The sequence below is a fragment of the Bradyrhizobium sp. MI1.7 genome (genome assembly GCF_055811795.1).
Genome location: NZ_JBVVPO010000066.1, coordinates 1 through 47,396, shown reverse-complemented (window position 1 = coordinate 47,396; position 47,396 = coordinate 1). Strand labels below are relative to the sequence as shown.

The 47,396-nt window shown below is 65.3% G+C and carries 53 protein-coding genes; 28 read left to right on the top strand and 25 right to left on the bottom strand.

The features are described from left to right. The first annotated feature begins 225 nt into the window (after nt 1–225). The 7 genes from AC0L3X_RS37640 (at nt 226) to AC0L3X_RS37610 (ending at nt 7,564) form a co-directional block, all read left to right on the top strand. The gene (locus AC0L3X_RS37640) at nt 226–1,089 is read left to right on the top strand and encodes an FAD binding domain-containing protein (RefSeq protein WP_283017728.1); all 864 of its coding nucleotides are present in this window, start codon (nt 226–228) and stop codon (nt 1,087–1,089) included. A gap of 13 nt (nt 1,090–1,102) precedes the next feature. Continuing rightward, nucleotides 1,103–1,603: a (2Fe-2S)-binding protein gene (locus tag AC0L3X_RS37635; protein ID WP_063985567.1), complete on the top strand. Its 501-nt coding sequence runs from the start codon at nt 1,103–1,105 to the stop codon at nt 1,601–1,603. Beyond that, nucleotides 1,600–4,020: an aerobic carbon-monoxide dehydrogenase large subunit gene (locus tag AC0L3X_RS37630; protein WP_063985566.1), complete on the top strand. Its 2,421-nt coding sequence runs from the start codon at nt 1,600–1,602 to the stop codon at nt 4,018–4,020. The genes AC0L3X_RS37635 and AC0L3X_RS37630 overlap by 4 nt, the downstream gene beginning before the upstream one ends. 153 nt (nt 4,021–4,173) lie before the next feature. Next, nucleotides 4,174–5,040, top strand: coding sequence for an AAA family ATPase (locus tag AC0L3X_RS37625; RefSeq protein ID WP_063985565.1), 867 nt, complete (start codon nt 4,174–4,176; stop codon nt 5,038–5,040). Then, nucleotides 5,037–6,245 carry a vWA domain-containing protein gene (locus AC0L3X_RS37620; RefSeq protein WP_063985564.1) on the top strand — a complete coding sequence of 403 codons (1,209 nt, stop codon included), beginning with the start codon at nt 5,037–5,039 and terminating at the stop codon, nt 6,243–6,245. Before AC0L3X_RS37625 ends, AC0L3X_RS37620 begins: the two co-directional genes overlap by 4 nt. Nucleotides 6,246–6,255: 10 nt before the next feature. After that, on the top strand, nt 6,256–7,095 hold the full coding sequence (locus tag AC0L3X_RS37615) for an XdhC family protein (protein WP_063985563.1): 840 nt from the start codon (nt 6,256–6,258) through the stop codon (nt 7,093–7,095). A gap of 10 nt (nt 7,096–7,105) precedes the next feature. Beyond that, on the top strand, nt 7,106–7,564 hold the full coding sequence (locus tag AC0L3X_RS37610; RefSeq protein ID WP_063985562.1) for an SRPBCC family protein: 459 nt from the start codon (nt 7,106–7,108) through the stop codon (nt 7,562–7,564). A 114-nt stretch (nt 7,565–7,678) separates the two neighbouring features. On the opposite strand, the gene AC0L3X_RS37605 is transcribed toward AC0L3X_RS37610, so the two are convergent. The 4 genes from AC0L3X_RS37605 to AC0L3X_RS37590 form a co-directional block, all read right to left on the bottom strand. Beyond that, nucleotides 7,679–8,713, bottom strand: coding sequence for a D-alanine--D-alanine ligase family protein (locus tag AC0L3X_RS37605; protein WP_063985561.1), 1,035 nt, complete (start codon nt 8,711–8,713; stop codon nt 7,679–7,681). Beyond that, complete coding sequence (locus tag AC0L3X_RS37600; RefSeq protein WP_063985560.1) at nt 8,710–9,738, bottom strand: putative zinc-binding metallopeptidase; 1,029 nt, start codon at nt 9,736–9,738, stop codon at nt 8,710–8,712. The genes AC0L3X_RS37605 and AC0L3X_RS37600 overlap by 4 nt, the downstream gene beginning before the upstream one ends. A gap of 216 nt (nt 9,739–9,954) precedes the next feature. Then, nucleotides 9,955–10,908, bottom strand: coding sequence for a ribose-phosphate pyrophosphokinase (locus tag AC0L3X_RS37595; RefSeq protein ID WP_063986696.1), 954 nt, complete (start codon nt 10,906–10,908; stop codon nt 9,955–9,957). A 193-nt stretch (nt 10,909–11,101) separates the two neighbouring features. Beyond that, the gene (locus tag AC0L3X_RS37590) at nt 11,102–11,716 is read right to left on the bottom strand and encodes a hypothetical protein (protein WP_283017726.1); all 615 of its coding nucleotides are present in this window, start codon (nt 11,714–11,716) and stop codon (nt 11,102–11,104) included. Between the two features lie 87 nt (nt 11,717–11,803). On the opposite strand from AC0L3X_RS37590, the gene AC0L3X_RS37585 reads away from it, so the two are divergent. Continuing rightward, nucleotides 11,804–12,373 carry a hypothetical protein gene (locus tag AC0L3X_RS37585; RefSeq protein ID WP_187387821.1) on the top strand — a complete coding sequence of 190 codons (570 nt, stop codon included), beginning with the start codon at nt 11,804–11,806 and terminating at the stop codon, nt 12,371–12,373. Nucleotides 12,374–12,411: 38 nt separating this feature from the next. Here the strand turns inward: AC0L3X_RS37585 and pgeF are convergent, their stop codons facing one another. The 4 genes from pgeF to AC0L3X_RS37565 are packed head-to-tail and all read right to left on the bottom strand — an operon-like array spanning nt 12,412 to nt 15,907. After that, nucleotides 12,412–13,179 carry a peptidoglycan editing factor PgeF gene (gene pgeF / locus AC0L3X_RS37580; protein WP_063985557.1) on the bottom strand — a complete coding sequence of 256 codons (768 nt, stop codon included), beginning with the start codon at nt 13,177–13,179 and terminating at the stop codon, nt 12,412–12,414. Continuing rightward, entirely contained in the window at nt 13,176–14,294 is a 1,119-nt protein-coding gene (locus tag AC0L3X_RS37575) for a class I SAM-dependent methyltransferase (protein ID WP_063985556.1), read from the bottom strand. The genes pgeF and AC0L3X_RS37575 overlap by 4 nt, the downstream gene beginning before the upstream one ends. A gap of 21 nt (nt 14,295–14,315) precedes the next feature. After that, entirely contained in the window at nt 14,316–15,161 is an 846-nt protein-coding gene (gene lgt / locus AC0L3X_RS37570) for a prolipoprotein diacylglyceryl transferase (RefSeq protein WP_063985555.1), read from the bottom strand. 14 nt (nt 15,162–15,175) lie between these two features. After that, nucleotides 15,176–15,907 carry a dienelactone hydrolase family protein gene (locus tag AC0L3X_RS37565; RefSeq protein ID WP_063986695.1) on the bottom strand — a complete coding sequence of 244 codons (732 nt, stop codon included), beginning with the start codon at nt 15,905–15,907 and terminating at the stop codon, nt 15,176–15,178. A 167-nt stretch (nt 15,908–16,074) separates the two neighbouring features. On the opposite strand from AC0L3X_RS37565, the gene AC0L3X_RS37560 reads away from it, so the two are divergent. The 4 genes from AC0L3X_RS37560 (at nt 16,075) to ychF (ending at nt 19,201) form a co-directional block, all read left to right on the top strand. Then, entirely contained in the window at nt 16,075–16,326 is a 252-nt protein-coding gene (locus AC0L3X_RS37560) for an accessory factor UbiK family protein (RefSeq protein WP_063985554.1), read from the top strand. A gap of 342 nt (nt 16,327–16,668) precedes the next feature. Continuing rightward, the gene (locus AC0L3X_RS37555) at nt 16,669–17,385 is read left to right on the top strand and encodes a 50S ribosomal protein L25/general stress protein Ctc (protein ID WP_063985553.1); all 717 of its coding nucleotides are present in this window, start codon (nt 16,669–16,671) and stop codon (nt 17,383–17,385) included. A gap of 58 nt (nt 17,386–17,443) precedes the next feature. Continuing rightward, the gene (gene pth, locus AC0L3X_RS37550) at nt 17,444–18,049 is read left to right on the top strand and encodes an aminoacyl-tRNA hydrolase (RefSeq protein ID WP_063985552.1); all 606 of its coding nucleotides are present in this window, start codon (nt 17,444–17,446) and stop codon (nt 18,047–18,049) included. Nucleotides 18,050–18,103: 54 nt separating this feature from the next. Further along, complete coding sequence (ychF, locus tag AC0L3X_RS37545; RefSeq protein WP_028151572.1) at nt 18,104–19,201, top strand: redox-regulated ATPase YchF; 1,098 nt, start codon at nt 18,104–18,106, stop codon at nt 19,199–19,201. A 151-nt stretch (nt 19,202–19,352) separates the two neighbouring features. Here the strand turns inward: ychF and AC0L3X_RS37540 are convergent, their stop codons facing one another. Then, entirely contained in the window at nt 19,353–19,649 is a 297-nt protein-coding gene (locus tag AC0L3X_RS37540; RefSeq protein WP_063985551.1) for a DUF4282 domain-containing protein, read from the bottom strand. Nucleotides 19,650–19,805: 156 nt separating this feature from the next. On the opposite strand from AC0L3X_RS37540, the gene AC0L3X_RS37535 reads away from it, so the two are divergent. The 3 genes from AC0L3X_RS37535 (at nt 19,806) to AC0L3X_RS37525 (ending at nt 21,083) form a co-directional block, all read left to right on the top strand. After that, the gene (locus AC0L3X_RS37535; RefSeq protein WP_063985550.1) at nt 19,806–20,258 is read left to right on the top strand and encodes a MaoC family dehydratase; all 453 of its coding nucleotides are present in this window, start codon (nt 19,806–19,808) and stop codon (nt 20,256–20,258) included. Then, the gene (locus AC0L3X_RS37530; protein ID WP_063985549.1) at nt 20,258–20,737 is read left to right on the top strand and encodes a MaoC family dehydratase; all 480 of its coding nucleotides are present in this window, start codon (nt 20,258–20,260) and stop codon (nt 20,735–20,737) included. The genes AC0L3X_RS37535 and AC0L3X_RS37530 overlap by 1 nt, the downstream gene beginning before the upstream one ends. A 199-nt stretch (nt 20,738–20,936) precedes the next feature. Next, on the top strand, nt 20,937–21,083 hold the full coding sequence (locus AC0L3X_RS37525) for a hypothetical protein (RefSeq protein WP_166103493.1): 147 nt from the start codon (nt 20,937–20,939) through the stop codon (nt 21,081–21,083). A 42-nt stretch (nt 21,084–21,125) separates the two neighbouring features. Here AC0L3X_RS37525 and AC0L3X_RS37520 read toward each other — a convergent pair whose 3' ends face one another. The 5 genes from AC0L3X_RS37520 to AC0L3X_RS37500 form a co-directional block, all read right to left on the bottom strand. After that, nucleotides 21,126–21,263 (bottom strand): hypothetical protein, encoded by a 138-nt coding sequence (locus tag AC0L3X_RS37520; RefSeq protein WP_014492018.1) that lies wholly within the window; start codon nt 21,261–21,263, stop codon nt 21,126–21,128. Nucleotides 21,264–21,748: 485 nt separating this feature from the next. Beyond that, complete coding sequence (locus AC0L3X_RS37515; protein WP_063985548.1) at nt 21,749–22,171, bottom strand: hypothetical protein; 423 nt, start codon at nt 22,169–22,171, stop codon at nt 21,749–21,751. A gap of 213 nt (nt 22,172–22,384) precedes the next feature. Continuing rightward, nucleotides 22,385–23,308, bottom strand: a complete 924-nt coding sequence (locus AC0L3X_RS37510; RefSeq protein WP_231143635.1) for a hypothetical protein — start codon at nt 23,306–23,308, stop codon at nt 22,385–22,387. Nucleotides 23,309–23,692: 384 nt separating this feature from the next. Then, nucleotides 23,693–24,133 carry a nuclear transport factor 2 family protein gene (locus AC0L3X_RS37505; RefSeq protein WP_063985546.1) on the bottom strand — a complete coding sequence of 147 codons (441 nt, stop codon included), beginning with the start codon at nt 24,131–24,133 and terminating at the stop codon, nt 23,693–23,695. A 236-nt stretch (nt 24,134–24,369) separates the two neighbouring features. Next, nucleotides 24,370–24,822: a nuclear transport factor 2 family protein gene (locus AC0L3X_RS37500; protein WP_063985545.1), complete on the bottom strand. Its 453-nt coding sequence runs from the start codon at nt 24,820–24,822 to the stop codon at nt 24,370–24,372. A gap of 293 nt (nt 24,823–25,115) precedes the next feature. On the opposite strand from AC0L3X_RS37500, the gene AC0L3X_RS37495 reads away from it, so the two are divergent. Then, the gene (locus AC0L3X_RS37495; RefSeq protein WP_028151579.1) at nt 25,116–25,352 is read left to right on the top strand and encodes a hypothetical protein; all 237 of its coding nucleotides are present in this window, start codon (nt 25,116–25,118) and stop codon (nt 25,350–25,352) included. Between the two features lie 100 nt (nt 25,353–25,452). Here the strand turns inward: AC0L3X_RS37495 and uvrB are convergent, their stop codons facing one another. The 4 genes from uvrB to AC0L3X_RS37475 form a co-directional block, all read right to left on the bottom strand. Next, entirely contained in the window at nt 25,453–28,410 is a 2,958-nt protein-coding gene (gene uvrB, locus AC0L3X_RS37490; RefSeq protein ID WP_084795307.1) for an excinuclease ABC subunit UvrB, read from the bottom strand. Between the two features lie 89 nt (nt 28,411–28,499). Then, nucleotides 28,500–28,730 (bottom strand): hypothetical protein, encoded by a 231-nt coding sequence (locus AC0L3X_RS37485; RefSeq protein ID WP_063985544.1) that lies wholly within the window; start codon nt 28,728–28,730, stop codon nt 28,500–28,502. Nucleotides 28,731–28,784: 54 nt separating this feature from the next. Further along, complete coding sequence (locus tag AC0L3X_RS37480) at nt 28,785–29,012, bottom strand: hypothetical protein (RefSeq protein ID WP_063985543.1); 228 nt, start codon at nt 29,010–29,012, stop codon at nt 28,785–28,787. 125 nt (nt 29,013–29,137) lie between these two features. Further along, a complete protein-coding gene (locus tag AC0L3X_RS37475) occupies nt 29,138–30,055 on the bottom strand; it encodes a LysR substrate-binding domain-containing protein (RefSeq protein WP_063985542.1) in 918 nt (305 codons plus the stop codon). A gap of 314 nt (nt 30,056–30,369) precedes the next feature. Here AC0L3X_RS37475 and AC0L3X_RS37470 point away from each other — a divergent pair, with 314 nt between their 5' ends. The 3 genes from AC0L3X_RS37470 (at nt 30,370) to AC0L3X_RS37460 (ending at nt 32,257) form a co-directional block, all read left to right on the top strand. Continuing rightward, entirely contained in the window at nt 30,370–31,149 is a 780-nt protein-coding gene (locus tag AC0L3X_RS37470) for a sulfite exporter TauE/SafE family protein (protein ID WP_063985541.1), read from the top strand. Beyond that, nucleotides 31,146–31,376: a hypothetical protein gene (locus AC0L3X_RS37465; RefSeq protein ID WP_063985540.1), complete on the top strand. Its 231-nt coding sequence runs from the start codon at nt 31,146–31,148 to the stop codon at nt 31,374–31,376. Before AC0L3X_RS37470 ends, AC0L3X_RS37465 begins: the two co-directional genes overlap by 4 nt. 185 nt (nt 31,377–31,561) lie before the next feature. After that, a complete protein-coding gene (locus tag AC0L3X_RS37460) occupies nt 31,562–32,257 on the top strand; it encodes a glutathione S-transferase family protein (RefSeq protein WP_063985539.1) in 696 nt (231 codons plus the stop codon). A 62-nt stretch (nt 32,258–32,319) separates the two neighbouring features. On the opposite strand, the gene AC0L3X_RS37455 is transcribed toward AC0L3X_RS37460, so the two are convergent. After that, nucleotides 32,320–32,547, bottom strand: coding sequence for a cysteine-rich CWC family protein (locus AC0L3X_RS37455; protein ID WP_084795306.1), 228 nt, complete (start codon nt 32,545–32,547; stop codon nt 32,320–32,322). 114 nt (nt 32,548–32,661) lie between these two features. Here AC0L3X_RS37455 and AC0L3X_RS37450 point away from each other — a divergent pair, with 114 nt between their 5' ends. The 3 genes from AC0L3X_RS37450 to hmuQ all read left to right on the top strand — a co-directional run bounded on the left by AC0L3X_RS37450 (nt 32,662) and on the right by hmuQ (nt 35,848). Beyond that, a complete protein-coding gene (locus tag AC0L3X_RS37450) occupies nt 32,662–34,218 on the top strand; it encodes a DUF1800 domain-containing protein (RefSeq protein ID WP_473317238.1) in 1,557 nt (518 codons plus the stop codon). 2 nt (nt 34,219–34,220) lie between these two features. Beyond that, a complete protein-coding gene (locus tag AC0L3X_RS37445) occupies nt 34,221–35,438 on the top strand; it encodes a DUF1501 domain-containing protein (protein ID WP_063986693.1) in 1,218 nt (405 codons plus the stop codon). Between the two features lie 86 nt (nt 35,439–35,524). Continuing rightward, on the top strand, nt 35,525–35,848 hold the full coding sequence (gene hmuQ / locus AC0L3X_RS37440; RefSeq protein WP_028151824.1) for a heme-degrading protein HmuQ: 324 nt from the start codon (nt 35,525–35,527) through the stop codon (nt 35,846–35,848). Between the two features lie 18 nt (nt 35,849–35,866). On the opposite strand, the gene AC0L3X_RS37435 is transcribed toward hmuQ, so the two are convergent. From AC0L3X_RS37435 to AC0L3X_RS37410, 6 genes are all read right to left on the bottom strand, one after another. Then, nucleotides 35,867–36,808, bottom strand: a complete 942-nt coding sequence (locus tag AC0L3X_RS37435; protein WP_063985537.1) for an aldo/keto reductase — start codon at nt 36,806–36,808, stop codon at nt 35,867–35,869. Between the two features lie 262 nt (nt 36,809–37,070). Beyond that, nucleotides 37,071–37,526 carry a GNAT family N-acetyltransferase gene (locus AC0L3X_RS37430; protein ID WP_014492036.1) on the bottom strand — a complete coding sequence of 152 codons (456 nt, stop codon included), beginning with the start codon at nt 37,524–37,526 and terminating at the stop codon, nt 37,071–37,073. An 87-nt stretch (nt 37,527–37,613) separates the two neighbouring features. Further along, complete coding sequence (locus AC0L3X_RS37425; protein WP_063985536.1) at nt 37,614–38,426, bottom strand: PAS-domain containing protein; 813 nt, start codon at nt 38,424–38,426, stop codon at nt 37,614–37,616. Nucleotides 38,427–38,554: 128 nt separating this feature from the next. Then, the gene (locus AC0L3X_RS37420; protein ID WP_085965621.1) at nt 38,555–38,713 is read right to left on the bottom strand and encodes a hypothetical protein; all 159 of its coding nucleotides are present in this window, start codon (nt 38,711–38,713) and stop codon (nt 38,555–38,557) included. 73 nt (nt 38,714–38,786) lie between these two features. After that, nucleotides 38,787–38,963 carry a hypothetical protein gene (locus AC0L3X_RS37415; protein WP_187387820.1) on the bottom strand — a complete coding sequence of 59 codons (177 nt, stop codon included), beginning with the start codon at nt 38,961–38,963 and terminating at the stop codon, nt 38,787–38,789. 152 nt (nt 38,964–39,115) lie between these two features. After that, entirely contained in the window at nt 39,116–39,766 is a 651-nt protein-coding gene (locus AC0L3X_RS37410; RefSeq protein ID WP_063985535.1) for a glutathione S-transferase family protein, read from the bottom strand. Between the two features lie 574 nt (nt 39,767–40,340). On the opposite strand from AC0L3X_RS37410, the gene AC0L3X_RS37405 reads away from it, so the two are divergent. From AC0L3X_RS37405 to AC0L3X_RS37380, 6 genes are all read left to right on the top strand, one after another. Further along, complete coding sequence (locus AC0L3X_RS37405) at nt 40,341–41,543, top strand: pyridoxal phosphate-dependent aminotransferase (RefSeq protein ID WP_039157959.1); 1,203 nt, start codon at nt 40,341–40,343, stop codon at nt 41,541–41,543. 172 nt (nt 41,544–41,715) lie between these two features. Continuing rightward, entirely contained in the window at nt 41,716–42,198 is a 483-nt protein-coding gene (locus AC0L3X_RS37400) for a DUF992 domain-containing protein (protein WP_063985534.1), read from the top strand. A gap of 153 nt (nt 42,199–42,351) precedes the next feature. Continuing rightward, entirely contained in the window at nt 42,352–44,400 is a 2,049-nt protein-coding gene (locus AC0L3X_RS37395; protein WP_063985533.1) for an elongation factor G, read from the top strand. Nucleotides 44,401–44,707: 307 nt separating this feature from the next. Then, complete coding sequence (locus AC0L3X_RS37390) at nt 44,708–44,980, top strand: helix-turn-helix domain-containing protein (protein WP_014492044.1); 273 nt, start codon at nt 44,708–44,710, stop codon at nt 44,978–44,980. A gap of 96 nt (nt 44,981–45,076) precedes the next feature. Next, nucleotides 45,077–46,831, top strand: a complete 1,755-nt coding sequence (locus tag AC0L3X_RS37385; RefSeq protein WP_063985532.1) for a SulP family inorganic anion transporter — start codon at nt 45,077–45,079, stop codon at nt 46,829–46,831. A gap of 66 nt (nt 46,832–46,897) precedes the next feature. Beyond that, nucleotides 46,898–47,396: YoaK family protein (locus AC0L3X_RS37380; protein WP_473317237.1), on the top strand; the 499-nt coding region annotated here is incomplete at its 3' end.

The window sequence follows — 47,396 nt, the reverse complement described above, 5'->3', positions numbered from 1 at the left end:
GCTCCGCATTACGCTCCGCTCCATGCGAAGCGACCCTCCCCCTCCAGGGGAGGGTAAGTGGCCGCCGCCATACGTCGCTACCCCTGACGCAATTCGTGCGTTCCCCGCCGCAACTCGTGCGAAATCCGCTGTTCCGTGCCCGAATGATTGCGGCGCGCCCCTCTCGGAGTGAGCCTCCCCTCAACGTCCGCGCCGTCACGCGCAAAGGACGACGAGGAGGAGATGATGATCCCAGGCTCATTCAGCTATCACCGGCCGGCGTGTGTCGCCGATGCCGTCAAGCTATTGTCAGACCTCGGCGAGGATGCCCGGCCTCTGGCCGGCGGGCATAGCCTGGTGCCGATGATGAAGCTTCGGCTCGCCACCCCCGCCCATCTGATCGACCTGCACGGCATCGCCGCCCTCAAGGGCATCAGCCGCGACGGCAACAATCTGGTCATCGGCGCGATGACCACCCAGCACGAGCTGCTGGTCTCGGACGACGTTGCCAAGTCGATGCCGATCCTGCATGAAGCGGCACTGCTGATCGCCGACCCGCAGGTGCGCTACCGCGGCACGATCGGCGGCAATGTCGCCAATGGCGATCCCGGCAACGACATGCCGGCGCTGATGATGACCTTGGGGGCAACCTATCGCCTCGAAGGCCCGGGTGGCTCCCGCGACGTCGCGGCGGCCGACTTCTATCAGGGCGCCTATTTCACCGCGCTCGAGCCGGGCGAGATCCTGACCTCCGTCTCGGTTCCCGTGCCCGCGGCCGGCCACGGCTACGCCTACGAAAAACTCAAGCGCAAGGTCGGAGACTACGCCACCGCCGCCGCCGCCGTCGTTCTCACCATGGCGAGTGGCAAGGTCGCGACCTGCGCGATCGGGCTCACCAACGTCCACGAGACGCCGCTGCTGGCTGCCGATGCCGCCAAGGCCGTGATTGGCACCAGCCTCGATGCGGCGACGTTGAAGAAGGCCGCCGCTGCGGCCGCAGCGATCATGGCGCCAGCTGCGGATGCCCGCGGCCCGGTCGAATACCGAAAACATGTCGGCGGCATCATGGTGACGCGCGCGCTTCAGCGCGCCGCCGCTGTCGCGAAGTAAGGGAGAGGGATCGATGGCTAAAACACACGTCACCATGAAGGTGAACGGCGCCGAGGTCGAAGGCCTCGTCGAGCCGCGCACGCTGCTGGTGCATTTCATCCGCGAGAATCTGCAGATGACCGGCACCCATATCGGCTGCGAGACGACGCATTGCGGCGCCTGCACCGTCGATATCGACGGCATGTCGGTGAAGTCCTGCACCATGTTTGCGGTGCAGGCCGATGGCAGTGACATCACCACGATCGAAGGCATGGCCAATGCCGACGGCACGCTCTCGGCGCTCCAGGAAGGTTTCCGCATGATGCACGGTCTGCAATGCGGCTTCTGCACGCCCGGCATGATTGTCCGCGCGCATCGGCTGCTGAAGGAAAATCCCTCGCCGAGCGAGCCGGAAATCCGCATGGGCATCTCCGGCAACATCTGCCGCTGCACCGGCTACCAGAACATCGTCAAAGCCATTCAATACGCCGCCGCAAAGATCAACGGCGTGGAATTCCAGGAGGCCGCAGAATGAACGACCTCACTCCCACGCGGGAACAACGCACCGCCGCACTCGAAGGCATGGGCTGCAAGCGCAAGCGCGTCGAGGATATCCGCTTCACCCAGGGCAAGGGCAATTACGTCGACGACGTCAAGCTGCCCGGCATGCTGCACGGCGACTTCGTCCGCTCGCCGCATCCGCATGCGCGCGTCAAGAAGATCGACGACAGCGCGGCGCTAAAGGTGCCCGGCGTGCTCGCGGTCATCACCGCTGAGACGCTGAAGACCGTGAACCTCGCCTGGATGCCGACCTTGGCCGGCGACGTGCAGATGGTTCTGGCCGACGGCAAGGTGCTGTTTCAGAATCAGGAGGTCGCCTTCGTTGTCGCCACCGACCGCTATGCGGCGGATGACGGCATCAACGCGGTTGTCGTCGAATACGAGCCGCTGCCTCCGCTGGTCGATCCCTTCAAGGCGATGGACAAGGATGCGCCGGTGCTGCGCGAGGATCTCGTCGGCAAGATGTCCGGCGCGCATGGTCCGCGCAAGCACGACAACCACATCTTCGAGTGGACCGTCGGCGACAAGGAATTGACCGACGCGGCCTTCAACAAGGCCGAGGTCAAGATCAAGGAGATGATCTCCTACCACCGCACCCATCCATCGCCGCTGGAGACCTGCCAGTGCGTCTGCTCCTTCGACAAGTTCAAGGGCGAGCTGACGATTTACGGCACGTTCCAGGCCCCGCACGTGATCCGCACCGTGGTGGCGCTGATCGCAAAAATTCCGGAGCACAAGATCCACGTCATCGCGCCCGACATCGGCGGCGGTTTCGGCAACAAGGTCGGCGCCTATCCCGGTTATATCTGTGCGGCGGTGGCCTCCATCGTCACCGGCAAGCCGGTGAAATGGGTCGAGGACCGCATCGAGAACCTCACCGCGACCTCGTTCGCGCGCGACTATCACATGACCACCGAGATCGCCGCGACCAAGGACGGCAAGGTCACCGGCCTTCGTGTCCACGTGCTCGCCGATCACGGTGCGTTCGACGCCTGCGCCGACCCGTCGAAATGGCCTGCCGGCTTCTTCAACATCGTCACTGGCTCCTATGACTTCCCGACCGCACATCTGGCTGTCGATGGCGTCTACACCAACAAGGCGCCGGGCGGCGTCGCCTACCGTTGCTCGTTCCGCGTCACGGAGGCGGCCTACTGCATCGAGCGCGCCATGGATATTCTGGCGCAGAAGCTCAACATGGACCCCGCTGAACTCCGGCTGAAGAACTTCATCAAGCCGGAGCAGTTCCCCTATCACTCGGCGCTCGGCTGGGAATACGATTCCGGCGACTACCACACCGCCATGCGCAAGATGATGGAGACGACCGGCTACGCCGCGCTCCGGAAGGAGCAGGCGGAGAAGCGTGCCGCGTTCGCGCGGGGGGAGACCCGCGAGATCATGGGGCTCGGCATCTCCTTCTTCACCGAGATCGTCGGTGCTGGCCCGTCGAAGAACTGCGACATCCTCGGCATCGCCATGTTCGATTCCTGCGAGATCCGCATGCATCCGACCGGTGCGGGCATCGCGCGCATGGGCACCAAGAGCCAGGGCCAGGGTCACGAGACCACCTGGGCCCAGATCATCGCGACCGAGATCGGCATTCCCGCCGACAACATCATGGTGGAGGAGGGCAACACCGACACCGCGCCCTACGGGCTCGGCACCTACGGTTCGCGCTCGACGCCGGTGGCGGGCGCGGCGATCGCGATGGCTGCGCGAAAAATCAAGGCCAAGGCGCAGATGATCGCGGCCTACAAGCTCGAGGTCCACGAGGACGATCTCGAATTCGACATCGACGGTTTCCGGGTGAAGGGCCTGCCGGAGAAGTTCATGTCGATGAAGGATATCTGCTGGGCGGCGTACAACTCGGTGCCGCCAGGCATGGAGCCCGGGCTGGAGGCGGTCAGCTATTACGATCCGCCCAACATGACCTATCCGTTCGGCGCCTATCTCTGCGTGATGGACATCGATGTCGATACCGGCGTGTACAAGGTCCGGCGCTTCTACGCGCTCGACGATTGCGGCACCCGCATCAACCCGATGATCATCGAGGGTCAGGTGCATGGCGGCCTCACCGAAGCTTTCGCCATCGCGATGGGCCAGGAGATCCGCTACGACGAGGTCGGCAACGTCGTCACCGGCTCGTTCATGGACTTCTTCATGCCGACCGCGGTGGAGACGCCGCATTGGGAGACCGACTTCACTGTCACCCCGTCGCCGCATCACCCGATCGGCGCCAAGGGCGTCGGCGAAAGCCCGAATGTCGGCGGCGTGCCGGCCTTCTCCAACGCCGTCAACGACGCGTTCTCGTTCTTAGGCTCCACGCACATCCAGATGCCGCATGATTTCTGGCGCAACTGGAAGGCGGCGAAGGATCTGGGCGCGGTGGCGTAGGGTGATTGGCGAAAGCCGGGCCTTCATCCTTCGAGACGCGGCGTACGCGCCGCTCCTCAGGATGAGGTCATAGACCCTCATGGTGAGGAGCGCGTCTTCGCGCGTCTCGAACCATGAAGGCCACGGAACGTGCGGCATTTAGTTCGAGGACCAATGAAGAATCGAGACGAGATCGCGCAAGCCTTGGCCGCATCGGGCTATATCGCCGATGCGGACCTTGCGACCGCGATCTCGCTGATGCAATTGTTGCGGCGTCCGCTGCTGCTCGAAGGCGAAGCGGGCGTCGGCAAGACGGAAGTGGCGAAAGCACTTGCAAAAGTGCACGCGACCGAGCTGATCCGGCTGCAATGCTACGAGGGCCTCGATCAGTCCTCCGCGCTCTACGAGTGGAATTACCAGCGCCAATTGCTGGCGATCCAGGCCCATCGTGGCAGCGATAGCATCGAGGACCAGGTGTTCTCGGAAAAATACCTGCTCGAGCGCCCCTTGCTCGCCGCGATCCGCCGGCCGAGGGCGCCGGTGCTGCTGATCGACGAGATCGACCGGGCCGACGACGAGTTCGAGGCCTTCCTGCTGGAATTGCTGTCCGACTTCCAGGTCTCGATCCCCGAGCTCGGCACGATCGCGGCCGTCACGATCCCGCATGTCGTGCTGACCTCGAACGGCACGCGCGAACTGTCCGACGCGTTGCGCCGGCGCTGCCTCTATCACTATGTCGAATATCCCGACGTCGACCGCGAGACTCGCATCATCCTGACGCGCGTCATGGGCGCCAGCCCGTCGCTGTCGCTCCAGATCGCGCGCATGGTCGAGGGTGTGCGCAAGGAGGAACTGCGAAAAGTCCCGGGCGTGGCGGAGACGCTGGATTGGGCGGCAGCTCTCGTCGGCCTCGACGTAACCAATCTTCACGACGCACCCGAGACTGTGCATGAGACGCTCGTCTGCCTGTTGAAGACTCACGAAGACCGCGCCCGTGTCACGCCAGAGGTGACGCAGCGCCTGCTGGGAAAGGTCGCATGAGCTGCTGTGGCTCCAGCCCCGGATATGATGACCTCAACGAGGTCTCGCGCCTCGTCTCCGCGAAGCTTGCGGCGTTCCTGCGCACGCTGCGCGAGGCCGGCTTTCGCGTCGGGCTTGCCGAGGGGCAGGATGCGGCGACGCTGATGTCATCGGGCTATGCGGCCCGGCCGAACCTGCTGCGCGCGGCGTTCAAGCACCTGTTCTCGGCACGCAAATCCGACTGGGACAAGTTCGACGGGCTGTTCGATGCATTCTGGCTCGGGAAGCGTGTGCGCTCGCGTTCCCGCACGATTGGATCCGCGCCGGGCGCCAGCAATCCTTCGCTGAAAAGCTTGCAAGAAAAGGCGGCGGAGCAGGGCAGTAACCAGTCCGCCGTCGACCAGCTTCCGTCCTCCGACGACGCGCCGGAAGGCCGCTCCGGCGAGGGCCGCATGGAAGGTGCTTCACGCGCCGACAATCTTGCCGAGGTCGATTTCCGAAAGCTGAGCGATCCAGATCAGGTCGCGCAGGCCCATGAGGCCGCAGCAGCGCTCGCCAAGGCAATGCGCACGCGGCTGACCCGGCGCGATCTCGCGCGCCGGCGCGGCTACCGGCTTGATCTCCGCCGCACCATTCATCGCAACATCAGCCATGGCGGCGTTCCTATCAGCCTGGTGAAACGCCAGCGCAAGGACAAGCCGTTGCGGCTCGTCGTGCTGCTCGATGCCTCGGGATCGATGAGCATGTACACGTCAGTCTTCCTGCGCTTCATCCACGGTGTGCTCGACCAGTTCCGCGAGGCCGAGGCGTTCCTGTTCCACACGCGGCTCGCCTATGTCTCCGATGCGATGAAGGAGAAGGATGCCGGCCGCGCGCTCGACCGGCTCTCGATCATGGCGCAAGGCGCGGGTGGCGGCACCAGGATCGGCGAGTGCTTGCAAACCTTCAATCGCTGGCACGCCGCGCGCGTGATCCATTCCCGCAGCTGCGTGATGATCGTGTCCGACGGCTACGAGACCGGGGATGCCGCATTGCTTGGCCGCGAGATGGCGGCGTTGCACCGGCGCTGTCGCCGCATCGTCTGGCTCAACCCGATGATGGCGTGGGAGGGCTACACGCCCGAAGCGCGGGGCATAAGAGCTGCGTTGCCGCATGTCGATCTCTATGCGCCCGCGAATTCGCTGCAAAGCCTGCGCGCGCTCGAACCCTATTTGGCGAAGCTCTGAGGATACGCCGATGATCGCCCATGTCGAAGTACTCGATCTCATTGCGCAGATGAAGGCGGCCGAGCGCGCCTTCGTGCTCGCGACGGTGGTGCGCACGGTGTCGGTGACCGCGGCGAAGGCTGGCGCCAAGGCGATCATCGCCGCCGACGGCACCATCGTCGCGGGTTGGATCGGCGGGGGCTGCGCCAAGGGCGCGGTGCTGAAGGCGGCGCGCGAGGCGCTCGCCGATGGCGAGCCGCGGATGGTCTCGGTGCAGCCGGAGAACCTTCTGGCCGAGCTGGGCGTCAGCGCAGGCGAGAGCCGCGACGGCATTCGCTTCGCCAGCAACATGTGCCCGAGCAAGGGCACGATGGACATCTTCGTCGAGCCGGTGCTGCCGCATCCCTCGCTTGTCATTCTCGGGGCAAGCCCGGTGGCGCTGTCACTTGCGGCGCAGGCGCGCGTGCTCGGTTATCACGTCACGCTGGCTGCACCCGCCACCGATCGCACGGCGCAGCCGGATGCCGATGCAGTCATCGATGGTTATCACCTCGGCGAGCTCAACGACGCTAAGCGCTTCGTCGTGGTCTCGACGCAAGGCAAGGGTGATGAAGCCGCCTTGCGTGCCGCGGTCGCGACCAAAGCCGACTACCACGCCTTCGTCGGCAGCCGCCGCAAGATGGCTTCGTTGCGCGCCAAGCTTCTCGCGGAAGGCGCCAATGCCGCCGCGATCGATGATTTCAAGGCGCCGGCCGGCCTCGATCTCGGCGCGATCACGCCGGAGGAGATCGCAATGTCGATCCTCGCGGAGATCACAAGGGAACGACGGCGTGGCCAGCGCGCGGCCAATCAAACAGCAAGCAGAGAGTGAGACACCGATCATGCAGATGAACGACAGCCAGCGAATTCCCGCCTCACGCGAGCAGGTGTGGGCGGCGCTGAACGATCCCGCTGTGCTGAAGCAGTGCATCCCCGGCTGCCAGTCGCTCGAGGTGACCGCCCCGAACGAGATGACGGCGACGGTGGTCTTCAAGGTCGGCCCGGTGAAGGCGACGTTCAGCGGTAAGGTGACGCTGTCCGATTTCGATCCGCCCAACTCCTATCGCATCTCGGGCGAGGGCTCCGGCGGCGTCGCCGGCTTCGCCAAGGGCGGCGCGCTGGTGCGGCTGGAATCCGAGAGTGCCGACGTGACAGTGTTGCATTACGAAGTCGATGCGCAGATCGGCGGCAAGCTCGCGCAGTTGGGAGCGCGGTTGATCAATTCGACCGCGACGAAGCTGGCGGGGGAGTTCTTCAAGTCATTTGCGGACGTGGTGAGCGCGAAGGTCGAGGCGCAATAGGTCTCGTAGGGTGGGCAAAGCGTAAGCGTGCCCACCATTCTCTATCGCAAACAAAGAACGTGGGCACGGCGCTTTGCGCCTTTGCCCACCCTACGATAGTTGCGCAAGCCGCCATCACCCCAGCGACACCCCCGCCTTGGCCCGGCTGATCCCCAGCGTCAGGATGCGCTGCAGTAGATCCGGATATTTGAGTCCGGCATGTTGGGCCGCCGTGGCGAACTCCTGGCTCTTGGCGATCTCGGGGTTGGGATTGGCCTCGATGAAATACGGCGTGCCGTCGGCGGCGAGACGAAAATCGATGCGCGCATAGCCGTCGAGGCCAAGCGCCCGGTAGATGCGCTTCGCGGCGCGCTGGATGCGCGCGGTGACTTCGGGCGCAAGGTCCTTCGCCGGCCCGTCGACGATGCCGAGCTTCTCCTGATAGTCGGTGTCGTGCTTGGCTTTCTCCGTGGCGATGTGCCGTGATCTGCGCCCGCCCATGCTGCCGAATTTCAGTTCCCAAACCGGCAGGACGCGCAGCCGGTTGTTGCCGAGCACGCCGACATAAAGCTCTCGCCCCTCGATGAACTGCTCGGCGATGGCGGCGGATTCGACCCGCTCGTGGATGAAGGCGACGCGCTCCACGAGCTTCTCGTCGGTATCGACGATCGAGGCCTGCGAGATGCCGAAGGACCCGTCCATGTTCAGGCTCTTGACGATCAGCGGCAGCGCAAGGCGCGTCGGGCGCTTCACCTTGCGGCGCATCGGGAAGACGGCGAAGGCCGGCGCTGCGATCCGGCGGTGATGCACCAGCGTCTTGGACAAATCCTTGCCGCGCGCCAGGATCAGGCCGCGCGGATTGCACCCGGTATAAGGGACTTTCATCAGCTCGAGATAGCTGGCGATGTGCTGGTCGTAGGCGACGTTGTTGTGGAATTCCTCGAGCAGCGTGAAGACCACGTGCGGCTTGAATTCTTCGATCGCCTCGCGGATCGGCTTGATCTCGTCCTGCGCACCGAGGGCGCGAACCTCGTGGCCGGCCGCACGCAAGGTGCTCACCACGTCGTATTCCGTCTTCCAGTTGTTGATTTCCTGCGGCGTGTATCCGTCGGAGGAGTCCGGAGGCATGAAGTCCGGATGCATCAGCACCAGAATGCGTGAGCGTCTCATAGCGCGATCCATTTGCGCCGAGACGGGCCAAACAGCGCGTGCATCGTCTTGGCGGTCACGAGGACGGTGAAATCGAGAACGAGCTTCTGTTCGGGGCCGACGGCGCGCAGATCGAGCTCACGGCAGCGGGAGATCATATCATCGAGCACGGCATCGAGCGTGAGCTGGTTCTCGCCCGTCCACCGCGCGACCAGCTGCCTGATCTGCGCGCGGTGACGCCTGATCAGGGCCGAAGCCGGCTTTGACCTGTGATGCCGCGGATCGGCTGAAAACAGCCTGGAGAGGTCGCGGTCGTAGGTCTTCGGCGCTGTGAAGGCGTAGAACGCCTGCTTCTTCTTGTAGTGGTCTTCGAGCGTCTGGCTGAGCCGGCCCAGCGTATCGACACGCTCCCGCGTCGTGATCAGCGGCCGCTTTCCCGCAATCTCGTGCATCAGCTCGTCGACATATTCGAGCTTCTTCAGCGCCGGCCATCCGGCATATCGCGTCCGCCAGTTCGAGCGTGGGCGCAGCCACACCGCGAAGGTCTCGGCGAAGTCTTCATCCGGATGGCTTTGCGCGTACCACAGCCGGAGGTGCTGGACGTAGCGCCTGCTGGCAGGATTGGGCCGGTAGTAGCGCGGGTAGTGTTTCGACGACGGGCCGAACAGCTGCTGCCAGCGCCGGCGGCGCTGCAGCTGATAGCCGTGCTGCACGGCATGGCCGGCCTCGTGACGGAGGATACCCATGCACTCGCGCCAGGTTCCGCCCTCGACGTCGAACATCATCTTCTTCTCGAGCTTCATCAGACGGGGATGGGCGAGATAGAAGGGGATGGCGATGCCCGGCACATCGCCCGGACTGAACCATTCGCTCGAGATCCATGTGTGCGGTCGCAGCCGGATGCCCCGCTCTTCGAGCTCCTCATGGAGCGTGCTGACGCAGTCCTCGAGCCAGGTGCCTTTGACCGTAACCCTCAGGCTGGAGAGGCGCTGCTTGAGCAACTCGTCATCCGACAGCTTCTCCCAGGCAAATTTCCGGCGTGGCATCAGGCATCCAGAGGGCAAAGATGGCTCAGTATCCGGATGATGTCATGGGCCGCAGCCGGCAACAACCCGTGGGGTTTGCGAGGGGGGCTGTGGGGCGTCAGTGCACGAGATCGTAGGGTGGGCAAAGCGCAGCGTGCCCACCGTCCGCGTGCCAAAGAAAAAGGTGAGCGTGGCGCGTCGCGCCTTAGCCCACCCTATGGCATCGCGAAACTTAACCTAGTCGAACAGGCTCGACACCGACTCTTCCGCCGCGGTGCGCGCGATGGCGTCCGAGATCAGGCTGGCGATCGGAAGCGTGCGGATGTTCGGAGCCTTGGTCACCGCCTCCGTCGGCAGAATCGAGTCGGTGATCACGAGCTCCCTCAGCTTCGAGCCCGCGATGCGGGCGGCCGCGCCGCCGGAGAGCACGCCGTGGGTGATGTAGGCGTAGACGTCCTTGGCGCCCTTGGCGATCAGCGCGTCGGCTGCGTTCACCAGCGTGCCGCCGGAGTCCACGATGTCGTCGATCAGGATGCAGGTGTAGCCGGCGACGTCGCCGATCACGTTCATGACCTCGGATTCGCCCGCCCTCTCGCGGCGCTTGTCGACGATCGCGAGCGGGGTGTTGATGCGCTTGGCAAGGCCACGTGCGCGCGCCACGCCGCCGACGTCGGGCGAGATCACCATCGTCTTGGAGAGGTCGAACTTGTCCTTGATGTCGCGCACCATCAGCGGCGCCGCGTAGAGATTGTCGGTCGGGATGTCGAAGAAGCCCTGGATCTGGCCGGCATGCAGGTCGAGCGTCATGACGCGGTCGACGCCGGCCTGCGTGATCAGGTTGGCGACGAGCTTGGCCGAGATCGGCGTGCGCGAACCCGATTTGCGGTCCTGCCGGGCGTAGCCGAAATAGGGCAGCACCGCGGTGATGCGGCGTGCCGAGGAGCGGCGCAGCGCATCGGTGATGATCAGCAGTTCCATCAGATGGTCGTTGGCGGGGAACGAGGTCGACTGGATGACGAAGGCATCCGAGCCACGGACGTTCTCCTGGATCTCGACGAAGATCTCCATGTCGGCGAAGCGCCGTACCACCGCCTTGGTTAGCGGCAGGTCGAGGCCTTGCGCGATCGCCTGCGCGAGGGCCGGGTTTGAGTTGCCGGCGACAAGCTTGATGGAGCCGTTCTTGGCCGACATGGACGCTTCCTCCCGCGCTTTGCTGGATACGACGTTCAACATCAGAGAATACCCACTGGAAGCACGGTTACGACGGGCGAGGAAATATCAGGCCGGGGCCTGCAATGGCAACCCGGCATGCTACGTTTTCCCTCCGAAATCCTGAGTCGGGCCAACGGTTTGGCCGCAACTTGGGGCCGTGGTTTCGCGGGGGTTATCGCTCGGCATAGCCCAGCGCCGAGGCCGGCATCTCGGCCGCCGGAGCCTCCGGGATCACGCTGGCCACCGCCGGTCCCCGCAAGCCGGGAACAGTGCCCGGCGCGTCCGGTGTGCCGCTGATCATGTTGGAAAGTCCGCTGAATCCGGCCTGGGCGATCTTCCGCAGTACGAGGTCGTCGGCGGCGCCCCAGGGGTCGCGGCCACCCTTGGCGGCGGTCAGTTCCTCGCCGGAGAGGCGCAATGCGCGCTGCTGGTTGGCGTCGTAGACGTCCCAGACCCAGGCGATCACGGTCTTGCCGCGCACGATTTGGGCGGAGAGGTAACTGCGCACGCGATAGGCAGCCGTCCCCTCGCGGGAGACGACGGACAGGCTGCGCAGCTTGGATTCGCTGTCGAGCACGCCGACCATGCGGTCGAACACCTGCGGGGGCGGCCCGTCGATCGATTCGAAGGCCACGGTCGCCCCTGAGCCGGCGCTCGGCGCCATCGCATAGGAGTTGGCGGCACCGCCGCCGCCGGCGCAGCCGCCAAGCGCGACCGCCGCCGCCAGCAGCATGACCGCCAGCACGCGCGAACCCGCGCGGCCCAGGATGAATGACGCGTCCCTCATTATGGAGGGCAGCGATATCGTTAAAATCGATTAAGGTCTAGGGCAGGAAGGACACATCATTGGGCCGATCCGGCCGAGGAATTGTCGATGAGGGGAGCGACTTTGGGGGTAATCGTTGCCTGCCTCATCGTGGGGCGGGCCGCGGCGGCAGAAAGTGCGGCCGAGGCAATCCGGGCTTTCGGACTGACCGGTACCTGGTCGGTTGATTGCAAACGGGATCCGTATCAGGCCTGTGAGAACAACCGCTGTGGCGCGCGATTGACGTACATCGCGTCGTCCTCCGGAGCGCCGACGACAAGGAATGTGATCGGGACGTTCACACCTGGGCAGGTAAGGACATTCATCAGCGCGATCTATTCGGCGACGCGTATTGCCGACGACAAGATCAAGATCGTGTCGGTTCAGGACCCTCCACCCAGCACGACACTGATCTGGTGGCGTCAGCCGGGCGAGGTTTGGGAGATCGTTCTGCTCAAGGTCGGCGACAAATATCGGACTTTCTCCGCGCATCGCGACGATTGGAAGAAGATCGAAGTCGATGAAGGTTTCGAGGTCCGACCGCCGCCGCCTCCACCAACTCAAATGTACGTTGATTTGCCGACTAAATGGCTTCGCGGAAAGAATGAAACGCCATTGTTCGAAAGATGCAGCGACTAACCTAATGGGTTGCGGCAAGAACTAGGCCGAATTCGTTCTTAATTCTCCAGCGCGATCGCGTGGATGTGCCGGCCGTAATCCGGCTCCTTGCGATGCACCGAGCGGCGATAGCTGAAGAAGCGCTCGTCGGCATAGGTGTCCAGGCCAAGATCGTCGATCATCAGGATGCCGGCGGCTTCGAGCCGCTTCCGGATGAATCCGGCGAGGTCGAACATCGCGTGTCCGGCGCGCACCGACGGGATGAAGAACATGGCGTTGTCCGCGTCCGCCTCGATGAAGCGCGCCACGAATTCGTTGCCGACCTCGTAGCTGTCCTGGCGGATCAAGGGGCCGATCGCGGCGATGATGCCGCTGCGCGTGGCGCCGAGCTTCTCCATCGCCGAGATCGTCTGATCCAGCACGCCGGTCAGCGCGCCTTTCCAGCCGGCATGGGCGCCGCCGATCACGCGCGCGTTGGGATCGACGAACAGCACCGGCCCGCAATCGGCGGTGGAGACGCCGAGCGCGATGCCGGGTGTTTTCGTGACCAGCGCATCGCCTTTCGGCCGCGGTCCGCTCGGCCACGGCGCTTCGGCAACGAGGACATCGGGCGAATGGATCTGGTGCAGGCTGATGAAGCGCTCCGGGGCGACGCCGACATGCTCGGCCATGCGGCGGCGATTCTCCGCGACATGCGCCGGATCGTCGTTGGAGCCGAGCCCGCCATTGAGCGCCGAATAAATCCCGCCTGAGACACCGCCCTCGCGGGTGAAGAAGGCGTGGCGCAGGCCGGGCACGGCCGACAGCAGTGACGAAGCAAGCGTCATGAGGTGCCTCCGGCCCGTTCGAGATCGCTGAGGCCGGCGATGCCGGTCAGCCGCGGCTCGGAGATGCCGAGCACCTTGAACATCGAGCCCATGCCACTGCGCCCGGTATCGGTCAGGCGCTTGAGCGCGACCGAAATGTCGGTGGCGACTTCAGGCGTCGCCTTCTGCATCAGGGCGGCTGCGCGGGTATCGATGCCGACGCGCTTGAGGAAATCGCCCTGCGTCACCGGGCCGTGCACACGGGCGCCGACATCCTCGGCCGCGCGCGCCAGGGCCTGGAAGTCGACATGGGCGGTGACGTCGGCCTGGCCCGGCGCCTTCAGGGGATCGGTGAAGGTGTGGCGCGCGATCGCCTGGAAGGTGTCGCCGGCATCGCTGCGCAGATGGCCGTAGTCGATGATCAGCGCCGCGCCGTCCTGGTCGCGCACGCGCGTGGCGAGCTTCATGATCTCGCCGTCGGGCCGCCATTCGAACACGGCGCCGACGGGAGCGGCGCGCACCAGAGGCGGCAGCAGCACGTCGAAACGCGGCGTCGGGTCGGCGGCCGCGCCGAATTGAAGCCTGCCGTTGGGATCGATCTCGATCACCCGCTCGTGCCAGCCGTTCTCGCGCTTCACCATCTGGCGGATCGGCAGCACGTCGAAATATTCGTTGGCGAGGATGATGCTCGGGCCCTCAGGCACGTCGTCGATGCTGTCGTGCCAGGCGATGTTGCGCACGCCCGCCAGCGTCGCACTCTGCCGCTCGCGCAGCACGGGATTGACCTCGACCATGTGGACGTGAAGCGCCTGGTAGAGCGGCGGCAGCACGCGCAGTGCGCGCAGCGCATCCGCCATCATGGTGCCGCGGCCGGGGCCGAGCTCGATCAGCCGCAGGAATTGCGGCGAGCCCATCTGCTTCCACACCGAGGCGGTCCACAGCCCCAGGAGCTCGCCGAACATCTGGCTGACCTCGGGCGCGGTGGTGAAGTCGCCTTCGCGCCCGAGCGGATCGCGCGAGACGTAATAGCCATAGCGCGGATGCATCAGGCACAGTTCCATGTACCGCCAGACCGGCATGGGCCCTGAGGATTTGATCAGCGCCCTGATCTCGTTGAGTAGCGGCTGTTCGGTCAAGGTCTGTCTTCTCGAAAGGAATTAACTGATGGCCCCGGCGGGCTTCGGCGCGCCGCGCCTGATAGCCAATACAATAAGTATGAGGCCTACAATAAGCATCGGGATCGACAACAGCATGCCCATGGTTAATCCGCCCCAGAGGAAGCCGAGCTGGACGTCCGGCTCGCGAAAATGCTCGCCGGCGATGCGGGTCAGGCCATAGATCAGGATGAAGGCGCCGAGGATCATGCCGGGCCGCTTCAGGGCGCCGAAACGGATCATGATCGCGAGCACGGTGAACAGCAGGATGCCCTCCATGCCGGCCTCATAGAGCTGGCTCGGATGGCGCGGCAGCTGCGTCGGATCGTTGGGGAAGATCATCGCCCAGGGCAGGCTGGGGTCGGTGGCGCGGCCCCACAATTCGCCATTGATGAAATTGGCGATGCGTCCGAGCAGCAGCCCGACCGGGGCGACTGCCGTGGTGATGTCGCCCAGCGACAGGATCGAGATGCGGTTGCGATAGGCAAACCACATCACCGCGACGACGCAGCCGAGGAAGCCGCCATGGAAGGACATGCCGCCCTCCCACAATTTGAAGATCGCGGCGGGGTGATCGATGAAGAAGGGCAGATTGTAGAACAGCACGTAGCCGGTGCGGCCGCCGAGGATGATGCCGAGCGTGACCCACAGGATGAAGTCGTCGATCTGCACCAGCGACATCGGCGCGGGGCCGCTCCACAGGCGCTCTTTCTTCAGCAGCGAGCGCGCATAGAGCCAGCCGAACACGATGCCGCTGATATAGGCCAGCGCATACCAGCGGATCGCGAACGGACCGATCTCGATCGCGATCGGCTTGAAGGCGGGAAAGTCGATGAGCAGAAAGGGCATCAGGCCTTCTAGACTTAAACGAGATTGCGGCGATAGAGCGCCAGCAGACGCTCCCAATGCCGCTCGGCGGCGTCGCGGTCGTAGACCGGGCGCTTGGGGAAGGCGAAGCCGTGATGCGTGCCGGGATAGATCTCGACCTCGGCTTTCGGACCGCTCATGCCCTGCTTGACCTTCTCGATGACCTCGGCGGGCGCGTAGATGTCGGTCTCGGCGCAGGCGAAATAGAGCTCGGCCTTGGTCCTGCCGGCGGCGAGATGCGGGCTGTTGTCTTCGTCGGTCGCCAGATGCGTTCCGTAGATCGAGGCGGCGGCCTTGACGCGGTCGGCAAAGTGCGTGGCCGCGTTGACGGCGTAACGGCCGCTCATGCAATAGCCGACGGTGCCGACGATTTTCGTATTGGCAGCCGCCTGGCCCTCGGCATAGGTGAGCAGGGCCCTGGTGTCCTCCATGATCATGGGAATATTGAGCGAGGCCATGAGCTGGAACATGCGCTTGCGCTCGGGTGCATTCGGATCGGCCGGCAGCGCGCCGAGCTCCATCACGCCGGAGCGGTAATAGAGGTTCGGCAGCATCACGTAATAGCCCGAGGTGGCGAGCCGGCGCGCCATGTCGCGCAGCTCTTCGCGGATCGCCGGCGCATCCATGTAGAACAGGATGACCGGAAACGGCCCGCCGCGTTCGGGATGGGTGATGAAGGTTGCGGTGTGGCCGTCCTTGGTGGGAATCGCGATCTGCTGATCGATCATCTCGTGCGCCTTCTGATTCTTGTTATGCAGGGACGTTGAATACGATTGCAAGGAAACCGGGGCATGACAAGGATACCGCAGATCGGCTCTTGAACCGTTTCGCCCGGATTGCCATTGTCTTTTCGCGCGTTCGCGCAAAGTTTATCTGAGGCCGCCAGGAGACCGACATGACCCAGACCAACAACCGGTTTTTCGACGAGATCGGCCGCCTGATGAACGACGCCGCCGGTGCCGCCCAGGGCGTCAAGCGCGAGTTCGACACCGTGATGCGCACCCAGGCCGAGAAATTCCTGCGCGACATGGACCTGGTCAAGCGCGAGGAATTCGAGGCGGTCAAGGACATGGCCCGCCTCGCCCGCGAGGAGAACGAGGCCCTGAAGGTGCGGATTACAGCGCTGGAGGCTAAGCTGGGCGGGTAGCGCCGGCGTACGGCGCTCTTCCTTACCCTCCCCTGGAGGGGGAGGGTCGATCGCGCGTAGCGCGAGCGGGGTGGGGTGACAGTCTATCCGCGTCGAACAGTGCCCGTGGGGAGGGATCACCCCACCCCGTCTCACATTTCGCTGCGCTCAATGTGAGCCGACCCTCCCCCTCCAGGGGAGGGTAAGAGCCCGGGCTGCCCGCCCATTCTCCTTGTCATTTCCGCATCTTCCGGCTAAAAGCCCGCCAAGTTCGCGGCCCCCGCACCCCTGGAGGCTTGCTGCGAACTGCACCATGGGCCGCGCTGCGGCCCATTAACTTTTGCAAAAACAAGGACTTAGACTATGGCGACGACCGTCAAGGAATTGAAGGCGACCGCACGTCCGAAGAGCGGCAAGGGGGCCGCCCGGGCTGAGCGTCGCGCCGGGAAAGTGCCCGGAGTGATCTATGGCAACAAGCAACCCCCGCTCCCGATCTCGGTTGACGATCGTGAACTGCGCCAGCGCATCCTCGCCGGCCGGTTCCTGACCACGCTGGTCGACATCGACCTCGAGGGCAAGAAGCACCGCGTGATCCCGCGCGACTATCACCTTGATCCGGTCAAGGATTTCCCGATCCATGTCGACTTCATGCGTCTCGGCGAAGGTGCCACCATCCGCATCAGCGTTCCCTTGCATGTGGTGAAAGCGGAAGGTTCGCCCGGCGTGAAGCGCGGCGGCGCCGTCAACATCGTCGCGCATTCGATCGAGCTCGAATGCGGCGTCGAGAGCATCCCGCAATTCATCGAGGCTGATGTCGGCTCACTCGAAATCGGTCACTCGCTCCATCTGTCGGACGTCAAGCTGCCGGCCGGCGTGAAGGCGCTGACCCGCGAGGACGCGACCCTCGTCACCATCGTGCCGCCGTCCGGCTACGCCGAAGAGCAGAAGGCCGCGGCTGCGGCTGCAGCTCCGGGCGCTGCTGCGGCTGCTCCGGCGGCTGGCGCTGCGGCTCCGGCTGCGGGTGCTGCTGCTCCGGCTGCGGCTGCCAAGGCTCCCGCCGGCGGCGACAAGAAGAAGTAATCTCTCAAAGCTGGCGCGCGGTCCTTGATCGCGCGCCGAGCGAGGGGCGCGCCGCGTCATGCGACTCTTTGTTGGGCTCGGCAATCCCGGCGCTAAATACGCACGTAACCGGCACAATGTCGGCTTCATGGCCGTCGACGAGATCGCGCGGCGTCATGGTTTCTCGCCATGGCGCCGTCGTTTTCAGGGCGAGACATCGGAAGGTGCGATCGGCACTGAGCGCGTTATCCTGCTCAAGCCGACGACCTACATGAATGACTCGGGCCGCAGCGTTCAGGAGGCGGCAAGCTTCTTCAAGATCGCGCCGGGCGACGTCACCGTGTTCCACGACGAGCTCGAACTGCCGCCGGGCAAGGTGCGCGTGAAGATCGGCGGCGGCATCGCCGGCCACAACGGCCTGCGCTCGATCTCGGCGCATATCGGCAACGACTATCGCCGGGTCCGGCTCGGCATCGGTCATCCCGGCGTCAAGGAACTGGTGCACGGCCACGTGCTGTCGGACTTCGCCAAGGCCGACAATGACTGGGTGGCGACGCTGTGCGAGGCGGTGGCCGAGCACGCGGCACTGGTTGCCAAAGGCACGGACGCGACCTTCGCCAACAGGGTGCATCTCGCCATGCAGGCGAAGGGATTCTTGACCAAGGACGAGAACGGCAAGGAATAGGGCGCCGTTTTCTCCGTCAAGCCCGGCCATGACGAATACGGATAGAGGACGACCATGGGATTTAAATGCGGGATCGTCGGGTTGCCCAATGTCGGCAAGTCGACCTTGTTCAACGCGCTGACCGAGACGGCCGCTGCGCAGGCCGCGAACTATCCGTTCTGCACCATCGAGCCGAATGTCGGCGAAGTCGCCGTGCCCGATCCGCGGCTCGACAAGCTCTCGGCCATCGCCAAATCGGCGCAGATCATCCCGACCCGGCTGACCTTCGTCGACATTGCCGGCCTCGTGCGCGGCGCTTCCAAGGGTGAAGGCCTCGGCAACCAGTTCCTCGCCAACATCCGCGAGGTCGACGCCATCGCGCATGTCGTGCGCTGCTTCGAGGATTCCGACATCACGCATGTCGAGGGCAAGATCGCCCCGCTCGCCGACATCGAGACCATCGAGACCGAGCTGATGCTCGCCGACCTCGACAGCCTCGAGAAGCGCGTCGACAACCTCACGAAGAAGGCCAAGGGCAACGACAAGGACGCCAAGGAGCAGCTCGACCTCGTCAACCGCACGCTGGTGCTGCTGCGCGAGGGCAAACCCGCCCGCCTCGTCGAGCGCAAGGCGGAGGAGGAGCGGGCCTTCGGGATGCTCGGCCTGCTTTCGTCGAAGCCCGTGCTCTACGTCTGCAATGTCGAGGAAGGCTCGGCCGCCACGGGCAATTCGTTCTCCAAGGCGGTGGAGGAGCAGGCGGCCAAGGAAGGCGCCGTTGCCGTCGTCATCTCCGCCAAGATCGAATCCGAGATCGCCACCATTTCGCGCGAGGAGCGCGCCGACTTCCTGGAGACGCTGGGTCTCGAAGAGGCCGGGCTCGATCGCCTGATCCGCGCCGGCTACACGCTGCTCGACCTCATCACCTATTTCACGGTGGGCCCGAAGGAAGCGCGCGCCTGGACCATCTATCGCGGTACCAAGGCTCCGGGCGCGGCCGGCGTGATCCACACCGACTTCGAGAAGGGTTTTATCCGCGCCGAGACGATTGCGTATGAGGACTATGTCGCGCTGAACGGCGAAGCCGGCGCCCGCGATGCCGGCAAGCTGCGTCTCGAAGGCAAGGAATACGTCGTCGCCGACGGCGACGTGATGCATTTCAGGTTTAATACGTAAGACGCGAAAGAGCGGTGCTGTAGGGTGGGCAAAGCGACTTGTCCGCCGTAGCTCGAAGAGCGAAGGCGGAAGCGTGCCCACCACGTCTCTCTCAAATCGCGAAAGGATGGTGGGCACGGCGCCTAGCGCCTTTGCCCACCCTACGGCCGCCTCACCGCGCCCCGCCGCCCTGGTCGCGGATCGCGCCGAGATGCTCGTTGATGCGGAAGACGATCAGGATCAGCTCCGCGGCGATGCGCGAGAACACGATGCCGACGACGATGCTCGCGATCGATGACAGCAGCACCAGGAAGCCGCCGAACGGGCTGATCGCCATCGTCGCGAGACCGGAGAAGATTCCGGAAAGGCCGAACAGGCAGATCAGTGCGATCACCAGCCAGTAGAAGGTCTTGATGATCGTAGGGGTTATGAATCGGTCCCATTGAAACAGGTCGCTGAATGAAAACATTGCTCTCCCCAGGGCAAATCGGGCCTCGGCCTGCCGGTTGATCCGACTCAAGACCAACGCCGACACCCCATATGTAGCACGAGCCATGCGGGCCGGCGGGTTGAGATTGCCGCAAAGTGCGGCCACAATCTGTCATTCCCTCAAAGCATTCCCGAGATGACCCTGACCTTCGAAGATTTCCCGCCCGGCCGGTTCGGAACATTCGGCCCGCGCCATGTCACCCGCGACGAGATCTTGGCTTTCGCCGCCGAGTTCGATCCGCAGCCGATGCACCTCGATGAGGAGGCCGCGGCCAACAGCATGCTGCGCGGCCTGTCCGGCTCGGGCTGGCACCTCTGCTCGCTGATGATGCGGATGATGGCCGATGGCTTCATCACACGCGCCGCTTCGCTCGGCTCGCCCGGCGTCGACGAGGTGCGTTGGCTGTCACCCTTGCGGCCCGGCGACGATCTCATGCTCGACGTCGACGTGCTGGAGGCGCGCGCCTCGAAGAGCCGGCCGGAGCTCGGCATCGTCAAGTTCAAATGCACGGTGCGCAACGCCAAGGGCGAGGCGCTGTGCGAGATGACCTCGCCGATCCTGATCAAGCGCCGCGAGGGAGCAGTCTGATGCCCTTCTTCGAGGAGATCGAGATCGGCCACCGCCGCGAGATCGGCGCCTACACGTTCACCGCGGAGTCCATCAAGATTTTCGCCGCAAAGTTCGATCCGCAGCGCTTCCACCTCGACGAGGAGGAAGGCAAGAACTCGCTGTTCGGCGGCCTCGCGGCCTCGGGCTGGCATGTCGGCTCGGCCTGCATGAGCCTGCTTGTCGCCGATGGCCAGCGTCTGGCGCGTGAGGCCGCTTCGCGCGGCGAGGAGGTCGCGGTGTGGGGGCCGTCGCCGGGTTTTCGCGACCTGCGCTGGATCAGGCCGGTGCTCGCCGGCGACACCGTCGCCTACGTCAACGAAGTCATCGACAAGCGCAGCTCCGCCTCGCGCCCCGGGTGGGGCATTCTGACGGCCCGCACCACCGGCACCAACCAGCGCGGCGAGGAGGTCTATTCCATCACCGCCAGCGCCTTCGTGCCGATGCGGAAGGGCGATTAGACCTGTTCCAAGATGAACGGTCCAAATGTGTGTGCGAGTGTTGCCCGCGCGCTATGGACGCGATTCCGGGCGGCTGCCATAAGCCTGCTCAACATGATGACCCGCGAAGCAGTTGGCGGAACCATCGAGTTGCTAACCAATTATGAACCTGTCGCTGTCTAATTGAAACGAATTGGGCAGAGAACAGGGGACGAGGACCATGGCAGACCGCGGCGCACTCAAGCTGGTGGGATTTATCTTTGCGACCGCGACGCTGGCAGTGATGCTGGTCGCCGGCATGGTGGTGAAGGGCTATGCCGATGGCGGCTACACCCTGGAAGCCTCGACGGTCGACGCGAGCCGTTAAGGGCTCGTTAACTCTTCGGGGCCGGACGTCCGGCCTCCGCCGTCAGCGGCTATAGACGAACGCCAGCACCGCGATCGCGACCGCCAGCAATCCGACGAAGCGCAGCATGATCGTGCCGAACTGGTTCGGCGCGGGCCGCAGCGGGATAGGGTCCGTATTGTCGGGCCGAATGCTTTCCATCTGAAATGTCCCCGGACCCGGCCGCAAGGCTGCGGGCGCTTGGCATTGGTCGGCGCTGGGGCGCGGAGGGTTCAAAGTGAACCGGGTCGGCTGCATTGACTGTGTGAACGCATGTCCACTGCCCCAATCTTTCGCAGCCACACCCTTCGCTGTCATGCCCCGGCTTGCCGCCTTCGCTGAAGCTTCGGCGGCCGGGCGAGCTTGTGGCCCGGCGTAGCCTTGGCGGAGCCGGGACCGGGGCATCCAGTACGCTGCGGCGTCTCGGCTCTTGCCTCATTGTCTCTGGAATACTGGATCGCCCGATCCCGTCTCCGCCAAGGGCTTCGCCGGGCCAAGAACTCACTCGGCCGCCGAAGCCTTAGCGAAGGCGGCAAGTCGGGCGATGACACCTATTGTGGGGAGCTTGTGCGCATCCAACTCCCCACGAATCAAAACCGCCGCGCCCCTTGCGGAACACGGCGGCTGGTGATGCTTGACGTGAGTGATCAGCTGTTGCGCAGGCCGTCGGCGGCGCGCTTCCACTGCGCGACGTTGTCGGCGATCATGCGGGTCGACTTCATCGCGGCCTGGCTGAGCTGGGCGTAGCCGGAGATCTCGCGCTGGACGCGCTGGCCTTCGGCATGGAGCAGGTCGCGCAGGCTCTCGAGCTCGGAGATCAGGTTCTCGATCTCGGCGAGCGAGGTGCCGGCGACGCGCTGGATCAGCGAGTTGACGTTGGTGACGGTGGCTTCCGCGCTCGGATCGAGCGGCGGCGTGTCGGTGGTTCCCGATGCCGGCCGGCGCAGATAGGCGATGTCGTTGCGGACGAAGTCGCGGATGCCGGCTTCAACTTCCGTCACTGCGGCGAGGTTGGTGTCGACCGTCTCGGTCTCGGTGGCTTCGGTCTTTTCCGGACGCATGGCGTTCATCGTTATTCCCCTGTTCGCGTTGAGCGCGGCGCGAGTGTCCCCCGCACGACGAGTTCGGTCATCCGACTAGGGCGTCGGATTTTGACCGCAACTTGGCCGAGATACGGCAAGGGCGGACGATTCGGGGGCTTTGCCGTGGCGTATGGTTACGAGAGTCTGAACTGCTGGGAAAACGAACCTATCCCGGGATGATGGGAGAGGGGGGCTGGACTGCTACCAGCTCTTCTTGAAGCCCGCCGTCAGGCTCTTGTTGATCGCGCCCTGCGAGGTCTCGCCGACCGAGCCGGAGACGGTGACGTTGTCGAACAGCTTTTGCTCCGCGCCGACCTTGCGCAGCCATTTGTCGTCGGTGGTCGACAGCGACTGGCCCGCGGTGATGCTGGTGCCGGTGTCGGTGAGGGTGACCTTGGCGCTCTGCTCGGTCTCGTAATTGCGCGTGACGTGCCCGCCGATGCCGGGCACCGCGGTGGTGCCCTGCTGGTTGACGCTGTAGCCGTTCTGGAGCGTCAGCGACGTGTCGCTCGACAGCGGCACCGACTTGGTCAGCGATGCCCCGAGCTTGCTCTGCTCGGCGCCGGGATCGACGCGGGCTTCCACCGCGGTCTTGTCCCAGATCGAGCCGGCGCCCGGCGCGGTCGCCGCCGCCCAGGCGCTGCCGGACGATTGCGGCAGGCTGCCGCCATTGGTGGCTTTCTGCGCCAGCAGCTCGGACATCGTTCGCGGCTCGCTCGTCACCGTCATGTCGGCTCCGATGCGGGCGTCCCAGAACGAGGAGACCGACTGCTTCACCGTCACCGCCGAGGAGCCGTTGGCGTTCGCGTTCGACGACCAGTTCAGTCCGTCCTTGGCGGCGGCCTGGGCGCGCTTCTTGGCGGCCATGACGTCGTTGCCGGTGCCGGCGTCGATCGCGAGTTGACTCCAGTCGAGCTTGTCGACGTCGATGCCCTTTAAGATGTCGGGGTCGTTGACGTCGGGGGCTGCGGCGGTCTCTGTGGCTTCGGTCTCGGCCTCGTCGTCAGGCGCCGCCGCCGAGAAGGGCGGGATGATCTGCGCCGAGACCGTCAGAACCGAGCCCAAAATGAATGTGGCCGCCAGCACCGGCAGCCTGGTCCAGCCAAAACCTGTCGAGAATTCCATCGTCCTGCCCGCGAGCCCAGCGCATGCTTGCCGCCACTATAATGCGGCCTTCGGTGATGACCATGCGCCATTCGGTCCACTCAACACATGGTGATCTATCGTTGCGAAATTGTGGCGGCTCGCCTCGGCCAGGGCATGATCCGGACCCGAAGGGCCGCGCCGGCGCAAAGTGTGCAGCGGGTTTTCCCTCGCGACAAACGCGGAACGCGTTTGCGCGGAGATCATGCTCAAACCACTGGAATGGCGAACCAACGGGCCGCGCGAAAGGCGCGCGCCCGATGACGAGCTTCGCCACGACGGCATCCGGCGGGGCTGGAGGCCAGGACGCGGGTCGGGCGAGCATCAATCATCGGTCCCGGCAAGCGGGGCCCGTTGGCGTCCCCCTCAGCCGACGCGGGTCATCTTCGGCAGATGAATGGCGCGGCCGAGTGCCTGTTCAACCAGATCGAAGGTGTCGACCAGCACGCGCATGCTGATCAGCTTGCCCGCCCTGAACTGGGCGAACTGCGCCACCCGCAAGCTGATCGGCTTGTCGGAATCCAGCGCGGTCAGCGAATAGCGCAGCATCGAGGCGGCGGAATCCACGCCGAGCATGATGCTCTCGCGGTCGAAGCGGCGGACATGGAAATTGTCGGCGAGCTGGCGGATGACGTCGAGCACGGCGTCCCGGCCCTGGCGCGCGCCGAGGAACGGAAACATGTCGATCGGGCCGTAGATCGCCCACTCGACGTCCTCGTCGATCAGGGCCTCGATGTCCCTGAAATCCCGGTCGTTCACCGCGCGATGCAACGCGCGCGAGAAACGCCAGAGGCTGTGCTCTGTCATTTGGGGGGCGTCCTGAAGCTGGCTTGCAGAAAAAACGGAAAGCAACCCCATGCACAGAAAAGGTGCCGGGGACGCTCAACTCGTTCGTATACAAATAAAATAGGCGATTTCGGCCAAAACGCAATTCACGTTTTCGCAATGCACAATTGATGCGGGTTTGTGAGATTTACAACAGAACCCCGTAATCTCCCGGTCTCCGTTTCACCTGTCCGTAAGAACGGGGCGAGGGAGAAGGATCATCCCCCGTCTACCCGCGCGCCCACGATCAGCGGCCCGATCTCCCGCTCCAGCACCTGCTGCACCAGATCGTAGGAATCGATGATCTCGCGGATCTGCGCCACCAGTCCGCCCCGGAAGCTGTAGAACACCGCCATGTCGAACTGCACGACGCGATCGTTGCTGCGCTTCTTGAAGTAGGTGTGCATGTAGGTCGCGACCTCGTCGCCCTCGGCGAGGATGTGCGGCGCCTTGTAGCGGATTTCGGAATAGCGCGACCAGACCGTCTGCCACAGCTCGCGCAGTTCCTGCTTGCCGTGGCGCGGCACCATGTGCGGCAGCACGTCGATCGGCGCGTGGGTGAGGAAGTCGACGTCGTCGGTGCAGCACGACAGCGCGGCCTCGATATCGCCGCGCGCAAAACTGTCCAGCAGATGCAGCACGCGTTGCCTGTTCAGCGATTCAACCGTCATGCCGCTCCCGCCCTCTTGGGGTGTCGATTGCAAACGCCAATGCGCGCTCCGCGGGTCCATTAATCCGCAAAAACAAAGGTGTCCGGATCATATGACGCGCCGATGCAAGGCCGGGTTCATGAAATGCAATTAGGGATTGCGTACGTAGTCGCCTGCACGATTTCGAGCGGGTTTTCGCGCCCCGCGATGACGCCGCGTGCATGCCGGTGGGCGCGTCCCGCCACACCGGTACGCGGGAACCCGCGCCCGTCGGTGCTCGTTGAGACACCGAAACCGATCCGGAGACATCGATTATGAAATCCCCGCTTCTCACCGTCGCCGCAGCACTTCTGATGCTGGGCGCGACCTCCGCCGCCAACGCCAAGGGCTGCATCAAGGGCGCGGTCGTCGGCGGCGTCGCCGGCCACTATGCCGGCCATCACGGCGTCCTGGGCGCCGCCGCCGGCTGCCTCTACGGCAGGCATCACGCCAAGGAGCAGGAAAAGCAGCAGCAACAGCAGGGACAGGTGAACGGGCAGGGGAAGCTGTAGGCGCGAACGGCACCACATGCGCCCTCGTCATTCCGGGGCGCCGCAAAGCGGCGAGCCCGGAATCTATAGCCACGACAAGCGCGGACGATACTCCGTCGCCCTACCTCTTCTTCCACCCACCCCGCCGTCCCGGCTGCCCACCCGTCGACTTCGGCGCCGGCCCGAACTCCGGCCCGGACTGCCTTGAATCCGTCGGCTGGATGATCCGGCTCGTGCTGCCGAACGGCTTTGCCGGCAGGCTCGGGTTTTCGCGGTAGGGCAACGACTCCGGGCCGTGCATCTCGTCGAGATGCGGCTTGTGCACCTTCGAGCCGCTGCCGCCACCGCTGGCTTTCAGTGCGGAGCTCACGGTTTTCTTCTTCATCGCGCTGACGGGCAGGTTGGCGGCGTCGCCGTACTTCTTGGTGCCGGCATAGGCGCCGGCCTTGCCCTGCACGGTGCGCTGCTTGACGGTGGGGTCGTCGACCACCGCGAGCTCGGTGGCGCGCAGGCGCTTGACTTCGTCGCGCAGGCGGGCGGCTTCCTCGAAGTTCAGATCGGCGGCGGCCTCGCGCATCCTTGTTTCGAGATCGGCGAGCACGGCTTCGAAATTGTGGCCGATCGAGATGACGTCATCGGTCATGTCGTGGCCGCCGACCTCGACCAGCACGTGGTCGCGCTCGTAGACCGAGTTGAGGATGTCGCCGATCTGCTTCTTCACGCTCTCCGGCGTGATGCCGTTGGCGGTGTTGTACTCGACTTGCTTTTCGCGGCGCCGGTTGGTTTCCGCAATGGCGCGCTCCATCGAGCCCGTCATCTGGTCGGCATAGAGGATCACCTTGCCGTCGACGTTGCGCGCGGCGCGGCCGATGGTCTGAATCAAGGACGTTTCACTGCGCAAAAAGCCTTCCTTGTCGGCGTCAAGGATCGCGACCAGCGCGCATTCGGGAATGTCGAGGCCTTCGCGCAAGAGGTTGATGCCGACCAGCGCGTCGAAGGCGCCCAAGCGAAGATCCCGGATGATCTCGATACGCTCGATGGTGTCGATATCGGAGTGCATGTAGCGAACGCGAATACCCTGCTCATGCAGATATTCGGTGAGGTCCTCCGCCATGCGCTTGGTCAGCACCGTGATCAGCGAGCGATAGCCTGCCTGGGCGGTGGCGCGGACCTCGCCGACGAGATCGTCGACCTGGGTGCGAGCGGGGCGGATATTAACGGGAGGATCAATAAGTCCGGTCGGTCGGATCACCTGCTCGACGAACACGCCGCCGCTTTCGTTCAGCTCCCAGCCGCTCGGCGTCGCCGACACCGCGACCGTCTGCGGCCGCATCATGTCCCACTCCTCGAAGCGGAGCGGGCGGTTGTCCATGCAGGAGGGCAGGCGGAAGCCGTATTCGGCGAGCGTCGCCTTGCGGCGGAAGTCGCCGCGGAACATGCCGCCGATCTGCGGCACGGTGACGTGGCTCTCGTCGGCGAATACCAGCGCATTGTCGGGGACGTATTCGAACAGCGTCGGCGGCGGCTCGCCGGGCAGGCGCCCGGTGAGATAGCGCGAATAGTTCTCGATGCCGGCGCAGCTTCCGGTCGCCTCCATCATCTCGAGGTCGAAGGTGGTGCGCTGCTCCAGCCGCTGCGCCTCCAAGAGGCGGCCCTGGTCGTGCAGCTGGTCGAGCCGCTGCTTCAGCTCCGATTTGATCGACTTGATCGCCTGCACAAGCGTCGGGCGCGGCGTCACGTAGTGCGAGTTGGCGTACATCTTGATGAATTCGAGCTCGTCCTGTTTGTGGCCGGTGAGCGGATCGAACTCCTCGATGGTCTCGATGGTGTCGCCGAACAGGTTTACGCGCCAGGCCCGGTCCTCATAGTGCGCCGGGAAGATGTCGATGACGTCGCCGCGCACGCGAAACGTGCCGCGGGTGAAATCGGCCTGGGTGCGCTTGTACTGGAGGGCGACGAGGTCGGCGATCAGCTGGCGCTGGTCGATGCGCTCGCCCTTCTTCAGCGCGAAGGTCATCGCGGTGTAGGTCTCGACCGAGCCGATACCGTAGATGCAGGACACCGACGCCACGATGATGACGTCGTCGCGTTCGAGCAGCGCGCGCGTCGCCGAGTGGCGCATGCGGTCGATCTGCTCGTTGATCGAGGAGTCCTTCTCGATGTAGGTGTCCGTGCGCGGGACGTAGGCTTCCGGCTGGTAGTAGTCGTAATAGCTGACGAAATATTCGACCGCGTTATCGGGGAAGAAGCTCCTGAACTCGCCGTAGAGCTGGGCGGCCAGCGTCTTGTTCGGCGCCAGGATGATAGCGGGCCGCTGCGTCGCCTCGATCACCTTGGCCATGGTGTAGGTCTTGCCGGAGCCGGTGACGCCGAGCAGCACCTGCGAGCGGTCGTTACGCTGGATCCCTTCGACCAGCTCGGCGATCGCGGTCGGCTGGTCGCCGCGCGGCTGGTACGGCGATTTGATCTCGAAGCGCACCCCGCCTTCGGACTTTTCCGGGCGCGGCGGGCGGTGCGGCGTCCACACCTTGGTGGAGCCGTCGTCCCTGCGGAACTCCGGCCGGCCCTCGCGGATCAGCGATTCCAGCGCGTCGGCGGTCGCCTTGACGCCGAGCGCCTCCATCTTGGTGCGCGGCGGACGCGCCAGCGCTTCGGCGTCGTCCTCCTCGGTGGGAAGCCCGAGCTGCCGCGCCAGTTCCGGATCGAGCGTCGGGATCGTGGCCGCGGTGCCGTAATTGGCCTGCGGCGCTTCTTCAAAGCCTTCGGTGGTCGCGCGCGCGCCCGGCGGCTGCGGATTCGGCCGCAGCGGCATCGGCTTGGCATTATCCTGCGGAAACTCCTTTGGCGTCGAGGCCCGTGCGCGATGGGCGGCAGCCTCGCCCCCGGCGCGGCGGTCGCGCGAATTGTCCGGCGGCGGCTGCAGCCCGGTGCCCGATCCCAGCCCGGCATCGCCGCGATTGATCGCGGGATTGAGCAACTCGGCCAGCGCCGGCCCGATCGGCTGCACGTCAGGCCGGTGCGCCTTGGAGTTCGGGGCCTTGGATTTGGGGGATTTCGGGGGAGCAGGTTTCTTCGCCATGCCCCGAATATGGGACGAGTCAGCCCTTCAGAAAAGAGCGAAGGTACGTCCGTGCGCAGGCTGCTGACAGCAGGTTGGCAGCAGCCTCTTTAAGCCGCCGGCGGCGGGGCCTCGTCGTCGTTGCTCGCCCGGTGCGGCTCGAGGATGTCGAGATGGATCCCGCCGCAATCGGTGCAGCGCATGGTCCAGTACTCGCACCCCGCGCGGCCGCCGATCACGCGAAGCACCGCGAGATCGCCATCGCATTCGGGACATTTCGACAGCACATTGCGGGCATAGATTCTCGGCCGCGGCGTGTCTTCGAATTCGATGACTGACATGACCGGTTCCCCCTTTATGCTGCGCTGTCCCTTGGTTCGCTTGGAGTCCCGCGCTTATTCGTCGTCGCTGTCGTCGGCCCGCCGGCGGAAGCGATCGATGTGGTGCTTGGCATCGGCGATCGCCGCGTTCTGATCCGGCCAGGCGAAACCGACTTCCATGGCCGGAAACAGCACGCCGTCGATGGCGAGGGGGCTGAGATCGGCGCGGCGGATGCGGGCATGCCAGAGGCCTTTGCCGGCCTCGAAGGATTCGATGTCAAAGCCGTCGTAGATGGTCGTCATTGTAGTCCCCAAATGTTCCGTAAGTGTCTTGTTGAAGAGTCAGGGGACCACGTTTGGCGGGTTCAGTATGTGAAGCCATTCACAAGCGGCCGGCTTTTTTGCCTAAGGGCCTCGTGGAACGGGCGTCAGTTCCGTGGCGCGGCGCGGCCGATCCGCCTGGCGGGGCGTGCGGCGGGCTCCGAGGCCGCCCGCATGATCCAGCGCCGGAACGCGGCGAAGTCGCGCTGCTCGGTCTGAAAACTGCGATACAGCAGGTACCAGCGCATGCCCTTGGGAACCGAGAGATCGAACGGCGCGACCAGCCGGCCGGCGGCGAGATCGTCGTCGATATAGGGCCGGATGCCCATGGCGATGCCGAGGCCGTCGGCGGCGGCCTGGAGCGCCTGGCCGTAGAACTGGAATTCCGGTCCGCGCGCGTTGATGCGGGTGAGGTTCGCCGCCTTGAGCCAGATCGGCCAATCCTCCGGCGAATGCGTGACGCGGATCAGGCCTGGCCCTTTGAGGTCGGCGGGCCGCTTCAGGCCGGTGGCGAGGCGGGGCACGCAGACCGGCGTGAGGTCGCCGGCGAACAAGGGCTCGGCGACCAGGCCGGGCCAGTCGCCGGTGCCGAGCTTGATGCCGCAGCTCCAGTCCTCGCCGAATGGGACCTCGGCACCACCGGTGGTGAAGCGCACCTCGATGTCGGGCTCCTCGCTGCGAAACTCCGACAGCCGCGGGATCAGCCAGCGCATCGCAAAGGTGTGGCCGACGCCGATGGTGAGTACGCGGACGCTGGAGGGCGCCGTCACCTGCGCGGTGAGGCTTGCCAGCGCGTCGAAGATCGGCGTCAGCCCGCCTTGATAGGCGCGGCCTGCCTGCGTCAGCACGAGCTTGTTGGCCTTGCGCTCGAACAGCGCGACGCCGAGACGTTCCTCCAGCAGATGCACCATGCGGCTGACGGCCGCCGCCGACACGCTGAGCTCGAGCCCGGCCGCCGCAAAACTGCCGGTCCGCGCCGCCGCCTCGAATGCCTTGATGCCGTTGAGAAACAGCAGCCGCCGCAAATGACCCACCCTCAGGAAAGCTGATGCAAGGCCAAGATAACTCAGTTTGCGAAGCTAGGGCAAGCGAGGCACAAGAATGAGAGTAATTCCAAGTTGTGTTTCGGGGCCGCCGCCGCGTTCTTCGTCTCTCCCCGCACGCGGGGAGAGGCCGGAGTTTGCGAGAGCAAATTCCGGGTGAGGGGACTCTCCGCGAGCCCCTCTGCCACCTTCCTTGCGGAGACTCCCCCCTCGCCCCAGCCTCTCCCCGCAAGCGGGGCGAGGGAGTGATGCACTCTGCGTCCCTGACTTGAACCGTACCCCAGGAGATTCCGCCCGTGACGCCCATCATGATCGCTGCCCTTGGATTGCTGATGGTCGCCACCGCGTTCCTGTCGGGGCTGTTCGGCATGGCGGGCGGGTTGATCCTGATCGGCGTGCTGCTGGCGCTGATGCCGCTGCCGACCGCGATGGTGCTGCATGCGATCACGCAGATGGCCTCGAACGGCTGGCGCGCTTTCCTCTGGCGCGCGCATATCCGCTGGCGGCCGGTCGCGAACTACATGGTCGGCGCAGCCGTCGCGCTCGCGGCCTGGTCGCTCACCCGCTACGTGCCGGACAAGCCGATGGCGCTGCTGCTGCTCGGCGTCACCCCGTTCATGGCGCGGCTGCTGCCGTCGAACATCAAGCCGGATCCTGACCGTCTCTGGCAGGGCACCGTCTATGGCACGATCTGCATGGGCCTGATGCTGATGACCGGCGTGTCGGGCCCGTTGCTCGACACCTTCTTTCTCGGCGGCGATTTCGGCCGGCGTGAGAAGGTGGCGACCAAGGCGATGTGCCAGCTCGTCAGTCATTTCACCAAGCTCGTCTATTTCGGCGGCATCATCGACCAGGCCGCGAGCCTCGATCCCGTGCTCGCCGGCGTCGCGATTCTCGCCTCGATGCTCGGCACCACGCTGGCGCGGCGCATCCTCGAAGCCATGACCGACCAGCAATTCGTGGCCTGGTCGAACAAGCTGATCACCACCATCGCTTGCTACTATATGGCCTATGGCGGCTGGCTGCTGGTTCGCACGCCGGTGCTGGCGGCCTTCGACAAGGGAGGTTTGCAATGAGCGAGACGGCCGATCCGCTGGTGCTGGACTTCGTCGAATGGGTCGCGCGCGAGCCGCGCGCCTATGCCGAGGTGATCGCGACCTGGAAGACCTCGTGCCCGCGTCTCACCATCTGGGAAGACGCCGCCGAGCGCGGCTACGTCACCCGTGACACGCTGCCCGGTGTGGGGCTGATCATCGCGGTGACGACGGACGGCGAGAGGTTGCTGCGCACGAACGGGCGGTGACACACACCTCCGCCTCCACATCGTCATTGCGAGCGCAAGCGAAGCAATCCAGAATGGGAGACCCTCACCCTGAGGAGCGCGCATCTTGCGCGCGTCTCGAAGGGCGAGGCCGAGATCGGGCCTTCATCCTTCGAGACGCGCGTTCCGCGCTCCTCAGGATGAGGGTCTGGCAGGGAAGGCCTTTCATGTCGCTCAAGCTCTTCGAACTCGTCGGTACCGATGCTGCGCGCCCGTTCAGCCCATATTGCTGGCGCACGCGGATGGCGCTGGCGCACAAGGGCCTGTCGGCGGAATCGCTGCCCTGGCGCTTCACCGAGAAGGGCGCGATTTCGCCGCACGGCTCGGAGAAGGTCCCGGTGCTCCTGCATCATGACAAGCCCGTGATCGATTCCTGGGCGATCGCGAACTATCTCGAAGACAATTTTCCAGACCAGCCGTCGCTGTTCGGCGGCGAGGGCGGCCGCGCCATGGCGCGCATGCTCAATGCCTGGGGCGACATCGCCATCGTCGGCGGCCTCTCTCTGCTGATCGTCGCCGACATCCCGAAAAACCTCGGCCAGGTCGACGCCGCCTATTTCCGCCAGTCGCGTGAGGCGCGGTTCGGCAAGCCCCTGGAAGAGGTCCAGGCGAGCCGCGAGACCGGCGTCGTCGCGTTCCGCAAGTCGCTCGAAGTAATGCGGCAGACGTTCAAGACGCAGGCCTATCTCGGCGGCAGCGCGCCGAACTATGCCGACTATATCGTGTTCGGCGGTTTTCAATGGGCGCGTGTGGTGAGCCCGTTCAGGCTGCTGGAAGTGGATGATCCCGTCTATGCGTGGCGCGAAAAACTGCTCGACGCGTTCGACGGCATGGCGCGGAAGTCGCCGGGGCACGCGGTGTAGCTTCGTAGCCCGGATGGAGCGCAGCGAAATCCGGGATTGGTGCCCGCGGAAGGATTCCCGGATTACGCTTGCGCTCCATCCGGGCTACGCGCTTCTGCCGCCGCCTTCCTCAGACATTCCCGGCACAAACAATCCTCGCCCTTGACTGGCATCGGCAGCCGCGCCGTTTCCTCCGCGCACCAGCAGTTTCCCGAGAGATCGCAGCCGAACTCGGTGCCGCAACGGGAGCAGGCGAGGCGGCGCGGTTCCGGCAAGGGAAAATCGGAGGGAAATTCTTTCGGATTTGTCATGATTTGCCCAAACGCTGCGCCGTCATTTTCATGCCGGGTTCATCTCCCGCTACGGTATATTAGGCGCTGCGCTCAGACTCGGAAAGCGGTTGGCAACGCGCGAAGGACACATCGATGGCCCGCGATTCGCAAGCTGCCCTCGTCGCGCTCAACCGTTTCGGTTTCGGAGCGCGCGGCGGGGCGTCCGGCGATCTCGTCAACGCGGCGTCCGATCCGCGCGGCTTCGTGAAGGCGGAACTCGCCCGCCCCAACGGCGTGCTGCTGGAAGCGCCGGGGCTGCAATCGACGCCGCAACTCGGGCAGGCCGTGTTCGCCTATCAGGACCAGGTCAAGCAGGCGCGCGAGGCCGCGAAGGCCGTTGCGCCCGCCGAAGGGTCGCAGCAGGCACCGGCCGATCAGAAGCCGGGGCTGCGCCGCAATCTTTCGCTGAACGCGGCCGCGACCGAGATCGCCGGCCAGATGGCCGAGGCCAAGCCCGCCGACAATGCGGCGAAACCGGACGCCATGCAGCCCAGCGCTGCCGCACCCCCTGCCGCCAAGCCCGCGCCGCAGCCGCTCAACGTGATCCAGAAAACCTTTCGCGCCGAGGCGCTGGCGCGCTTGCAACGCGCGACGCTGGTCGAGTGCGGCTTCACCGAGCGGCTGGTGGTGTTCTGGTCCAACCATTTCTGCATCTCCGCGAGCAAGGGCGAGCTGGCGCGGATCTGGGCCGGCGCGTTCGAGCGCGAGGCGATCCGGCCGCATGTGCTCGGGCGCTTCGCCGACATGCTGAGGGCGGTCGAGCAGCATCCGGCGATGCTGTTCTTCCTCGACAACCAGCAATCGCTCGGGCCGGACTCGCGCGCCGGGCAAAACCGCAAGCGCGGGCTGAACGAAAATCTCGCGCGCGAGATCATGGAGCTGCATACGCTCGGCGTCGGCGGCGGCTACACGCAGGACGACGTCACCTCGCTCGCGCGCATCATCACCGGCTGGACCTTTGCCGGACGGCAGGGGCAGCTGGGAACGCCCGGCTCCTTCGCGTTCAACGCCAACGCGCACCAGCCCGGGCCGCAAATGCTGCTCGGCAAGACCTACGGGCCGACCGGCCTTGCGCAAGGCGAGGCCGCGCTCGCCGACATCTCGCGCCATCCCTCGACCGCCAATTTCATCGCCACCAAATTCGTCCGCCATTTCGTTGCCGACGATCCGCCGCCGGCGCTCGTTGCGCGATTGCGCGACGTCTTCGTCAAGACCGACGGTGATCTCAAGGCAATGGCTGTTGCGCTAGTCGATTCCGACGAGGCCTGGAAGGCGCCGCTGACGAAGATGCGCTCGCCTTACGACTTCGTGGTCGCGAGCGGACGGCTGCTCGCGCGCGTGCCGGAGGATCCCGGTGGCTATCTCAATAACCTGAACCTGCTCGGCCAGCCACTGTGGTCGCCGGCCGGGCCGAACGGTTTTCCGGATACCAGCGCGGCCTGGGCCGCACCCGAAGGCATCAAGCTCCGGCTCGACATCGCGGCACAGATGGGCGCGCGGCTCGGTAACAACATCGATCCGCTCGACCTGCTGGAGTTCGCGGCTGCGGATGCGGCCTCGATCGAGACGCGCAAAACCATCGAGCGCGCGGAGTCGCGGCAGCAGGCGCTGGCACTGCTGCTGATGTCGCCGGAAATGCAGAGGAGATGATGATGATCGACTGCGTCGAGAACCGGCTCCTCACCTCGCGCCGCGGCCTCCTGCTCGGCGGCGCGTCCTTCGCGGCCTGGGCCTATTTGCCGAAATTCGCCCGCGCGGCCGGCGGGCGCGATCCGCGCTTGATCGTGGTGATCCTGCGCGGCGCGCTCGACGGGCTCTCGACCGTCGCGCCGCTTGGCGATCCCGATTATGCCGGCCTTCACGGCTCGATCGCGCTTGCCGCCGACGGCGCGCATCCCGCGATCATGCTCGATACTTTTTTCGCGCTGCATCCGGCGATGCCGGAGTTCGCGCGCATGTATCGCGACATGCATGCCGCGGTGATCCATGCGGTGGCGACGCCCTATCGCGACCGCTCGCATTTCGATGGCCAGGACGTGCTCGAAAGCGGTTATGCCGGTCCCGGCCGCGTTCAATCGGGCTGGCTCAATCGCGCGCTCGAAGCGCTGCCGCGCGGCGAGCGTGTGTCGAGTGGGCTCGCGGTCGGTCCGACCACGCCGCTGGTCTTGCGCGGCAATGCGCCGACCGTCGGCTGGGCGCCGGTGGCGCTGCCGCAAGCCGACGACGACACCGCCATGCGCCTCGTCGATCTCTACCGTCACCGCGATCCCGCGCTGGCCTCCGCGCTGTCGCAGGGCCTCCAGTTGGAGAAGGCAGCGAGCGGCGACGACATGAAGCCGAAACCCGGCAACCAGGTTGCGCAGATGCGCCAGGTCGCGCGCGGCGCCGCAAAGCTGATGGCGGCCGATGACGGCCCGCGCATCGCCGCGCTCGCCTTCGACGGCTGGGATACGCATGCCAATGAAGGCGGTCCGGTCGGGCGTCTGGCCTTCCTGCTCGGCGGCCTCGATGGCGCGCTCGCCGAGTTCGAAAGCGGCCTTGGCGAGCGCTGGCGCGACACCGCAATCGTCGTCGCCACCGAGTTCGGCCGCACCGCGCGCATCAACGGCACCGACGGCACCGATCACGGCACGGGAACGATCGCGCTGCTCGCCGGCGGCGCGGTGAAAGGCGGCCGCGTCATCTCCGACTGGCCCGGTCTCAAGCTCGCGAACTTGTATGAGGGACGCGACCTCAAGCCCACCACGGACTTGCGCTCCGTGATCAAGGGAGTGCTGCAGGGACAGTTCGGCCTGTCCGATCGCGTGCTGGCTGAAACCGTATTCCCGGACAGCGCCGCAGCGCGGCCGATGAAGGGATTGGTGGCGTAATAACAGCCACCGTCATTCCGGGCCCGTGTCTTGCGGTGCGTCCCGGAATGACGACATGATGAGCCGAGCATCAGGAGATCACCCGCATGTACATCGCCATGAACCGCTTCCGCGTCGCCAAGGGCTCTGAAGCCGCTTTCGAACAGGTCTGGCTCTCGCGCGACACGTTTCTCGACGGGGTGCCGGGCTTCGTCGAATTCCATCTGCTGCGCGGTCCCGAGCTCGAGGACCACACGCTCTATGCCTCGCACACCATCTGGGCGAACCATGCCGCGTTCGAGGCGTGGACCAAGTCGGAGGCGTTTCGCGCGGCGCATCAGCGCGCTGGCGATAACAAGCCGCTCTATCTCGGCCATCCCCAGTTCGAGGGCTTTGAGGTGATGCAGACGGTGGGACGCGGCGCGAAGTAACGCGCCGCGCTTTAAACATCAGCCCTGGGTGATCTTGTCGATCTCCGCCATCTCATCGGCGCTGAGCTTCCACGCGATCGCCTTGACGTTCTGCTCGATCTGCTCGACGCGGGTGGCGCCCGCGATGACGCTCGAGACCTGCGGGCGGCCGGCGAGCCAGGAGAAGGCGAGCTCGAGCATCGAGTGACCGCGCGCTTGCGCAAAGGCCTGCAGCTTCTCGACGATCGCCTCGTTGCGCGGGGTGACATAGCGGTCGCGCAGTCGCGGAGTTTGGCCAAAGCGGGTGTCGCCGGGTGCAGACTCACCCTTTTTGTATTTGCCGGTCAGAAGTCCGCTTGCGAGCGGGAAGAACGGCAACAGGCCGAGCTTGTATTCCGTTGCTGCCGGCAGCAGGTCCTTCTCGATGTCGCGCACGACCAGGGAATATTCGTCCTGGCAGGAGACGAAGCGGCTGACATTCATCGCGCGCGCGACATACTCCGCTTCCGCAATCCGCCACGCCGGAAAGTTGGAGTTGCCGATGTAGCGGACCTTGCCATGGCGGACGAGATCGTCGAGCGCGCGAAGACTCTCCTCGATCGGCGTCAGCGGGTCGTAATCGTGCTGCTGGTAGAGATCGATGTAATCGGTCTTCAGCCGCTTCAGGCTCGCGTCCACGGCCGCCATGATGTAGCGGCGCGAGGCGCCCTGCTTGGTTCCGTCCTCCGCCATCGGCTTGGAGTATTTCGTCGCCAGCACGATGTCCTTGCGGCGATCGCCCAGCACGGCGCCGAGCACATTTTCCGAGCCGCCCATGGCCGAATAGATGTCGGCAGTGTCGAACAGCGTGATGCCGAGATCGAGCGCGCGGTGGATCACCTTGCGCGAGGCCTCGAGGTCGATGCGCTGGCCGAAATTGTTGCAGCCGAGCCCGACCGCGGACACGCGGAGGCCGGAGGCGCCGAGATTACGAATTTCCATGGGAGGTCCTGTCAGGAGAAAGCGGGCCATTGTGGCCGCGCTGCCCGCTAGCGGCAAGGCGTCGCCTTGCGTTGCTGCCATGCTGCCGGGAACTGAAGGCAAAAAAATGCGGCCCCTGTCAGACGCGGCGACTGACGGGGACCGCTTTGGGGCGCTTGATCGGTGACGGGGGGCCTGATCAGACGCAGGTGCAACGTAGTCCCGCTATGTTACGCGCGGGTGACAGGCAGAGTTATCCACAGGGACTCCGCGGCTGCCGCGATCAGAAGATCTTGCGATAGACGATGAAGCCGGAGCGCTCGGCGACCTTGTCGTACAGGCTCTGCGCCGTGACGTTGGTCTCGTGCGTCTGCCAGTAGACCCGCGGGGACCCCGCGAGCTTTGCGCGCTCGTAGACGCCGTAGATCAGCGCTGAGGCGACGCCCTTGCCGCGCGAGGCCTCCAGCGTGAACAGGTCCTGCAGATAGCAGGACGGTTCGATCGCCGTGGTGCTGCGGTGAAACAGATAGTTCGTCATGCCGAGCAGCTTGCCGTCGCTCTCGGCGACCAGCCCATGCACCGGCTCATAGCCATCGAAGAAGCGCTGCCACGTCATCCGCGTGATTTCGGGCGCCAGCGCGGTCGGGCCGGAGCGGCCGTAGAAAGCGTTATAGCCATCCCACAACGGCAGCCATTGATCGTAGTCCTGTTTCGTGACGGAGCGAATGGTGAGCGACATGTGGGTTTCCGCGATCTCGGAGGACGCAAGACGATGAAGCGTCCTTCATACGTGATGATCGCACTGCCGATCAATCGCGCCGTCGCATCACTCCGCGACGCGCAAGTACCGCATCAGCCTGCGGCCCGCGGGATCGCGCAGCGAGCGGTAGTACTCGGCGCGCGCGGGCGGGTCGGTGTGGCGTACGAGGTCGGTCACGGGCGTGTAGCTCAGCATGCGCCCGCCATCGGGCAGGACGGCGCAGACGAAGCGCAGCACCTCGCCATTGCGCAAGGCGATGTTGATCGGCCTGGCATCGCCGATCCGCACCATTTGCATCCGCTGCGCGATGAAGGTGCCAAGCTCATCCTCGGGCAGCTCGAACGCGCCGGTGTCGCGGCCGTGATACATCAGCGCAATGAAGGGCGGCTTGCCGTCGGCCACTTCGTCCGGCAGCGCAAAATAGTCGCGAAATGCGCGGTTGATGAATTCGGCACGCGTTTCGGCGTCGAGCAGCACGATGCCGATATCGACCTGGTCGAGCGCGGCCGACAGCCGCGCGGCGGTGGCGTGGCTCTGGCGCTCGGCGGCGAATGTGCCGAGCAGCCGCTCGCGCATCAGGCCGGTGATTGCGGCGGTGCCGGCAGTCGTCACGGCGAGGAGGCCGAGCCGGACCAGATCCGCCGTCGCATAGCCCGGCAGGGCTCGATGGGCCAGAAAGAACAACGCCGCGCCGATCACGGCGACGGCAGCGCTGGTCATGGCGGAAGCGAGACCCGATAGCGAGCCGGCGAGCGCCACGATGCAGACGAACAGGGGGGCAGGCGAGGGAACGTGGATATAGCGATCGAGCAGGATCGCCAGCAGCGCAATTGCCGCTGTCAGCGCCGGACCGGAGATCGCACGCCATCCAAACCGCATGGGCCAGTCTCGCTCCTCCCGAACGAGGTAAGGCCGCAACACTGGCCGATCGTTGCGCCCATGCGATGCGATTTCATGCGGTGCGCTTAAGGAGCACTTGCCGGCAAGGGCAAAGCTTTCGCATGATTTTAGGCCAAATGCGCGTGCCTGAGGCGCTGCTGCTGCGCCGGCGCATTCAGCGTCGACGTCCCGGAGCTCTTGCGCACCCCGGTGAAAATCAACAGCGATGCCGCGACCAGGATGGCCGCAGTCAGGGTGATTGCAACGACTACCACAGGCGATTTCATCGGTGTCCTGTCGCGATGCCGGTCGGCGCGGGCCGCGTGGCACCTTGAAGGCGGGTCCGGGATGAAACGGGGATCAGACCGGCAGGCCCATCGCCATGGTCGCCTTGGTCGACAGCACCGTCAGGGTGACGATCAGGCACAGCGAGAGCGCGGCGACGGCGAGCGAGGCCACGACCGCGTTGGTCAGCCGGGAAGACGAAACGGTAACGGTTTGGCCCCGAAAGCCTGCCGTGCCGGACGCCCGAATCATGGTCTAAATCCTTCAACGTGCGAGCGAATCACCCGCGACTCGAACAATTTCCCCGTTTCAACCGGCAATATTGGGGCGGCCATAGCGTCGAAAATGGCGAGAATGCGGCATAGGCTGCCCTTATGCCCGCTATTCCCGGGGCCAGCGCGCCGTCAGGCGCCCGCCGCGATGCTGGCGGGGTCGTCGACGTCGGCCGGCCGCCAGTCCATCGCCACGAAGCCGGGTGCAGCTTCCACGCGCTTCAGCCAGTCCCGGATCGCCGGGAAGGTCGAGAGGTCGAAGTCGCAGCGCTCGGCGAGGTGGGTGTAGCCGTAGAGCGCGATGTCGGCGACCGTGAGCTGGCGGGCGGCGAAATAGGCGTTGGTCTTGAGGTGGTTTTCCATCACCTGGAGCGCGCCATAGCCGCGCTCCATCCAGTCTTCCAGGGAGTGGGTCTGGAGATCGCGGCCGCCCTTGACCAGCGACAGCCAGAAATAGGCGGCGCCGATGTTCGGCTCGAGCGCGTGCTGCTCGAAGAACATCCATTGCAGCGCCTCGGCGCGGTCAATGCGGTTCTCGGGCGCAAGCGGCGTGCCGACCGCGACGTACCAGAGGATGGCGTTGGACTCGGCGAGATAGCGGTCGTCGCCGACCTCGAGCAGCGGCACCTGGCCCGACGGGTTCTTGGTCAGAAAGTCCGGCGTGCGACTCTCGCCGCGCAGAATGTCCACTTCGACTGCTTCGTAAGGCACGTTCAACAGGGCCAGCGCAAGGCGGACCTTGTAGCTGTTGCCGGAGCGTTGCATCGAATAGAGCTTGTACATTCTGGGAGTTCGTTCCGAAAACGGGAAGGCGCGGTACTCGTTGCCCAGTACCGCGGCCAAACAATGATGCCGTTGCGAATCCGCCGCAAGACCCGCGCCATAGAAAAACTCGAAAACCCTACCGCACTGCAATGCCGCGGAAGATCATTTTCGCGCGACGCTACAAATCAGATCACGCTTGCGTCAGCGCGCGGACGCATCGCGGCCGCACGTTCGTGCAGGACGATTGAACGGTCGTGATCGCCTCGGCTGCTGACGGGTCCAAGTCTTTCAAAGCAAGTCGCTCAAAGGTTGTCTCAAGTGTCCTCTCGAGCGTCAGACTGCCGTCAGCTTCATGGCGGCGCGCAACGCGCCAAATTGCTCCGAGGACAGGCCTTGCCGGATATGAGGGATTCCGGCGGCAAAGTTACGGAAAATTGCGGGAAAACGCGCCTAGAAGCGCTCCAGATCCGTAAACTTTTTCGAGATCGGGCCGAAGTTTCTTGCGGCGCAGCGGCACACGTTTTAGGGTGGCTCATTCCCACAATCGGAGTCGTGAGGCCAAAGGGTTCACGACGCTTGTCAGGAGATGACGATGTCCTTCCTTGCCGCTGCGCTCGACCGTGTGAAGCCGTCCGCGACCATCGCGGTCACGGATAAAGCACGTGCGCTGAAAGCGGCGGGCCGCAACGTCATCGGCCTCGGTGCCGGCGAGCCCGACTTCGACACGCCCGCCAACATCAAGCTGGCTGCGATCCATGCCATCGAAGCCGGCAAGACCAAGTACACCGCCGTCGACGGCATTCCCGAGCTGAAGGAAGCCATCATCGGCAAGTTTCAGCGCGAGAACGGCGTGGCCTACAAGCCGAACCAGATCATCGTCGGCACCGGCGGCAAGCAGGTGCTCTACAACGCGCTGATGGCGACCATCAATCCGGGCGACGAGGTGATCATCCCCGCGCCGTACTGGGTCAGCTATCCCGAGATGGTGGCGCTCGCCGGCGGCGAGCCGGTGCCGGTGGTCTGCACCGCCGCGACCGGCTTCAAGCTCCAGGCCGAGGCGCTCGAGCGTGCGATTACGCCGAAGACCAAATGGGTGATCCTGTGCTCGCCGTCGAACCCGACCGGCGCGGCCTACACCAGGACCGAGCTGAAGGCGCTCACCGACGTGCTGGTCAGGCATCCGCATGTGTGGGTGATGACCGACGACATGTACGAGCACCTCGTCTATGATGACTTCCAGTTCACCACGGTCGCGCAGGTCGAGCCGAAACTCTACGACCGCACGCTCACCGTGAACGGCGTGTCGAAGGCCTATTGCATGACCGGCTGGCGCATCGGCTACGCCGGCGGTCCGGCGCAGCTGATCAAGGCGATGTCGACGATCCAGTCGCAGTCGACCTCGAACCCGTCGTCGATCGCACAATGGGCCGCGGTCGAAGCGCTGAACGGTCCGCAGGACTTCATCCCCGCCAACAACAAGGTGTTCAAGGAGCGCCGCGACCTCGTGGTCTCCATGCTCAACCAGGCCAAGGGCATCGAGTGCCCGCGTCCCGAAGGTGCGTTCTACGTCTATCCCTCCTGCGCCGGCACCATCGGCAAGACCGCGCCGTCGGGCAAGGTGATCGACAATGACGAGACCTTCGTGACCGAGTTGCTCGAGACCGAAGGCGTCGCCGTGGTGCAGGGCTCGGCCTTCGGCCTCGGCCCGGCGTTCCGCATCTCCTACGCGACCAAGACCTCGGACCTCGAAGACGCCTGCAAGCGCATCCAGCGCTTCTGCGGTAATCTCCGCTGAGCCCGTCGCAAATACCTATCGAAAAGGCCCGCCTCCGGCGGGCCTTTTTATTGTTTGCACGCTTATCGTCACGCGTGATCTGGCACCACCACGGCTCTTGTGGCATAGACCATCGCGCAACACGGGTGGGGCGCTCTCTCTGCTCGCATCACATTCATCGCCGGAGATATTCATGCGCCGTTCGTTCATCCTCGCCGGGCTCGCCGCGGCCAGCCTCGTTGCCTCCGTCGCAAACAGCGGCGCTCAGCAGCAGCGGATGGTCCGGGTCGGCGTGCTCGAATGCCGCGGCGGCGCCAGCGTTGGCTTCATCGTGGGATCGGTGACCAATCTCGGTTGCGTCCTGCGTGCCGACGGTTTGCCGGAAGATCGCTACGTCGCGACCATTCGTAAAGTGGGCCTCGACATCGGCATCACCCAGGAGACCACACTTGCCTGGGGCGTGTTCGCGCCGGTCGATCGGCTCGGCCCCGGCGATCTCTCGGGCAATTATGCCGGCGCGCAGGGCAGCGCCTCGGTCGGCGTCGGTATCGGTGGCAACGCGCTGATCGGCGGCTCCAACAATTCGATCGCGCTCCAGCCGCTCAGCGTACAGGGCCAGGTCGGCCTCAACGTCGCCGCCGGCCTCGAGAGTCTGGAACTCCGTCCGGGTCGTTGACAATTTCGCGTGTGCAGATCGCGTCGGTCCGACGCGATCTCGGCAACGACGCACCGCAGCGATTTTTGATGCTTGCCAAATCTCGGGGACGGGCAGAGCATCGGCGTTTGCCGACCCAATCATGGGCCGAGCTCCACACCAAGGAGGCGGCGAATGGGACAAGACGTCAGAAGTCCCCGAGGTCCACGGTGCATCGCACTGGTGGGCCCATTCCAAAGCGGTAAAACCACACTTCTCGAAGCAATACTGGCGCGAACGGGCGCAATACCCCGCGTCGGCAGCGTCGACGCCGGAACATCCGTCGGCGACGCCTCCCCGGAGGCCCGTCATCACAAGATGACCGTCGGCCTGACTGCCGCCACCACGAGTTTCATGGGCGACAGCTACACCTTCCTCGATTGTCCCGGTTCCGTTGAGTTCGCCCACGACATGCGTGCAGCGCTTCCCGCTGTCGACGCCGCGGTCGTGGTCTGCGAGGCCGACGAGAAGAAGCTGCCGCAGCTTCAGATCATCCTGCGCGAGCTGGAGGAACTGAAGATCCCGCGTTTCCTGTTCCTCAACAAGATCGACCGCGCCAACAAGCGCATCCGCGAGACGCTGGCGACACTCCAGCCCGCCTCGCGCGTACCGCTGGTGCTGCGCCAGATCCCGATCTGGAAGGGCGAGCTGATCGAGGGCTTCGTCGATCTCGCGCTGGAACGTGCGTTCATCTACCGCGAGCACAAGGCCTCCGAGGTGGTCGCGCTCGAAGGCGGAGATCTCGATCGCGAGAAGGAGGCCCGCTTCTCGATGCTGGAGAAGCTCGCCGATCACGACGACGCGCTGATGGAGCAATTGCTCGAGGACATCCAGCCCCCGCGCGATGCGGTGTTCGACGATCTCGCGCGCGAATTGCGCGAGGGGCAGATCTGCCCCGTGCTGCTGGGTGCCGCCGCGCGCGAAAACGGCGTGCTGCGCCTGATGAAGGCCCTGCGCCACGAGGCGCCCGGCATCGAGGAAACTGCAAAGCGTCTCGGTGTGCCTGCCAGCAAGGAGGCGCTCGGCTACGTCTTCAAGACGCTGCATTCGCAGCACGGCGGAAAGCTGTCGCTGACGCGATTGCTCGCCGGCCATCTCGACGACGGAGCCACGCTGCAATCCGCCTCCGGCGGGAGCGGCCGCATCTCCGGCATCCTCGCCGTCAACGGCGCCTACGATACCAAGCGTGCCGCGGCCGAAGCCGGCGACACGGTTGCGCTCGCCAAGGTCGACCCGATCAAGACCGGCGACACGGTCTCGAGCGGCAAGTCCCCGCCGGCTGCGCTGTTCGCCCCGGAGCCGACGCCGCCGGTGCTCGCGATCTCGGTCGCCGCCACCGACCGCAAGGACGACGTCAAGCTCGGCCAGGCCCTTGCTCGGCTGCACGAGGAGGATCCTTCGCTCGGCGTCGTGATGAACGCCCAGACCCACGACACCGTGCTGTGGGGCCAGGGCGAGATGCATCTGCGCGTGGCGAGCGAGCGGCTGCGCGACCGCTTCGGCGTCAAGATCACCTCGCATCCACCCGCGATCGGCTACCAGGAGACCATCCGCAAGCCGATCGTCCAGCGCGGCCGCCACAAGAAGCAATCCGGCGGCCACGGGCAGTTCGGCGATGTCGTGCTCGACATCAAGCCGCTGCCGCGCGGCGAGGGCTTCAAGTTCACCGAGAAAGTGGTCGGCGGCGCGGTGCCGCGCAATTATATCGGCGCGGTGGAAGAGGGCGTTGTCGACGGACTGACGCGCGGCCCGCTCGGTTTCCCCGTCACCGATCTGCAGGTGACGCTGACCGACGGCTCCTATCACAGCGTCGACTCCTCCGACCTCGCCTTCCGCACGGCGGCGCGGGTCGGACTCAACGAAGGCCTGCCGCAATGCCAGTCGGTGCTGTTGGAGCCGATCCACGTGGTCGAGATCGTCTGCCCGACCGACGCCACCGCCAAGATCAACGCGATCCTGTCGGCGCGGCGCGGCCAGATCCTCGGCTTCGACACCCGTGACGGCTGGAGCGGATGGGACTGCGTCCGCGCCATGATGCCGGAAGCGGAGATCGGCGAACTCATCGTCGAGCTGCGTTCGGCCACGGCCGGAGCCGGCAGCTTCACCCGTCAGTTCGACCACATGGCCGAGGTGACCGGCCGCGCCGCCGACCAGATCATCGCCGCGCATCAGCACGCGGCGTGATGTAAGGGAAGCACGGCTCTCTCACTCCCTCTCCCCGTTCTTTACGGGGGGAGGCTGAGGTGAGGGGCTGTTTCCGCGCCCACGGTGTTTCGTTTGGCCGAACCCGCGCCCAACCTCCGTCATTGCGAGCGCAGCGAAGCAATCCAGACTGGCTGCGGAGGCGGTCTGGATTGCTTCGTCGCAAGAGTTCCTCGCAATGGCGGAGGCGGCAGGACGGGCACCCCTTGCGCCCGCCCTACAATGATGTATTTTACATCATTGTACATGCTCCAGATATCACTTATAAACTCTGATACGTGAGGCCACGGTGATCACGTCGTTCCAGATGCGGGCAGCCCGCGCGCTGCTTGGCATTGACCAGAAAGCCTTGGCCGAGCTCGCCGGCGTTTCGCTGCCGACCATCCAGCGGATGGAGGCCAGCACCGGCAATGTGCGCGGCGTGGTCGAGACCTTGATCAAGGTGGTCGAGGCGTTCGACCGGGCCGGCGTCGAGCTGATCGGCGAGCAGGCCCGCAGCGACAGCGGCGGGCGGGGCGTTCGCCTGAAGGAGCCGGGGCCGCCGCGCCGCGTGGGAGCATGATCGCATTGATCGTGCTCGGGATGAGCTAGCGCATCGTCGCACGCGCGCGCTGCACGATGCACCGGAGCATTGTGGGCAGCGGAGCACTCTGCGGACATGAGCATCACAGGCGAACACGCAGGCAAGCTGCATCAGCTGCGTCGACCGACCTTTGCCGAACTCTATCTCCCCAAGCTCGTCACCGTCTGGCGCGAAGGCTACGGCCTCGCGGATCTCCGCGCCGATGTGTTCGCGGGCCTGACGGTTGCCATCGTCGCGCTGCCGCTGTCGATGGCGATCGCAATCGCCTCGGGCGTGACGCCGGACCGCGGGCTCTACACCGCTGTCGTCGGTGGCTTCATCGTGTCGCTGCTCGGCGGCAGTCGCTTCCAGATCGGCGGGCCCGCCGGCGCCTTCATCGTGCTGGTCGCGGTGACCGCGGAGCGGCACGGCGTCGACGGCGTCATCCTCGCCACCCTGATGGCGGGCATGGTCCTGATCGCCGCGGGCCTGTTGCGGATCGGCACCTACATCAAGTTCATTCCCTACCCCGTCACGGTCGGCTTCACCGCGGGCATCGCCGTGATCATCTTCGCCAGCCAGCTCCGCGATCTCGGCGGGATCACGCTGGCTGGGAAAGAGCCCAGCGAATTCGTGCCGAAACTCGTTGCGCTAGCCGCAGGCCTGCACACCATCAATCCCTCCGCCGTCGCGGTCGCGATCGTCAGCATTGCCGTCATCGCCGGCCTGCGGCGCTGGCGGCCGTCCTGGCCCGGCATCCTGATCGCGGTCGTGCTCGCGGCGGTCGCGACTGCCGTGCTGTCGCTGCCGGTCGAAACCATCGGCAGCCGGTTCGGCGGCATTCCGCGCGAATTGCCGTCGCCGGCGCTGCCGGCGTTCTCGCTTGCGAAGGCGACGGCCGTGCTGCCGGATGCGATCTCTTTCGCGCTGCTCGCCGCGATCGAATCGCTGCTGTCGGCGGTGGTGGCCGACGGCATGACCGGTCGCCGTCACCGCTCCAATTGCGAGCTGGTGGCGCAAGGCGCGGCCAATATCGGCTCGGCGCTGTTCGGCGGCATCTGCGTCACCGGACTGATCGCGCGCACCGCCACCAACATCCGCGCCGGCGGACGCGGGCCGCTCGCGGGCATGCTGCATTCGGTCTTCCTGCTGCTGTTCATGCTGATCGCAGCGCCGCTCGCGAGCTACATCCCGCTGGCCGCGCTGGCCGCCGTGCTCGTCGTCGTCGCCTGGACCATGGCGGAGAAGCACGAATTCGCGACGCTCTTGCGCTCATCCTGGGGCGATGCCGTCGTGCTGCTTGCGACCTTCCTGCTCACCATCTTCCGCGACCTGACCGAAGGCATCCTGGTCGGCTTCGCGCTGGGCGCGGTGCTGTTCATCCACCGCATGGCGGAGATGACGGGCATCGAGGAGCGCTCCCCGCTGGTGGCCGCCGATCGTCCCGATGACGGCAATGGCGAGCGCGTGCCTTACGATCCCGCGCTCGCCATCGATCGCGACGTGCTGGTCTATCGCATCACCGGTGCGTTCTTCTTCGGTGCCGCCTCGGCAATCGGAAACGTGCTCGACGGCATCGCCGACCAGCGCAAGGGTCTTGTGGTCGATTTCGCCGCGGTGCCGTTCCTGGATTCGACGGCCGCCAACGTGCTCGGTCGCGTCGCCGTCAAGGCGCACCGCCACGGCATCCGGCTGTTCATCACGGGGGCGTCGCCCGCGGTTCGCCGCGCGCTGCTCACCCACGGCGTGACGCCGCCGCGTGCGCGCTATCGCGCGACGATCGCGCGTGCCGTCGCTGACATCAAGGGCGGCGCGGCGCGGCCCGTGGCCGATGACGCGGCCGCGACCTGACGGCAGCGCACTTCTCAAGCCGGCCGATTTGATCGACACTGCCGCGTCACGGCGGTGGTGCAGGGAATGCTGGATTCGCGTCGCAATATTGCGCTGGCCTGCGCGCTCAGCATGCTGGCGGGCTATGTCGACGGCATCGGCTTCTTGCATCTCGGCGGCCTGTTCGTCTCGTTCATGAGCGGCAACTCCACGCGTCTCGGCGTCAGCCTTGCCGAAGCGCAGTGGTGGCAGGCCGCCAGCGCCCTCGGCCTGATCGCGCTGTTCGTGGCCGGAGCTGCGGCCGGCAGCCTCGTCGTGCTCGGCGGCGGGGCCGAGCGGCAGCCCTGGCTGCTCCTCATTGAAACCGGGCTGCTTGCGGGTGCCGGACTTTGCCATGCCTACGGCCTGTCGAACCTCGCGATCGCGGCCATCGTGCTCGCGATGGGCCTGGAGAACGCCGTGTTCCAGATCGATGGCGGCGCGGGCCTTGGCCTCACCTATGTCACGGGCGCGCTGATCATTCTCGATCTCGGCCTGCCCGACATCCAGGGCCACGAATTGCTGCGCACCATCCGCGGCCGCAACG

What these genes read in the sequence shown, in the direction of transcription:
- AC0L3X_RS37640 (WP_283017728.1), top strand. Translation starts at nt 226, where the DNA reads ATGATCCCAGGCTCATTCAGCTATCACCGGCCGGCGTGTGTCGCCGAT.
- AC0L3X_RS37635 (WP_063985567.1), top strand. Translation starts at nt 1,103, where the DNA reads ATGGCTAAAACACACGTCACCATGAAGGTGAACGGCGCCGAGGTCGAA.
- AC0L3X_RS37630 (WP_063985566.1), top strand. Translation starts at nt 1,600, where the DNA reads ATGAACGACCTCACTCCCACGCGGGAACAACGCACCGCCGCACTCGAA.
- AC0L3X_RS37625 (WP_063985565.1), top strand. Translation starts at nt 4,174, where the DNA reads ATGAAGAATCGAGACGAGATCGCGCAAGCCTTGGCCGCATCGGGCTAT.
- AC0L3X_RS37620 (WP_063985564.1), top strand. Translation starts at nt 5,037, where the DNA reads ATGAGCTGCTGTGGCTCCAGCCCCGGATATGATGACCTCAACGAGGTC.
- AC0L3X_RS37615 (WP_063985563.1), top strand. Translation starts at nt 6,256, where the DNA reads ATGATCGCCCATGTCGAAGTACTCGATCTCATTGCGCAGATGAAGGCG.
- AC0L3X_RS37610 (WP_063985562.1), top strand. Translation starts at nt 7,106, where the DNA reads ATGCAGATGAACGACAGCCAGCGAATTCCCGCCTCACGCGAGCAGGTG.
- AC0L3X_RS37605 (WP_063985561.1), bottom strand. Translation starts at nt 8,713, where the DNA reads ATGAGACGCTCACGCATTCTGGTGCTGATGCATCCGGACTTCATGCCT.
- AC0L3X_RS37600 (WP_063985560.1), bottom strand. Translation starts at nt 9,738, where the DNA reads ATGCCACGCCGGAAATTTGCCTGGGAGAAGCTGTCGGATGACGAGTTG.
- AC0L3X_RS37595 (WP_063986696.1), bottom strand. Translation starts at nt 10,908, where the DNA reads ATGTCGGCCAAGAACGGCTCCATCAAGCTTGTCGCCGGCAACTCAAAC.
- AC0L3X_RS37590 (WP_283017726.1), bottom strand. Translation starts at nt 11,716, where the DNA reads ATGAGGGACGCGTCATTCATCCTGGGCCGCGCGGGTTCGCGCGTGCTG.
- AC0L3X_RS37585 (WP_187387821.1), top strand. Translation starts at nt 11,804, where the DNA reads ATGAGGGGAGCGACTTTGGGGGTAATCGTTGCCTGCCTCATCGTGGGG.
- pgeF (WP_063985557.1), bottom strand. Translation starts at nt 13,179, where the DNA reads ATGACGCTTGCTTCGTCACTGCTGTCGGCCGTGCCCGGCCTGCGCCAC.
- lgt (WP_063985555.1), bottom strand. Translation starts at nt 15,161, where the DNA reads ATGCCCTTTCTGCTCATCGACTTTCCCGCCTTCAAGCCGATCGCGATC.
- AC0L3X_RS37565 (WP_063986695.1), bottom strand. Translation starts at nt 15,907, where the DNA reads ATGATCGATCAGCAGATCGCGATTCCCACCAAGGACGGCCACACCGCA.
- AC0L3X_RS37560 (WP_063985554.1), top strand. Translation starts at nt 16,075, where the DNA reads ATGACCCAGACCAACAACCGGTTTTTCGACGAGATCGGCCGCCTGATG.
- AC0L3X_RS37555 (WP_063985553.1), top strand. Translation starts at nt 16,669, where the DNA reads ATGGCGACGACCGTCAAGGAATTGAAGGCGACCGCACGTCCGAAGAGC.
- pth (WP_063985552.1), top strand. Translation starts at nt 17,444, where the DNA reads ATGCGACTCTTTGTTGGGCTCGGCAATCCCGGCGCTAAATACGCACGT.
- ychF (WP_028151572.1), top strand. Translation starts at nt 18,104, where the DNA reads ATGGGATTTAAATGCGGGATCGTCGGGTTGCCCAATGTCGGCAAGTCG.
- AC0L3X_RS37540 (WP_063985551.1), bottom strand. Translation starts at nt 19,649, where the DNA reads ATGTTTTCATTCAGCGACCTGTTTCAATGGGACCGATTCATAACCCCT.
- AC0L3X_RS37535 (WP_063985550.1), top strand. Translation starts at nt 19,806, where the DNA reads ATGACCCTGACCTTCGAAGATTTCCCGCCCGGCCGGTTCGGAACATTC.
- AC0L3X_RS37530 (WP_063985549.1), top strand. Translation starts at nt 20,258, where the DNA reads ATGCCCTTCTTCGAGGAGATCGAGATCGGCCACCGCCGCGAGATCGGC.
- AC0L3X_RS37525 (WP_166103493.1), top strand. Translation starts at nt 20,937, where the DNA reads ATGGCAGACCGCGGCGCACTCAAGCTGGTGGGATTTATCTTTGCGACC.
- AC0L3X_RS37520 (WP_014492018.1), bottom strand. Translation starts at nt 21,263, where the DNA reads ATGGAAAGCATTCGGCCCGACAATACGGACCCTATCCCGCTGCGGCCC.
- AC0L3X_RS37515 (WP_063985548.1), bottom strand. Translation starts at nt 22,171, where the DNA reads ATGAACGCCATGCGTCCGGAAAAGACCGAAGCCACCGAGACCGAGACG.
- AC0L3X_RS37510 (WP_231143635.1), bottom strand. Translation starts at nt 23,308, where the DNA reads ATGGAATTCTCGACAGGTTTTGGCTGGACCAGGCTGCCGGTGCTGGCG.
- AC0L3X_RS37505 (WP_063985546.1), bottom strand. Translation starts at nt 24,133, where the DNA reads ATGACAGAGCACAGCCTCTGGCGTTTCTCGCGCGCGTTGCATCGCGCG.
- AC0L3X_RS37500 (WP_063985545.1), bottom strand. Translation starts at nt 24,822, where the DNA reads ATGACGGTTGAATCGCTGAACAGGCAACGCGTGCTGCATCTGCTGGAC.
- AC0L3X_RS37495 (WP_028151579.1), top strand. Translation starts at nt 25,116, where the DNA reads ATGAAATCCCCGCTTCTCACCGTCGCCGCAGCACTTCTGATGCTGGGC.
- uvrB (WP_084795307.1), bottom strand. Translation starts at nt 28,410, where the DNA reads ATGGCGAAGAAACCTGCTCCCCCGAAATCCCCCAAATCCAAGGCCCCG.
- AC0L3X_RS37485 (WP_063985544.1), bottom strand. Translation starts at nt 28,730, where the DNA reads ATGTCAGTCATCGAATTCGAAGACACGCCGCGGCCGAGAATCTATGCC.
- AC0L3X_RS37480 (WP_063985543.1), bottom strand. Translation starts at nt 29,012, where the DNA reads ATGACGACCATCTACGACGGCTTTGACATCGAATCCTTCGAGGCCGGC.
- AC0L3X_RS37465 (WP_063985540.1), top strand. Translation starts at nt 31,146, where the DNA reads ATGAGCGAGACGGCCGATCCGCTGGTGCTGGACTTCGTCGAATGGGTC.
- AC0L3X_RS37460 (WP_063985539.1), top strand. Translation starts at nt 31,562, where the DNA reads ATGTCGCTCAAGCTCTTCGAACTCGTCGGTACCGATGCTGCGCGCCCG.
- AC0L3X_RS37455 (WP_084795306.1), bottom strand. Translation starts at nt 32,547, where the DNA reads ATGACAAATCCGAAAGAATTTCCCTCCGATTTTCCCTTGCCGGAACCG.
- AC0L3X_RS37450 (WP_473317238.1), top strand. Translation starts at nt 32,662, where the DNA reads ATGGCCCGCGATTCGCAAGCTGCCCTCGTCGCGCTCAACCGTTTCGGT.
- AC0L3X_RS37445 (WP_063986693.1), top strand. Translation starts at nt 34,221, where the DNA reads ATGATCGACTGCGTCGAGAACCGGCTCCTCACCTCGCGCCGCGGCCTC.
- hmuQ (WP_028151824.1), top strand. Translation starts at nt 35,525, where the DNA reads ATGTACATCGCCATGAACCGCTTCCGCGTCGCCAAGGGCTCTGAAGCC.
- AC0L3X_RS37435 (WP_063985537.1), bottom strand. Translation starts at nt 36,808, where the DNA reads ATGGAAATTCGTAATCTCGGCGCCTCCGGCCTCCGCGTGTCCGCGGTC.
- AC0L3X_RS37430 (WP_014492036.1), bottom strand. Translation starts at nt 37,526, where the DNA reads ATGTCGCTCACCATTCGCTCCGTCACGAAACAGGACTACGATCAATGG.
- AC0L3X_RS37425 (WP_063985536.1), bottom strand. Translation starts at nt 38,426, where the DNA reads ATGCGGTTTGGATGGCGTGCGATCTCCGGTCCGGCGCTGACAGCGGCA.
- AC0L3X_RS37420 (WP_085965621.1), bottom strand. Translation starts at nt 38,713, where the DNA reads ATGAAATCGCCTGTGGTAGTCGTTGCAATCACCCTGACTGCGGCCATC.
- AC0L3X_RS37415 (WP_187387820.1), bottom strand. Translation starts at nt 38,963, where the DNA reads ATGATTCGGGCGTCCGGCACGGCAGGCTTTCGGGGCCAAACCGTTACC.
- AC0L3X_RS37410 (WP_063985535.1), bottom strand. Translation starts at nt 39,766, where the DNA reads ATGTACAAGCTCTATTCGATGCAACGCTCCGGCAACAGCTACAAGGTC.
- AC0L3X_RS37405 (WP_039157959.1), top strand. Translation starts at nt 40,341, where the DNA reads ATGTCCTTCCTTGCCGCTGCGCTCGACCGTGTGAAGCCGTCCGCGACC.
- AC0L3X_RS37400 (WP_063985534.1), top strand. Translation starts at nt 41,716, where the DNA reads ATGCGCCGTTCGTTCATCCTCGCCGGGCTCGCCGCGGCCAGCCTCGTT.
- AC0L3X_RS37395 (WP_063985533.1), top strand. Translation starts at nt 42,352, where the DNA reads ATGGGACAAGACGTCAGAAGTCCCCGAGGTCCACGGTGCATCGCACTG.
- AC0L3X_RS37385 (WP_063985532.1), top strand. Translation starts at nt 45,077, where the DNA reads ATGAGCATCACAGGCGAACACGCAGGCAAGCTGCATCAGCTGCGTCGA.